Raw genomic sequence first — 54605 nt, 5'->3', positions numbered from 1 at the left:
TCCTGCCCCCGCAACCAGATACGCAAAAAGCCGTTGACAGCGAAAGCTCTCAACGGCTTTTTGCATGACGCGCGATAAGCAATGAAATAATGCCGCGCAGCAAACCGTATGACTGAGCGACCGCAACGCAGCGGTCGCCATGTCGGTGTCAGATCAATACTGAAATGATGGTGCCGACCGTAATCCCGGCAGCAAGCCAGCGTCCCATGCTGTAGCCATCAGGCGGTTTGCTGGCGGTTTCTTTTTCGGGACGTTCCAGACCGAGCGCGCCGTAAGTAAATGATTTCACTGCTGAAGGCTCTTCTTTTTTTGTGTCGTGGGTATGGCTGCCAGTGGTGATGGTGGCGGCCTGGTCTTGCTTGCTGGCATTCAGCGCAGCTGCGCTGAGTTTGACGGTGTCAGTGTTGACTTCCTTTGGCGCGTTGATTGGTGCGCTGATGGGCGCCGTGGTCGATGGCGATGCTGCGGTCGTTTTGCTGCTGCCATTACCGCGTTCGGCAAACTGGAGATCGGTCGGCAGGTTGGTGCTGTTTATTTCCATGTCGCTCTCGCTGGTAGCAATGAAATAGGTTCACAACGCATGCATAACTGATACATCGGTGCGAAGGGGGTGAATCTTTAGGTTTTTCGCGTGATTGCCTGAAATATTTTTCGTGATGGATTGCTTGCTGCGAGCGGCTTTCAAGATGCTGACAGGACTTCGTCATGTGGTCCGGCGACACAGCCGTCGGCAATCGCATCCCAGCCGCGATGGATCACGATGCGGTTATCTTTGAGACACATTTCCACGCGTTCGGTATTGGCAACGCGTTGCTTCACAAATTGTTCGATAGACGCCGGCATGCTGACCTCGAATATATTCTTGTCGACATTTTCCGGCGGGTGATCACTGGCGTGTATCAGCGGCACAAAGTAACCGGCCCAGATGACGTAGCGATGTTTGACATCGATTGCGCTCGGTTCGTATTGGTTGGCCTTGAGCCATTGCTGCGCCTTGCTGCGGAAATCGCTGTCGGTCTGGATACCGCCCCAGGCATAGGCCAGCAATTCCATCAGCCACTGATTGCAATTCTGGAATGCGGTGGAAAAGGCGTAGGCATTGGCGCTGTAGCTGGGACCGAGCAGTTGCAATGCAGTCTGCTTGTTCAGTGCAGTCTGTTCCAGCTGCTGTTCTTGTGGCGCCGGCAGAAATAGCATGGATACGTAAGACGGCAGCTTGTCATCGTGAGTCATCAGAAAACCGGCCAAGCCCTGATCGAAGATGCTCGGTTTTTCTTCTTCGCAACCATAGTAAAGCTGGCGCACCGACCATTCCGTATTCTCACTTTTTTTGAGCGTGATGCCGGCATGCGAATAACGGATATGAAAGCGTTCGAGATCGGTTCCTGAGCGTGAAATGATGGCGGCTTCGCGGCCGGATTTTTTCAATACGTCTTTGACTGCCGTACTGAAATTGAGGATCTGATTTTTTTGTTCCGCGCTGAGCGTGGCCTGGCGGTCGCAAAACACGGAGGAGTTGGCATAAGCCTGGCCGCCAATCAGTGCGCCAGCCAGCAGGGTAGCCGTCAGGATTTTTTTCATGCTTGCATTCACGATGCGATGGATTGCGGCGACGTGTCTGTGCGTCGTCGCAGGTCGGGAGTCACAATGGCAGTCGACGTCAATTTGTCCGGCTCCGGCCCGGCGATGTGGTCGGGCCGGCCAGAGTGCATCCGGTTTCAGGAAACCGGATTGGGGTTCAGATCTTTGATCCAGTTATCGGCGAGCACCACGGCAAATGGCTGCCTGGTAAGTTCCTGAAAGAAGGCCACGCCATATTCCTGGGGCACGGCCTTGACGATTTGGCCGACACCCAGGTTGCTGCGGTTGTAGTCGTCGACCGGCAGATACAGATACAAATCTTTGTCGCGATCTTCGCCGGGCGCGCGCAGCGCCAGTTTCATGCGGGCGTGAGGGCCGTCGGCAGCCGCGATGTCGGTAATCTTGTAATCGCCTTGGGCGGTCTTGACGGCGTTGCTGGAACCTTTGCTGCTTTTGCCGAGGCTGTCGGAGATGGCAGTCAGCGAACTGCTGATGCTATCCGATACGGAAATCGAAAACGATGCGCCATAGCTCGATGCCACCGGCAGCAGGGACGCCATGATCAAAAGAATCGCAGATTTTTTCTTCAGATTTTTCATTATTTAATTTAACCGACATGGAGTGACTCAATGGCTCGATTATCTACGCAAAATCCGTTTGAAAAAGTAAAGTTGTGAAAATGCGGGAGTGAAAATGCAATTATTTTTCCACGGCAATTTTTTGGCGGTGATCGCCGGCGGTTCGTCGTGACGATTCTGTCATGTTACTGGCAGGCAGGCGTGACGGCCAACAATGCGGGCCATTGCGCGGCCCAGTCACCGGTGTGGGTCAGGCCGGGCACGACGCGGGTCCGGGTGCAATTGCCGGCGGCAGCCACCGCGAAGTCACGGGCAATGGCCGCTGGCACGACCTTGTCATCGCTGCCGCTGAAATGCAGTTGCGGGATGTTCGCCACTTGTTGCGCGTAGTTGATCGGATTAAGCGAGGCGGGCATGTGTGACACCCGGTGCAGACGATTGACGGCAGCATGGTCCAGGTTGCCCGCCACCGTGCGCAGCGAGGCAATGTCGTTGCGCCGTGCGGCAATCAGCACGGCCACCGCACCGCCGCCGGAATAGCCGGCCAGATGGATCGCTTGTCCCGGAGCCTGGCGTGCAAAGTGGCTGACGGCCAGATTCATCGACGCCACGACTTCTTCAGAAAAGCGCTTGCCGGTCCAGTAATCAACCTGGCAGCGCGGATTGGCCGCCATCGGCGTGAACTGGCAAGGGCGCGCCAGATAGATCACGTTGCTGCCGGGATCGGCTGCGGCCAGCGTCAGGCCGGTCATCTGGCGCGGGGTCGGATCATCCGAAGGTTCGCTGCGCGAGCGCCATGCCAGGCCGTCGCCTTCGATATAAATGGTCAGCGGCTGATCGGGGTGCGGCAGCCGATAAAACGCGGTCAACACAAAATCACCGGCGGCGATTTGTGTGCGCTGCAAATGCGCCGGCCCGGCCAATGTTTCCGGCCGTATCGCGGGCGTGGTACAGCCAGCGAGCAAAGTGCTCAGCAGCAGGGTGCCGGCAACTGCACGCAACAGCCAGGCGCGCAGCGATACATGTCTGCGGCGCAGGAGGGGGCCGTGTCTGTTGTGGCTTGAGAAACCTTCGTTGCAGCGCATGCAGAATTTTCTTGGAGTGAATGCCAAACGGCATGATTTTTCTGCACAGATTTTACTGCAAGGCGGTTCCTGCATCGGGATTAAATTCGGTGCCGCCGGTGCGATACAAAGGAAGTGGTGATGGCGGGGTATTGCTTCAGATGGGGCGGTGCCGCACAGCATGCGTTTGCAAGCAATGGGCGTGATCGCTTTTTGCTGATGCGCTAGCAACGTGCGGGGATTGATTTATTACGGACAAATATTTGTATTAATTCTAAATGTTCGTCGTTAACGCATTCATGCATTGCACCTGTAAACGCGCTGCGATAGATTGATGTCTTTGGCGCGGACGTCGGCTGGCGTTGCCTGGCAATGCAGATATCAGGCAAGCGCGGCTCGCCTGATTGCTGTCATCGGCATGATCGCGGCGGGCCATGCCGATGCACCCGGACCATCAACTCAGGCTTTGTTGCTGTCGACGTGACCGGTGACAGATTGATCTGCCATGGTTGGCACGGCAGGCTTGCCCGCGCTGGCGCTGGCCATGATCTTGGCAAACGCATCGGAAGTGGCTTTCTTGTCCTGCGCCTGAATTTGTTGTGCTGATTGCAGCGCTGTGGCCGCAGTGCCGGATGAAATCGTACTGATCGTCATGATGCCCCCTGTGGAAAACGGATCGTGTCCAGAAATGGACGAGTCAAGTATAGGGGAAGACGTTCCCGCTCCGGGCCCGCGCGGCGCAAAACTTACACAGCTTTACCATCGGTGGCGGATGGCAAAGCGGAATGCAACAAGTGTTTTATGTTGATGTCAATGACATCCCGGTTACGCGTTAATCATGAAAGGAGCACGATGAAATCAGGTACTCAACTTCCCGGTGGTTATCTTTCGCAGTTGCTGCAAGCCTGCATGCTGGTATTGTTTCTGGCCGGCTGCCAAAGCCCGGGCGTGGCGCCGGCAGCGCATCACGAAGCGGACGTGGATCGCTTGCTGGTATTGATCGAGCAGCGGCTGGATGTGGCGCCAATGGTCGCCCGCGCCAAGTGGAACTCGGGCGCACCGATTGATGATCCTGCGCGCGAACGGCAAATTCTGGATGGCCTGATGCAAACGCTGGATGCCGGCGGCAAGTTCGACGATGCCGGCAAGGCGTTCATGCGCCGCTTCTTTCAGTCGCAGTTCGATGCCGGCAAAATTCTGCAGCATGCGTTGCATGCGCAATGGCGTCAGCAAGGACTGCCGCCGTTTGCGCAGGTGCCGGATCTGAAGACCGATATCCGGCCGTTGCTGGACCGCCTGACACCGCAGATGATTGCTGCCGTGGTGCCGGTATATCAGGCTGTGCGTGCCGATGACGCACTGCGCGATCAGATCGCCCGGCGCGCGCGGCAACTGATACGTGGCGACGCCGCCGGTGCCGTGCGCAACGAGGCGATCAGCGTGTTGCTGGCGCGTCCCTGAGCCGGGCGGCAATCAGGGATTGCGATGGTTCATTGCCGGACTTGCGCCGCGCACACTGGCGCCTGATCGTTGTCATCATTGTGCAATAACATGCAGGTGCGATACTGATTGGCATAACTGGCGAAGGCAGCCTTGGCTGCTGCCGGTGTCATGTTCAACAGTTGTGCAATGAATTTGCGGCTGCCAATTTCAAAATGCTGATAGTCAATGGGCTGTTTCCAGTCGCCGCCCCAGATCAGAAATCCATGTCGAAAGAAAATGTTCCGCACCGCTTCGGCCATGCCGGAGCGTTGCGGCGCACGCCGGCTTGCGGTGCTGCCCGCCGGCAGTATTTCTTGCTTGCCGTGTTGGCTGCTGATGTAAGGGTTTTGCAGCGGGTTGATATCAATCGCGACGCCATAGGCATGCTTGGACCAGGCGTTGCCGCCGGTAATGGGGCGACCGTTGAATGCCGAGGTGTTATTGGCCGTCATCGATGCAATATCGTCGCCGCCGAATGCTTCCATCGGCCGCGCTTGTCGCAACGGAAATCCCTGTGCAGCGAGCGCATCGAAAATGTCCTGTACCTGCGGCGCGACGGCATCGAGTACCACGATCAGACCATCGTCGCGCAGCTTGCCGTTGAAATCATGATAACGAAAGGTGACTTGCGCCAGGCGCTGGCAGGGCACCGGATTGGCAGCGCTGAGAACGTCGCGTTGCTGCATCGCCGTGCATTGTTGTTGTGATAATGGCGTGACTGCTGCACCGGCATTGGCGTGCAGCATGAGCGAGGCGCACAAGGCCAGGCACAGGGAGCCGGGTCTGACGCCGGAGCGTTTGAAAGTATGCATGAAGGCTGACATGAATAAGGGATATTTTCCTACAGGGTATCAATGGCGATGGTGGGAACATGCAAGTCCGGGATCATCTAATTCAGGGTACACCTATTGATGATCAACAATTCTTTCAGGAGGCTCTATGATTATTCGTCATACCGTGATTGCTGCTGCAATGTTGACCGCTGCACTGGCGGGTTGCAACAAGCGCGATGAAGCGCCTGCAACACCGCCGCCGGCAGAGTCGGCAACTACGCCGCCAGTGACGCCGGCACCGCCCAGCCCGCCATCGCTGACACCGCCGCCGGCACCGTCTGACGCCACCACGACACCGCCTGCCACACCCGGTGCGAGTACACCGGCACCGGCCGATGGCGGTGGCAGCGCAGACAAGAAGCCGTAACCGGTTGCGTGCTGAAAGACCGCGTTCGTCAGGGCGTTTTGCATCGGCTTCAGGCGCGAACTTTCAGCACCACATTGAACTCATACAGGTGGTTGAACTGTTCCTTCAACCTTCCTTGAAAAAGGATTTTTGCCCGCAGTTTTTTTGCGGGCTTTTTTTGCGCCGTCGTTTTGTTGTCGCCTATTTGATCACCGCGATGATGGCGCCGAATGCCGGGCCGAGGTCTTCATCGAAGCTGGGTGACATGCGCGAGATGTTACCGTCAAGGTAAAGTGCATCGACACAATCAAGGCGGTCGCGCAGGAATACCGCGAAATCATAAAACGTAATCGGATTGCGGGCAATCGCCAGAATCACCTGATTCTCATTGAGGGTGCAGACGGCATTGCGGGTCGCGACGTTGATCGAGTCGGGATCGAAGCGCATATTGATCACGCGGTTCTGCAACATGATGGGGCCGGATTGCGTGGCGTAGCGCGCCTGTTGTTGCCAGCGCGGCAAATCGGCGGCAAGCGTTTCGGTATCAACGATTTTTGCCTGGCCATCGAGAATCATGAAGACGCCGTTGGGCTGCATATAAAAATTGCCGTAGGCATTCTGCCGCTGATTCAGTCGGCGCAACTGACGACCTTGTTCGACATACATGCCGAGCGGTTGCAACTGTTTGTCGTAAATGCCGGCGTTGGTCGCGCAGACAATATGCTGGTTGCGGTCACGCAGCCAGGTGTGCAGTTGCGAAAACTTACCGAACACTTTTCCCTGATCGTCTTTCCAGTAGGTGCGCAACGTATCCTTTTGCAAATCGATCTGGCAAGTATTGATCTGCACTTCGCGCATCCGGTATTGCCGCAGTTCAGCAGCATCAGCCGGCGACGGTGTGACGCTCCAGAGCAGCAGGCCGGCGCTGATGGCGCCCGCCTGCGGCAACAGTGACAGCCAGCGGGAGGGGGAAACAGAAGGAAATAAACGCATGGGCAGCAAAATACAGTACAGAAAAAAGGGGTGACTCAGGTCTTGGTGGCGGCGCCGGACTGGATCAGTTTGCGCAATACACGGTAGGGGTCTGCTTCACAGACACTGCACCAGTCAAGAAATTCCATGATGTCGAGATAACGTTCGCCATTTTCCACTTTGGAAATATACGACTGCGTCTTTCCCAATTTGTGCGCGAGTTCGGTCTGCGTCAATTCGGCTTCTTGGCGCACAGTCTGCAATTGCAGTCGCAACGTTTCGTATCGGGGATTGTAAAGCATGGACTCATGTTATATTCCGCTTTGGAATATTCCATTTCGGAATATTTTGAGATCTGTTCAATTGCCGTGCCGCCTGCGCGGAACAGTTGCCGGATTCACTGTCGCCGGAACGTTGGTGAGACTGAAGCCGGTAATCAAAGGAGGGTGTCATGCAATGGTTTTATAACTTGAAAATTGCACATAAGTTGTTGCTGGCATTTGTCGTGGTGCTGATGTTGACGGCCAGTCTAGGCATGTTTTCGATGACGCAGCTGAGCCGTGTCAATCAGGCCGCTGCTGATATCTCCGGCAATTGGTTGCCGAGCATGCGCGCAGCACTGAAAATGAAAGCCACTCTGGCGCGGATGCGGGTGGCCGAGTTGCAGGGCATGCTGAGCGACGACGCGGACAATTTTGCCCTGTTCGCTCAAACAAGGGAAGCGCAACTGGCGCAATTCCGACAGCATGGCCGCACCTACGCCACGCTGATTTCACGGCCGGAAGAACACACCATGCAGGCACGCTTGCATGCCGATTTCGATGCTTATCTGGCGGCTTACCAGCGGGCGCGGGAACTGACCGGCGACAACCTGGCCGGGCAGGCACGCCATCTGATGCGTACCGATTCCCGGCAGTTGTATCAGCGCATGAATGCGCAACTGGATCAGATGAGTCAGCTCAACGAAGGCGGCAGCATCAGCGCCGCCAGTGCGGCGGCTGCCACCCATGCCAGCGCCCGCTGGTGGATCGTGAGCTTGCTGGCAGGCAGCATCGCACTTGCTCTGTTGCTGGCATTCGGCGTGGCGCGCGTGGTGGCGCAACCGTTGCGAGCTGCCGTGTTGTTTGCGCGGCGTATCGCCGGCGGTGATCTGACGGCGCAACTCAAGGTCAATTCCACTGACGAAACCGGGCAACTGATGCAGGCCTTGTGCGCGATGAATGAGAGTCTGTTGACCATTGTTGCCGAAGTGCGGGGCGCAACCGAGGCAATGCGGGACGGCTCGGATGCCATTGCCCGCGGCAACCGGGCTTTGTCGGAACGCACCGGGCAACAGGCGGTGGCACTGGAGCAGACAACGGCGGCGGTCGGGCAATTGAGCGCTGCCGTCCGGCAAAACGCGGAGCACATGGTGCAGGCCAGTCAACTGACGCAATCGGCAGCGCGGGTGGCGGTGCAGGGCGGCAGCGTGGCGGCGCAGATGGTCGCCACCATGGGTGAGATTCAGCAGGCATCGAAGCAGATTGTCGACATTGTCGGCGTTATCAATGGCTTTGCCTGTCAAACCAATATCCTGGCATTGAATGCGGCAATCGAAGCGGCGCATGCCGGCGAACAGGGGCGTGGTTTTGCGGTGGTGGCTGCCGAGATGGGGGTGTTGGCGCAACAAAGTACGGAAGCAGCGCGTGACATCAAGAGTCTTATTCTGCATTCGGCCGCCACCGTGAACAGCGGCACTCAACTGGCGGCGCAGGCCGGTGCAACCATGGATCAGGTCGTGCTCAGCGCTGAGCGGGTAACGGCCATCGTCGGCGACATTGCAACTGCCAGCCGGATACAGCGCATCGGGATGCGGCAAGTCAGTCAGGCATTGATGCAGATCGATGATGCCGGGCAGCGCAATGCGGCACAGGTGGTGCAGGCTGCGGCTGCCGCCGGCGCGTTGCGGCAGCAGGCCGGCCAACTGTGGCAGATGGTGGCGCTGTTCCGGCTGAGCGAGGCGACCTCGCCACCGCCACCCGCAGCGCGACCGGGAGAGCCGAATTTGCTCAGGCTTGCGCGTGGATGAAACATGCGGGCAGGCGTGTTGATGGCGGGCAAAAAAATGGCTAAACCGGCAATATGCAAAAAAAGTCGCCGTATATGACGAAAATGTTACACTCCTGCACCATGACGCGATAGATCGGAAAGATCATGCGTTCTTTTGAAGCGGACCGCGCAGCACATGCATGTGTTCTTGTCGAATAAGTTGAACAGATTAATAGATTAACCGGAGGAAATTTGATGAAATCCTTGAATCGTCTGACCAAAATTGCACTGGCTGTTGCCGCTGCCACTTCGTTTGCCGGCGTTGCACAAGCTGAAACTGTCAAGATCGCGATTGCCGGTCCCATGACCGGTGCGGTTGCCCAGTATGGCGACATGGTCAAGGCCGGTGCCTTGACTGCGATTGAGCAGATCAATGCTGCGGGCGGTGCCGGTGGCAACAAGTTTGAAGTGGTATTGATGGACGATGCCTGTGAGCCGAAGCAAGCGGTTGCGGTCGCCAACAAGATCGTCAGCCAGGGCATCAAGTATGTGATCGGTCACGTGTGTTCCGGTTCGACCATTCCGGCCTCGGATATTTACGAAAATGAAGGCGTGGTCATGATTACGCCGTCGGCCACGGCACCGCAACTGACAGAAGCCAAACCGCACAAATACATTTTCCGCACCATCGGCCGCGATGACCAGCAAGGTCCTGCTGCCGCCAAGTATGTCGTGGAAAAACTGAAGCCGAAAAAAGCGGCAGTTCTGCATGACAAGCAATCGTATGGTCAGGGCGTTGCCACTTCGGTCAAGAAGGGGCTGGAAGCGGCCAAGATTCCGGTCGTCGTATTTGAAGGCATCAATGCCGGTGACAGCGATTACTCGGCAGTGATCACCAAGCTCAAATCGCAAGGCGTGGATTTCGTCTACTTCGGCGGTTATCATCCGGAAATGGGTCTGCTGATGCGTCAGGCGCGCGAACAAGGCGTCAAGGCCGTGTTCATGGGGCCTGAAGGCGTGGGTAACAAGGACATTACCGCGATTGCCGGTCCGGCATCCGAAGGCATGCTGGTGACGTTGCCGGCCGACTTCGCTGCCGATCCTGCCAATGCGGCGCTGGTCAAGGCATTCGCGGCACAGAAACGTGATCCTAACGGTCCGTTCCAGATGCCGGCTTACTCCGCCGTGAAGGTGATTGCCGACGCGATTGCCGGCGCCAAGTCGACGGATCCGACCAAGGTGGCGGCATACATTCATGCCAATTCCTTCAAGACCCCGATTGGTACCGTGGAGTACGACAAGAAGGGTGATCTGAAGTCCTTCAAGTTTGTCGTATTCACGTGGCACAAAGACGCAACCAAAACTGAAGCCAAGTAATTTCATCCGGCTGCAGTAGTTGTCCGACCTGACGTCAACTATGCAAAATGCCCCATTGAAGTATGAAAATGGGGCATTTGCACATCTAAAATTCCTATGAATGAATTGCTCCCTCAACTGACCCAGCAGCTCGTCAACGGGCTAAGTCTGGGCGCGATCTATGCGCTGATCGCCATCGGCTACACAATGGTCTACGGCATCATCGGCATGATCAATTTCGCGCATGGCGAAATTTACATGATCGGTTCCTACATCGGTCTGGTGACACTGACGGCCATCGGCATCCAGGCCGGCTATCCGTTGCCGTTGATCCTGGGGGCGGCGCTGATCGTTTCCGTGGTGGTCACCGGTTTGTATGGCTGGACCGTCGAACGCGTGGCGTATCGTCCGTTGCGTGGCGGCCCGCGGCTGGTGCCGCTGATCTCGGCCATCGGCATGTCGATCTTTCTGCAAAACTATGTGCAGATTGGTCAGGGCTCGCGCGATATGTCGGTGCCGGTTCTGATTTCGGGCGCGATTGAATTTCAGATGGGCAGCAGCGATTTCACCGTCACGATTCCCTATTCGCGCCTGATCATTGTCGGCGTTACGCTGATGCTGATGGTGGCGCTGACCCTGTTCATCGGTCGCTCGCGCATGGGCCGCGCCTGTCGTGCCTGCGCTGAAGACATGGGCATGGCCAATCTGCTCGGCATCGATACCAACCGCGTCATTTCCTTTACCTTTGTGCTGGGCGCCATGCTGGCCGCCGTCGGCGGCGTGCTGATTGCGCTGACGATCGGCAAGCTGAATCCCTTCATCGGTTTCATCGCCGGTATCAAAGCCTTTACGGCGGCGGTGCTGGGCGGTATCGGCAGCATCCCCGGCGCCATGCTCGGCGGTCTGCTGCTGGGATTGGCGGAAACCTTCGCCGCCGGTTATCTGCCGGCCGAGTACAAGGATGTGGTGTCATTCGCACTGCTGGTATTGATTCTCCTGTTCCGTCCGACCGGTTTGCTGGGCAAGCCCGACGTGGAAAAGGTCTGACGCCGCGCCAGGTCGCATGCGTCGCTGTAAAGAGTGAAGGAAATCTGATGCCAATTACCCTCAAGAACGCCGTGGCGGCGGCCATACTTACCGCCATTCTGACGACGCCGCTGCTCGGTCTGAAATTGCAGCTCGAAGGTTATCGCGTGGTGTTGCAGGCGCACTGGACGCCGGTGCTGATCGCGGTGCTGGCGGTGTTTCTGTTTCAATTGTTCAAGCCGGCACTGTCGCGCACTACCGCCAATATCCGGTTGCCGGCGCTGCCCAAATTGCAGCCGACCCAGCAACGTTATGCCTTGATGGTCTTGCTGGCAGTGGCGCTGGTCTGGCCGTTTTTCGGTTCGCGCGGCAATGTCGACGTGGTCACCTTGGCGCTGATTTATGTGGTGCTCGGTCTCGGTCTCAATATTGTGGTCGGCTTCGCCGGTTTGCTCGATCTGGGCTACGTTGGTTTTTACGCGGTTGGCGGCTATACCTACGCCTTGCTGAACCAGTATTTCGGTTTGAGCTTCTGGGAGTGTCTGCCGCTGGCCGCCGGCATGTCGGCACTGTTCGGTTTCCTGCTCGGGTTTCCGGTGCTGCGCTTGCGCGGCGATTATCTGGCAATCGTGACACTCGGCTTCGGTGAAATCATTCGTCTGTTGCTCAATAACCTGACGTCGCTGACCGGCGGCCCGGATGGTGTGTCCGGCATTCCGAAACCGACCGTGTTTGGTATCGAAATGGCGCGTACCGCCAGCGTCGAGGGCGGCACGACTTTCCACGACATGCTGGGCCTGACCTATCAGGGCGGGCATATGGTGATTTTCCTGTATTTCCTTGGCTTGCTGCTGGTGCTGTTTACTTACTTCGTCACCAGTCGTTTGATCCGCATGCCGATGGGGCGCGCATGGGAAGCCTTGCGCGACGATGAAATCGCTTGCCGCTCGCTGGGTATCAATCCAACCAAGATCAAGCTCTCGGCATTTACGCTGGGTGCTGCTTTTGCCGGTCTGGCCGGCAGTTTCTTTGCTGCCCGTCAGGGGCTGGTGAATCCGGAATCGTTTACCTTCATCGAATCGGCGCTGATTCTGGCCATCGTGGTATTGGGCGGCATGGGTTCGCAACTGGGTGTGATTCTGGCCGCGATTCTGCTGACCATCCTGCCGGAAGTCGCGCGCAGTTTTGCTGAATACCGCATGCTGATCTTCGGTCTGGTGATGGTGCTGATGATGATCTGGCGGCCACAAGGTTTGCTGCCGGCAACCCGTCCTCACGTGGAGTTGCCGCAATGACGACCAATTCAACTTTGCTCGAAGTATCCGGCCTGTCGATGCGCTTCGGCGGTTTGCTAGCGGTGGATGGCGTTTCGTTGTCGCTGCAGGACAAGGAAGTGTTTGCCATCATCGGTCCCAACGGTGCCGGCAAGACCACGGTATTCAATTGCATCAGCGGTTTTTATCAGCCGACTGCCGGCGATATCAGTCTGCAGGGCGCGTCGATTGCCCGTCGTCCGAGTCACTACGTGGCGCAACAAGGTCTGGTGCGCACGTTTCAGAATATCCGTCTGTTCAAGTCGCTGACCGTGGTCGAGAACCTGCTGGTGGCGCAACACAACCAGATCAATAACAACCTGTTGTCGGGTTTGCTGAAGTTGCCCGGTTTCCGCCGTTCCGAAAAGCAGGCGCTGGAACGGGCGGCATACTGGCTTGATCAGCTCGGCCTGACGGCGTTGGCCAACCGCGAAGCGGGGACCTTGTCCTACGGTTTGCAACGGCGGGTAGAGATTGCGCGCTGCATGATTACCAAGCCGCGCCTGTTGCTGCTGGACGAACCGGCGGCCGGCCTCAATCCGCAAGAGAAGCAGGAATTGCAACAACTGATCAATCGCCTGCGCCGCGATCATGGCGTCGCGGTATTGCTGATCGAACACGATATGAGCCTGATCATGGGGATTTCTGATCGCATCCTGGTGATGGAACACGGCAAGCCGATTGTGACCGGCACCCCCAACGTGGTGCGCAATGACGAACGCGTAATCAAAGCCTACCTGGGAGAAGAATGATGTTGCAGTTTGAACAGGTACATACGCATTACGGCGCCATCGAGGCGCTGCATGGTGTATCGCTGAATGTACAGCAGGGCGAAATTGTCACGCTGATCGGTGCCAACGGCGCCGGCAAGACTACCTTGCTGATGACCTTGTGCGGCAAGCCGCGGGCGTCGAGCGGCAAGATCACCTTTGAAGGGCAGGATATTACGCAGCGCGCCACGCATGAAATCATGCGCTCCGGCATGGCGATTTCGCCCGAGGGACGACGCGTGTTTCCGAGCCTGACGGTGCTGGAAAATCTGAAGATGGGCGCGTTCTTTGCCACCAATGATGCCCTCGGCGCCGGTGTCGAACATGTGTTCACGTTATTCCCGCGTCTCAAGGAGCGCGCACATCAGCGCGCCGGCACCATGTCCGGCGGCGAACAGCAAATGCTGGCAATCGGGCGCGCCCTGATGAGCCAGCCTCGCCTGTTGCTGCTCGATGAGCCTACTCTGGGACTGGCGCCGCTGGTGATTGCACAGATTTTCGACATCATCCGTTCGATCCGCGAGCAGGGCGTCACCGTGTTTCTGGTGGAGCAAAACGCCAACAAGGCACTGGGTGTCGCTGATCGCGGTTATGTACTGGAAAACGGCCATGTGGTGTTGCACGACACCGGCGCCAATCTGCTGGCCAACGATGCCGTGCGCAAGGCATATCTCGGACATGCCTGAGGCCTGGCGCTGACCGTCCATCCGGTCAGCGCACCGGTTGGCCCCGGCTGTTGTAGCCGTTGGGTTCCGAGCCGGCGTTGTTGGCCCGGGCTGAGGTCGATGGAATATAGGCGGTGAACGAGGATGAGGCCACTGGTTTTTTGCCGGGGGTTTTTTGGGTCTCCTCAAGCTGTCGCGTTTGCTCTTCCTGCCGCAGTTGATCCGGCGTCTTTTTTGCATCGGCGGCGCGTTTGTTTCTGCTTTCGGCGTAGCCGAGCTGTTGCTTCAACAGCTTGATTTCTGCCATTGTTTCTCTTCTTTTGCGAATCACGTTAAGGGAGGGATTGGTGACGGCGTCCAGGCGCTTGACGAAATTCTCAAGGGTATTGAGTTTGGCCTTGAGCGCTTTCGGCGAACTTTGCGCCTTGAGCTTTTGCATCAGTGCTTCTTTGCTCGCCTTGGACTGATGGGCCATATTGCGTACTGGTGGTGGCAGCCGGGTCGGGATCCGCATGATATGCCTCCTCGGATAAGGTTTTTCCAGTATCCGGGCAGCAAAATGGCGAATCCATAGCGAGGGTGGGAAATGATGCAATGATCAAATTTTGTGAGTCCAAAAGTCGATTTTTTTCGATGACTGTGTCGCGCAAACAAGGTTTTGCACAGCCATTGGCGCAGTCCGCGTCAGACGTTATGCGGCCGTTTTCATGCAGCAGTTTTCAAGCGTGAGAGGTCGTGCGAAGCGGATTAGGCCTGAGCCTGCCTGTGCGTGAGGGTGACCGCAATCGATGGCGGGCATCGATGCCGGATTGAACGAATCTTGAGTGAAAGACGCCACTGACGCAGCGCCTGTTGACGTCTTCAGTCAGTGTGCAAAACCGGCGGCGGAAGCGGCGACTGCCAGCACGACGCCGAGATGATTGGGACGTCGGTTGCGCAGTTGTGCGTACGCGCGTTCGAGATGAAAGATTTCCTGATAGTGGGCCTGAATTTGCTGGCGCTGCTCTGCATCATTTGGCGTGGCAGGGCACGTGGCATGGTCTTGTACTTGTTTTTGCAGCGTCATGATCTGTGCACTCAATTGCGCAATGCGGGCGCTGATGTCGGCGCTGGAATCAATAGCGGAGGCGGCGGATGTGTTGGCGCTGGCAGACATCGATTGCTTTCAGGGAGGTAAGTGAGACCTTTATCGGTGGAAATAAAATTTCCTTGAGGAATTTTTAAAAAAAGAAGAATTGTGCAAGATGTCAGGACGCTAACAGAATGAAAAATAGGAGTGTTGGCGCTGATTGAAAAGTGGATAATATGCACAAATTATTCACTTACAGGGAGGCTAAGGAGAAATATGAGCACAATCACGGTTGATCGCTACGATCTGGCGTTGCTGACTGAATTGCAGCGCGATGGTCACATCACCAATAGCGCACTCGGCCAGAAGGTCCATTTGTCGACGTCGCAGATCAGTCGCCGGGTGCAGCGGCTGGAAGAGGCGCATGTCATCGAGCGCTATACCGCCGTACTCGATCCGGCGGTAGTCGGACTCGGTGTTACTGCGTTTACCAACGTCACCCTTGATCGTCAGGGCGAAACCCGCGGTGATCAGTTTGAACATGCAGTGGAAGCCATGCCGGAAGTACTGGAATGTTTTTCCGTGACCGGCGAAGCGGATTATCTGTTGCGCATCGTGGCGCCTGATCTGGCAGCATTTTCCGAATTCATGATGACGCGTTTGCTCAGATTGCCAGGCGTGACCAACGTCAAATCCAATATCACGCTCAAGAAGATCAAGCACTCGCACGTGCTGCCGCTGGAGCACGTTACGCAACCGGCGCAAAGCCGTCAGCGGATCAAGTTTTCTGCCTGAATCTGCGGTTGCATTTCTGCCGGGTTTGTTCTGAATTCAGCAGGCGCATGAGAATGTCGAACTGACGTTTTTGTGGCGCTCTTTTACGTACGCCGACCGGGCCTACGGCCCCGAATTGCGGGTCAAAAGACAAATCCCGGGGGAAGGTCTAAAATCATGAGCTTTCCTTCACCAGACAAAAACGATCATGGAGACAGCACTCGACAATACGCCGAATTTGCCACCGACTGCCGGGCAGCAAGGCCCGGACAAAAGCGAGGTGGAAAAAACCGGCTTTCGTGTATTGGGCGCAATCAGCTTTTCGCACTTTTTGAATGACATGATTCAATCCTTGTTGCTGGCGATTTATCCGCTGCTCAAGGGAAATTTCAATCTCAGTTTTGCCCAGATCGGTTTGATCACCTTGACCTTTCAGGTCACGGCGTCGCTGTTGCAGCCGCTGGTTGGTCTGTATACCGATAAACATCCAAAACCATATTCACTGGCCATCGGCATGGGGTCCACTTTGTGCGGCCTGCTGCTGTTATCGGTGGCGCCCAATTTCACCGTGCTGCTGATTGCTGCGGCACTGGTCGGTACCGGTTCGTCGGTATTCCATCCGGAAGCATCGCGCGTGGCCCGCATGGCATCGGGCGGGCGGCATGGTCTGGCGCAGTCGCTGTTTCAGGTCGGCGGTAACGCCGGCAGTGCGATGGGACCGTTGCTGGCGGCATGGATCATCATCCCCGGCGGCCAGGGCAGCATTGCCTGGTTCACGATTGCCGCGTTGCTGGCCATCGTGGTGTTGCGCCAGATCGGTCACTGGTATCAGCGTCAGCAATTGCTGGGCAAAACCAAACCGAAGAAGAAATCGGCATCCTATGTGCCGCTGCCACGCAAGACGGTCATCAAGGCAGTGTCCGTATTGCTGATCCTGATTTTCTCCAAGTATTTTTACATGGCGAGTCTGAGCAGCTACTTCACGTTTTACCTGATCAGCAAATTCAATCTGTCGGTGCAGGATGCGCAAATTCACTTGTTCATTTTCCTGTTCGCGGTGGCCGTGGGTACCGTCGCCGGTGGTCCGATTGGTGACCGTTTCGGCCGCAAGCTGGTGATCTGGGTATCGATTCTCGGCGTGGCGCCATTCACGCTGATGCTGCCGCATGCGAACCTGTTCTGGACCAGTGTGCTGACCGTGATCATCGGTGTGATTCTGGCGTCGGCATTCTCGGCCATTCTGGTGTTCGCACAAGAACTGATGCCGGGCAAGGTGGGTACCGTCTCGGGTCTGTTCTTCGGCTTTGCCTTCGGCATGGGCGGTATTGGCGCTGCCTTGCTGGGCAAGCTGGCCGATATGACCGATATCTACTTCGTGTATCAGGTATGCGCGTTCTTGCCGCTGATTGGCTTGCTGGCGGCATTCTTGCCGAAGCTGGAGAAGGCGGAGCCCAAGACGGCCTGATGGCGTCCTGATCTGGTATCAATTTACCGCAGGGAAGTACCAAGACGGGGGGGGGTATCAGGGTTCTGATGCACCCCCGTCTTGTTTTATGCGCGGCGCTAGTGAAGCGCTTCTGCGATGCAATGTCACAAGAACGTAGCGGCGAAATCGAGGCCATTCGTGCGGCGTTGATTGAAGGGGAAGCAAGCGGTGAACCAAAACCGTTTGATGCCGAAGCTTTCAAGCAGAGGATGCGGAGGGCGCGTGGCTGAATATCGTCTTGCTCCCGCTGCCGAGCACGACCTTGAGTTGATCTGGGCAGCGCCTGCGTGTGATCAGATTCGACCCGGCCATCGCCGCCGGTGTATCGAGCGCCACATGATTTACTTTCGCATAACGGACTACGGCATTGCCGTCATGCGTATCCTGCCCGACCGCATGGATGCGCTGAGGCACCTGTGAGCATGCTGGCAGATTGACCTTTACCGGTTGGCATGATGGCCGGCAAAGGCCGATGGGTACTCAGGCAGTTTGTGCCGCGACCGCCGGCGACATGTGACGTTGCCCGCTGTAACGGGCCACCGACAGATCATCAGAAGCAATGGCGCCACGCTTGCCGGAGATCAGGTCGGACAGCAATTGTCCCGAACCGCAGGACATGGTCCAGCCCAGCGTGCCGTGACCGGTATTGAGATACAGGTTGCGCAGCGCAGTGGCACCGACGATCGGCGTGCCGTCCGGCGTCATGGGCCGCAGGCCGGTCCAGAATGTCGCTTGCGCTGTATCGCCGGCACCCGGGAACAGATCATTGACTACCATTTCCAGCGTGGCACGGCGTTTCGGATTGAGGGCGGTATTGAAACCCACGACTTCGGCCATGCCGCCGACCCGGATGCGTTGATTGAAACGCGTCACGGCGATCTTGTAGGTTTCATCGAGAATGGTGGACACCGGCGCCGCTTCCGCATCGACAATCGGGACCGTGATCGAATAGCCTTTGAGCGGGTACACCGGAATGTCCACCAGATTGCGCAGGAAGCCGGTGGAGTAAGAGCCCAGCGCGACCACGTAGCGGTCGGCCTTGACCAGTTCCTTGCCGCACAATACGCCATCGATCTCATCGCCGGCTACGGCCAGGCCATCGATGGAAACGCCATAGCGGAATTTCACGCCGAGGTCTTCTGCCATTTTCGCCAGCCGCGTGGTGAACAACTGGCAGTCGCCGGTTTCATCGTTGGGCAAGCGCAGTCCGCCGGTCAGCTTGTGGTGGACTTTCGCCAGCGCCGGTTCGGCATTGGCCAGTTGCGCGCTGTTCAGCAACTCATAGGCAACGCCGGTCTGCCGCAATACGGCGATATCTTTCTCGGCGCCATCCAGTTGCTCCTGGGTGCGGAACAGTTGCAACGTGCCTTGCTGGCGACCTTCATAGTCGATGCCGGTATCGGCGCGCAATTGGCGGAAGCAGTCGCGGCTGTATTCTGCCAGCCGTACCATGCGTTCCTTGTTGACCGCATAGCACTCGGCACTGCAGTTGCGCAGCATTTGCCACATCCAGCGCAACTGGTGCAGGGTGAAGTCGGGCCGGATCGCCAATGGCGCGTGTTCTTCAAACATCCATTTCAAGGCTTTGAGCGGAATCCCTGGTGCCCCCCAAGGCGACGCATAGCCCGGCGAGATCTGGCCGGCATTGCCGAAACTGGTTTCCAGTGCGGGTCCCGGCTGGCGATCCAGCACGGTAACCTGATGGCCAGCCTTGGCCAGATAGTAGGCGCTGGTAACGCCAATCACGCCGCTGCCCAGAATGACTACGCGCATGTGAAATCCCCTTGAGTGTTGATATAGAATATAAAACTATGATATTGAGAATCGGCCAGTGTTTGTTACTGTATTTAAGTGCCAATTTGGGAAAAAATAATGAGAACACAGCAGCAAACCATTCGTACGCTGGATAAACTTGATCGCCGCATCCTGACGCTGTTGCAAAAAGACGGGCGCATGTCGATGAAAGATCTGGGCGAGCAGGTGGGATTGTCGATCACGCCCTGTATTGAGCGCGTCAAACGCATGGAGCGTGATGGCGTCATCAGCGGTTATTACGCGCGCGTCAATCCGGGTTCACTCGGGGCGACCTTGCTGGTATTCGTGGAAATCACGCTGAATCACAAATCCGGTAACATGTTTGAGCAGTTTCGGCGCGAAGTGCTGCGGATTCCGGAAGTGCAGGAATGTCATCTGGTGTCGGGCGACTTCGATTATCTGATCAAGGCGCGGATCCGCGGCATGGCGGAATACCGCAAGTTGCTCGGCGACATCTTGCTGCAATTGCCGGGAGCGGCGCAATCCAAGAGCTATGTGGTGATGGAGGAAATCAAGGAAACCCTGGCGCTATCCCTCGAAGAATGACAAATCGGGGCGGGATTTATTGCGGGTAATTATTGTCTGTGCTGCATTGCGGGTGCAATGTCTGTGCACGCCGTTATCGCAGGCAGTGATCTAAACTTTGGCACTGTCAAGAATTGTGTCATGGGAGATCGCAGATGGGCAAGCCGAAGATTGAAGACTACAAAGCCGCTGCCGGCGGCTGGGGGGCACTGAAATACGTCGCGCTCAATCTGGTCAAGGAACACGTGGCCGATGGCAAGGGCTTGCGTACGCTGCTGTCGCAAAACCAGCCGGATGGTTTCGATTGTCCCGGTTGCGCCTGGCCGGACCGCGAACATACCTCCACCTTCGAGTTTTGCGAAAACGGTGTCAAGGCAGTGGCCGCCGAGGCGACCGCCAAGCGCGTCACGGCCGACTTCTTTGAAACCCATACCGTTGCGGCCTTGCTGGAGCAATCCGACTTCGCGCTCGAAGACCATGGTCGACTGACACAGCCGATGGTGTATGACGCGGCCACCGACAAATACAAAAATATCAGCTGGCAGGGCGCTTTCGAATTGATGGCCTCGCATCTGAATGCGTTGCCTGATCCGGATCAGGCCGCGTTCTACGTATCCGGCCGCGCCAGTAATGAAGCCGCATTCCTGTTTCAATTGTTCGTGCGCCAGTACGGCACCAACAATTTCCCTGACTGTTCCAACATGTGCCACGAGCCGACCAGCGTCGGGTTGCCGGAAACGGTCGGGGTCGGCAAGGGTACCGTGTTGCTCGACGATTTCGATGAGTGCGATACCTTGTTGCTGTTCGGGCAGAATCCGGCCACCAATCATCCGCGCATGATGGGTGAGTTGCGCGAGTGTGCCAAACGCGGCGCCACCATTGTCTCGATCAATCCGCTCAAGGAGCGTGGCCTGCAGCGCTTTGCCGATCCGCAAAGCCCGCGCGACATGTTGACCATGTCCAGCACCAAGATCAGCTCGATGTTCATTCATCCCAAGCTGGGCGGTGATTTTGCGCTGATCAAGGGCGTCGTCAAGCGCGTGATCGAGCTTGATGATGCCGCTGTGGCGCAGGGGGCAGAGCGCGTGATCGATGTTGCCTTTCTGGCTGAACATACCAATGGCTTTGAGGCCTTCGCCGAGGATGCCCGCCGCGAAAGCTGGGATGACCTCGTGGAAGAGTCCGGTGTGGCGCGCGAAGATATTGAAAAACTGAGCCAGGTGTATGTGCGCGGCAAGGCCGTGATCGCCACCTGGGGTATGGGCCTGACGCAACACAAGTACGCGGTGGCGACGATCCAGATGTTGTCCAACATGATGATGTTGCGCGGCAATATCGGTCGCCCCGGCGCTGGTCTGTGTCCGGTGCGCGGTCACTCCAATGTGCAGGGCGACCGCACTGTCGGTATCGATGAAAAACCGACGCCGGCTTTCCTCGATCGCCTGGAACAGGTATTCGGCTTCAAGGCGCCGCGCGAGCACGGCCATGATGTGGTGGGTTCGGTGCAAGCCATGTTGCGCGGCGAGGTCAAGGTGTTCATCGGTCTCGGCGGCAATTTTGCGATGGCGACGCCGGACACGCCGCGCACCTTCGACGCACTGCGCTCTTGCAATCTGACCGTGCACATCACCACCAAGCTCAACCGCAGCCATTTGATTCATGGCAAGGATGCGCTGATTCTGCCGACGCTGGGGCGTACCGAAATCGACGTGCAGGCCAGCGGTCCGCAAGGCGTGACGGTGGAAGATTCGATGAGCATGGTGCACGTGTCGTATGGCATCAACAAGCCGGCGTCGCCCGAGTGCATGTCGGAAACCGCGATCGTCGCGCATCTGGCGCAAGCCACGATGCAGGACCGCGCCAACGGACCGCAACTGCCATGGCTGTGGTACGCCGAAGACTATGCGCGTATTCGCGATGCCATCGAGCAAGTGTACGATGCCTTCAAGGACTATAACGTCCGTATTGCCAATCCCGGCGGGTTTCATCTGGGAGTGGCGTCGCGTGAGCGGGTCTGGAAGACCGGCAGCGGCCTGGCAGAATTCATCGTGCACCCGATTCCCAAAGACACCCCGATTCATCAGGCCAGGCGCAAATACGGCGAGCGTCTGATGACCCTGATGACGACTCGTTCGCACGATCAGTACAACACCACCATCTATGGCATGGATGATCGCTATCGCGGTGTCTTCGGTCAGCGCCGCGTGGTGTTTGCCAATCGCCTCGATCTCGATATGCTGGGGCTGAAAGCGGGCGAATGGGTGGATATCATCAGCGTCTGGGAAGATGATGTGGAGCGTCGGGCCGATGGTTTCTTGCTGGTCGAATATGATATTCCGCGCGGTTGTCTGGGCAGTTATTATCCGGAAACCAATCCGCTGGTACCGCTTGAGAGCTTTGCCGAAAAGGCCCGTACCCCGACCTCGAAATCGATCCCCGTGTTGTTGGCGCGTGCGGCCAAAGTGCCGATGATTGACATCGAAAAGGCCGCCTGAACATGACCCCGGAAGAGGATGCCGCGCAGTTGCCGCCCGAGGTGTTGCGGATCCTGTTTGAACTGGAGCAGGACTGTTCCCGCAGCGGCGCGCCATTGTCGCTGGCACGCCTGTCCAAGCGCACGGAATTACGCATGAGCACTTTGCGCCGTTATCTGACGCTGCTGGAAGAGGCCGGCGTGGTCAGCGTGACCTTGAATGAAGATGGCACGGGTAACGTCTTGCTGTTGCCGCAAGACCCTGACATCACATCAGCCCGGCAGTGATGCCGGCGATGGTTTTCAAAGCCTGTTCGATCTCTGCCGTCCAGGCATAGCTGTAGTTGAGCCGGATGAAGTGGCTGTAACGATTGCTGGCAGCGAAAATGCGGCCGGGTGCAATCGTGATGCCGACATCCAGGCAGCGCCGGTACAGTTCCATGGCATCGACTGTCGCCGGTAGTTCCAGCCACAGGATATAGCCGCCCTCAGGCTCCGACACGCGGGTGCCGGCCGGGAAGAAGCGCAGCACGAAATGCCGCATCAAATCGCGTTGTTGCGCCAGATGCCGGCGCACCCGACGCAGATGACGTTCGTAGCCGCCCTTGGTCAGATACTCGGCAATGGCGCGCTGCGGCACGGTCGGCGTCGACAGCGTATTCAAGAATTTCAGCTTTTCCACCTGCGCCCGGTACCGTCCCGGCATGGCCCAGCCAACCCGGTAGGCCGAGGTCAGGCTTTTGGAAAAAGATGAACAATGCAACACCAGACCCTTGGTGTCATAACTCTTCAATGAAGTCGGATGGGCGCTGCCGTAATGCAGTTCGCTGTAAACCGCATCTTCAATCAGCGGCAAATCGTATTGCCCGGCCAATTCCACCAATCGTTGCTTGTGACTGTCCGGCATCTGGAACCCGAGCGGATTCTGAAAGTTGGGCATCACCATGCAAGCGGCAACCGGCTGCGTTTTCAGGCGTTCTGCCAGGGCGTCGATGTCAATCCCGGTATGCGGATCGGTGGGTATTTCCAGAGCGCGCATGCCGAGCCGTTCGATGGCATGCAGCATGGCGTAGAAGGTCGGCGTTTCTACCGCAATGGTATCGCCCGGTTTGGCCACGGCCTGCAGGCAGAGATTGATGGCTTCAGTGGCGCCGATGGTGATCACGATTTCTTCGGGTCCCACATTCATCCCGGTTTCCAGATAGCGGCGCGCAATCTGGCGCAGTAAATCCGGGTGCCCGGGTGGCAGATCGTCAAACACGCTGGTCTGGACGACATCGCGCATGATCTTGCCGGCATACTGGCTGATGCGCGCAGTCGGAAACAAGGCCGGGTTGGGGTAGGGCGAGGCCAGCGGAATCTTGCCGTCTTGCTGAATGGTTTTCAGCGTCGCCAATACCAGCCGGCTGACATCGACTTCGCTCGACTGGCGCGATTCGGCCGCCGACGGCGGCGACTTGCGCAGATCGCCGGGTTTGCTGGTCTGACGTACGAAATAGCCGGATTGCGGCTGACTTTCGATGATGCCGCGACTTTCCAGCAATTCATATGCGCGCACCACGGTGGTGACGCTGACTTTATGCTGTTGGCTGGCGATGCGTACCGACGTCACGCGTTCTCCCGGTTGCAGCACGCCGGCCCGGATCGAGGTCGCCAACTGGTCTGCAAAGCGTTGATACAGCGGAATTTTTTTATGAAGCGCCATGCCGGTTCTGTGTCTTCGGTTAAAGTTGTGTACTCTTGGCTGCCTGGGTTATCTGCCAATTTTGCCTGCATTCTACAGAAAGGCCACTTATATGATCACCGTGCATCATTTGAACAACTCGCGCTCGCAACGCGTGTTGTGGTTGCTGGAAGAGCTGGGGCTGGAATACGACATCAAATTCTATCAGCGCGATCCCAAGACCATGCTGGCGCCGGCGGCGTTGCGGGCGGTGCATCCGCTGGGCAAATCGCCGGTCGTGACCGATGGCGACCTGACCATCGCTGAATCGGGTGCCATCATTGAATATCTGGTGGAGCGCTACGGCAATGGCCGTCTGATTCCCGCCGCCGGTACTTCCCAGCGCCTGCGCTATCGTTACTGGCTGCATTACGCGGAGGGTTCGGCGATGCCGCTGCTGGTGATGAAGCTGATCTTCGGTCGTCTGCCATCGTCAGTGCCGGCCTTGATCCGGCCGGTTGCCAACATGATCAGCGGCGGCGTGCAGAGCAAGTTTCTTGATCCCCAATTGCAGCGGCATTTGCAGTATCTCGAAGCTGAACTGGACGCTTATCCCTGGTTCGCCGGCAATGAATTCACTGCGGCTGACATCCAAATGAGCTTCCCGGTGGAGGGGGCGCGCTCCCGTGCCGGTCTCGACAGCCGTTATCCGCGCTTGCTCAAGTACCTGGAAAGCATCCACGCGCGACCGGCCTATCAGCGGGCACTGGAGCGGGGCGGTCCGTACGACCTGCTGCGCTGAATACGGTGCCGGCAAACGGTTGTTCCGTCATTCCGGCATCCTGACCACACTGCCTGAGGAAAGCTTAGGCTGATTGCTGCCGTCTATAATATAATTGAGAATCAATCTCATTTTCTTTATGATGTTGTTCGGGTAAATCCTGAGTGAACAACAATCCGGCGAGTTTTATAGTGATCAACAGCAATAACAACCACGCACCGCATCTCATGGCGGCTGGGGCGACATGAACGGCGCGGTCAAATCAGATCGGCAGCGCCGCTCGTTCTGGCTCAAGCATTTGCATCAATGGCACTGGATCAGTTCGGCCGCCTGCCTGATCGCCATGCTGCTGTTCGCCGCCACCGGCATCACCCTGAATCACTCCGCGCAGATCGAAGCGCATCCCAAAGTGGAGAACCGGCAATTGCAATTGCCGCGCGATCTGCTGTCCAGCGTCACCACCGCTTCGCATCGCGACAAGGAGCCGTTGCCGGCGCCGCTGGCCGGATGGCTGGAACAGCAACTGGCGATCAGCATCGGGCAACAGGTCGGCGAATGGTCCGCAGACGAGCTGTATCTGTCGCTGCCGCGTCCCGGCGGCGACGCCTGGCTGCGGGTTGATCTGGGCAACGGCAAAGTCGAATACGAAAAGACTGATCGCGGCTGGGTTTCCTATTTCAATGATCTGCACAAGGGGCGCAATACCGGCGTTGCCTGGAGCTGGTTCATCGATATCTTTGCGGTGGCCTGTCTGGTGTTTTGCATCACCGGCCTGTTTTTGCTGCAACTGCATGCGGGCAATCGCCCCAGCACCTGGCCGCTGGTGGCGTTCGGACTGGTGGTGCCGTTGCTGTTGGCGATCCTGTTCATTCACTGAATCATTTTATTCGTCAATTTTTTATCAATCATCGAGGGAGGTTTGATTCCTATGCGTGTATTTCTTCCTTTCGCGCTGACCGGTCTGGTGTCGTTGCCGGTGCTTGCTGCGGATATGAACGTGAAGGTCGAGATTCCTCGCCTCAACGTCGCTGAATATCATCGTCCGTATGTGGCGGTCTGGGTCGAACGCCCGGATCAGACGGTGGCAGCCAATCTGGCGGTCTGGTACGACCTCAAGAAAAAAGACAAGGAAGGCGAAAAGTGGCTCAAGGACATGCGCCAGTGGTGGCGTCGTGCCGGGCGTGAGTTGCAGATGCCGGTCGATGGCGTCAGCGGTGCCACCCGGCCAGCCGGTGAGCAGCAATTGAGTTTCAGCGGCGACAAAGGACCGCTGGCGAAATTGCCGGCCGGCGATTACATCCTGATGGTGGAAGCGGCGCGTGAAGTCGGTGGCCGCGAGTTGGTCAAGGTGCCGTTCCAGTGGCCGCCCAAATCTGCCCAGACTGCCCGCGGCAAAGGCGACAGCGAACTCGGTGCGATCACGCTCGACTTCAAGCCCTGAGTCCCCATAGCCAATCCTGATAGCTGTTTAATTTCTGACCGGAGAACAAGAATGAAACTGTCGTTCAAATGGGCCGCGCTGGCGCTGGCCATCTGTGTACCGTTGTCTGCCAACGCCCACCGCACCTGGATGCTGCCATCGGCCACTGTGTTGTCGGGCAATGACCCCTGGGTGACGGTGGATGCCGCCGTTTCCAATGATCTGTTCTACTTTGAACACTTCCCGTTGCGTCTGGATGGCTTGCAAGTAACTGCCCCGGACGGCAGCGTTGCCAAGCCGGAAAATGCCGCGAGCGGCAAATACCGCAGCACCTTCGACGTCCATTTGTCACAACCGGGAACCTACAAGCTGGCGATCCTGAATCAGGGTTTGTTTGCCAGCTACAAGGAAGATGGCAAGACCAAACGCTGGCGCGGTACGGCTGAAGCGCTGGCCAAGGAAGTGCCGGCCAATGCCCAGGATCTGGTCGTGTCGCAATCGCAAGGCCGGATTGAAACTTTCGTCACGGCCGGCAAGCCAACCAGGAAAGTGCTGGCAGTCACCGGGGTCGGGCTGGAGCTGGATCCGCTGACGCACCCTAACGATCTGGTCGCCGGCGACGCCGCCAATTTCCGTCTGCTGCTGGACGGCAAACCGGCTGCCGGCGTCAAAGTTGCGGTAGTGCCGGGCGGCATCCGTTATCGCGACAAGCTCAATGAGTTGAGCTTCACCACTGATCAGGATGGCAAATTCAGCATTACCTGGCCAACGCCTGGCATGTACTGGCTGGAAGCGGCCGTCAAGGATGCCAAAACTTCCGTCAAGCAGGCCAGCGAACGGCGTGCCAATTACGTCGCCACGTTTGAAGTCTTGCCGCAGTAAACAACGTTGTTGCAGCGTCCCTTCGGCGGCGCCGCGTGCATGGCATGCAGGCCCATTCCGGGCGCTGCGGCCATTTCTTTTTTCCGTCTCATGAATCGCGTTTTCATTCCAGTCGAGTTTGCCGAGCCGCCTGTGCTTGACGTTGCAGCGGTGCCGCAGAGTTTGTCCGGCCTGACCATGGGCACTACCTGGTCGGCCAAACTGATCCTGCCCGCTGGCACGGTGCCGGAGACGCTCGGCGCCGGCATTCAGCGTCAGCTCGATCTGGTGGTGCGTCAGATGAGCACCTGGAGCGACGATTCGGATCTGAGTCGTTTCAATCAGGCGCAAGCCAATACCTGGCACGAGATACCGGTGGAGTTTTTCCGGGTACTCGATTGCGCGCTGACTGTCGCCCAGGCCACCGGTGGTGCTTACGATCCCAGTGTCGGACCGCTGGTCAACCTGTGGGGCTTCGGCCCCGACGCCCGAGGTCAGCAAACACCGGCAGCGCAGGAGCTTGCAGTTGCCCAAAGCCGCTGCGGCTGGCAACGCATTCGTCTGGATCGGGTGCGCTGCCGGGTCTGGCAGGCAGGCGGCATATACCTTGATTTTTCTTCCATCGCCAAAGGCTTTGCGGTGGATCTGGCGGTAGATTATTTGCGTGCCGCCGGCATTCCCAGTTATCTGGTCGAAGTCGGTGGCGAATTGCGTGGTTACGGCGTCAAGCCCGACCAGCAACCGTGGTGGGTCGGTATCGAGCAGCCGTTATCGGTACAGGGCGGGGCGGCGACGACGGCCGATGCCGTGCACAGCGTGGTGGCGCTGCATGGCCTGGCGCTGGCAACCTCCGGTGACTACCGGCGTTATTTCGAACATGCCGGCAAATATTATTCGCACACCATTGACCCCCGCAGTGCAGCGCCGATTGCGCATCCGCTGGCGGCGGTCACGGTATTGCATCCGGAATGCATGGTGGCCGATGTCTGGGCCACGGCATTGATGGTATTGGGACCGGAAGAAGGTATGCGATGTGCGCAGGAGCGCGGGCTGGCAGCGCTGTTTCTGGCGCGCGATGGCAGTGGTTTCAGCGAAAGCATGACACCGGCCTTGCGGGCCATGCTGACATGACAAGCGGTTTGAAACCTGCTCAGCGCAAGTTGACCAGCGTGGCCGGCAGTCTGGCCGCCGCAGTATGCGCGACCTGGTGGCTGGCGCGCAGTGGCCGCTTTGACGGCAATGGCGGCCGAATGCTGGCAGCGGCATTGGTGGCGCTGTTGTATCTGGTGTTTTGCAGCGTGATTTTCTTGCGCTATCGACGGCGTCAGTTGGTGGCGCAACAAAGCTTGATCAGCAGCGATGTTGCGCCGGCCGACACGGTCCTGATTGCCTTCGCCAGTCAGACCGGCTTCGCCGAACAACTGGCCTGGCAGTCGGCGCAGGCCTTGCAGGCGGGAGGCGTCGCGGTACGTGTCAGTGCGCTGGCGCAACTGCAGCTGGCGCAATTGCGTACGGCGCACCGGGTTCTGTTTGTGGTCAGTACTACCGGCGAAGGGGATGCGCCGGACAGCGCAGCCGGTTTCGCACGCAAAGTCATGGGCAATGCAGATACCGCGCGCGGCAGCACCGATCTCAGTGGCATCGCCTATGGCATGCTGGCGCTGGGTGACAGCAGCTACGCGCATTATTGCGCTTTTGGCCGCGCCATCGAAAGCTGGTTGCGGCATCAGGGCGCCAACGCCTTGTTCGACAGCGTCGAGGTCGATAATGGCGATGAAGGCGCTTTGCGCCATTGGCAACATCATCTTGGGGGCCTGAGCGGACATACCGGCATGGCAGATTGGAGTGCACCGCGTTACGGTGCCTGGAAACTGATCGAACGGCGCTTGCTGAATCCGGGCAGCCTCGGCGGGCCAGCCTTCCATCTGGCATTTGACGTGCCGCCTGGCAGCCAATGGCGCGCCGGTGATATTGCCGAAGTCGGCCCATGTCAGCCGCCGCACAAGGTGGCTGCCATCATTGCCGCGTTAGGTCTGGATGGCGCTGCGCTGGTGCCGCGCGCAGCCGGTCATGAGGACGGCACCGGCGAGGAACGGTTGGCGGATCGTCTGGCGCGCAGCATGTTGCCTGCCAGTGACGATGACCTGTCGGCGTGGCGCGGTTTATCGCCGCTGGCATTGGCGACCACGTTGCAGCCCTTGCCGCACCGCGAATATTCGATTGCCTCGATACCAGAAGATGGCCGGCTCGAATTGCTGGTACGCCGCATGCTGCATCCTGACGGCAGTCCCGGACTCGGATCGGGCTGGCTGACCGAATATGCCGGGTTGAATACCGCAATTGCCTTGCGGGTACGCGAAAACCGCAGTTTTCATGCGCCGGCCGATGAGCGGCCGCTGATCCTGATCGGTAACGGCACCGGGCTGGCAGGATTGCGTGCGCATCTCAAGGCGCGCGCCGTGGCGGGGCATCGGCGCAACTGGTTGCTGTTTGGCGAGCGTTCGGCAGCGCACGACTTCTTCCATCGGCAGGAAATTGAAAGCTGGCAGGTGCAGGGTGTTTTGCAGCGCCTGGATCTGGCGTTTTCCCGTGATCAGGAACAGCGCCTGTATGTTCAGGACGAGCTGCAAGCTGCGGCTGACGAGATTCGTGCATGGGTGGCTGCGGATGCCGCTGTCTACGTGTGCGGCAGTCTGGCTGGCATGGCAACCGGGGTGACGCAGGCGCTGACCGCGATTCTGGGCGCGGAAACCCTGGAAATCATGGCTGAACAGGGCCGTTATCGCCGCGATGTGTATTGAATTGATCTGATTTGCGCATTCTCTGAAGTCAGGTTGCCATAATCCTCTGTTGCAGGAGAGAATGGGGGGACACAGCGACTTCGAGAGTAAGAAAATGAGTTTCTTCGCCAGTTTTTTATTAATTCTCCTGCTTGTGGTCATCAGCGCCTTTCTGTCGTGTGCCGAAATTTCACTGGCCGCGTCGCGCAAAATACGCCTGGAAATGCTGTCCAAAGACGGCAACGGGCAAGCGGCAATGGTGCTGGCATTACAGGCGCAGCCGGGAAATTTCTTTACCGTGGTGCAGATCGGTTTGAATGCGGTGGCCATTCTCGGCGGCGTGATTGGCGAACCGGCACTGACCCCGCACATGCAGAATCTGATCGGCCGCTTTTATCAGGGGCCGTGGCTGGAAAATGCCAGCTTCGCCTGTTCATTTCTGCTGGTGACGGGATTTTTCATTCTGTTCGCCGATCTCATGCCCAAGCGGCTGGCAATGCTGGCGCCGGAACGGGCTGCCATGGCGCTGGTGCGGCCGATGCTGTTTTTCGAAACCTTGTTCAAGCCCATCGTCTGGTTTTTCAATGGCTTGTCGAAACTGATCTTTACCGTGCTGGGTTTGCCGCAAGTACGGCTCGACGTGATTACGCCCAATGAAATCCACGCCATGGTCGATGCCGGCGCCCAGGCTGGCGTGTTGCTGCATCAGGAACATCATCTGATCGAAAACGTGTTCGAGCTGGAAAGCCGTTATGTGCCGTCGGCCATGACGCAGCGTGAAAGCATCGTGTACTTTCTGGTGACCGATACCGAAGAAGTCTTGCGGCAGAAAATCATCGATCATCCGCATTCACGCTTTTTGGTGTGCGAAGAAAATATCGATGCGGTGCTCGGCTATATCGACAGCAAGGATGTGCTCAAACGCTTGCTCAAGGGCGAACATTTTTCGTTGCGCGACAAGGGCCTGATTCATGCGCCGCTGTCGATTCCGGACAGCCTGAATCTGTGGGAAGTGCTGGAACGGATGAAAGCGGTAGATGAAGATCTGGCGGTGGTGGTCAATGAATATGCGCTGGTGGTCGGCATCATCAGCATTACCGATGTGACCAGCGTGTTGATGGGCAATTTGCTGAACTTGCCGGCAGAAGAACAGCAGATCGTCAAGCGCGATGAAAATTCGTGGCTCATGGATGGCCTGACGCCGCTGGCTGAAGTGATGAATGCCTTGAGTATCGACGATTATCCGAACCCGATGGGTTACGAAACGCTGGCCGGTTTCATCATGTACATGTTGCGCAAGATTCCGAAGAAGGCCGATTTCGTTTTGTTTGCCGGTTACAAATTCGAAGTGGTCGACATCGACGGCAATCGCATCAATCAATTACTGGTAACACGTTTCAAACAGGGCAAACCTGAAGCGGGCGACGCGGAAAGCGCGCAGGGAGAAAACGCAAAAATCTGAGCGGAGGCTGCATGACGATGCTGTCTGTCGTGCGTAGTCGCATGTTGCATTTCTGGTTGGCGCCGGGCTTGTCGCTGGCGTTGCATCTGTTCCCGATGTCACCGTCACAGGCAGCCGCCGCGCCCCCGCTGATGCTGGCCAATGAATATCGGGCCGATATCATGCTGGCCGAGTATTGGGTCAGCGAAAAATATGATGGCGTGCGCGGCTATTGGGACGGCCGGCGCTTGCTGACGCGTGGCGGTCAGCCGATTCAGACGCCGCCATGGTTTACCGCCGGTTGGCCGGCGGTGCCGATGGATGGCGAGTTGTGGGCCGGCCGCAACCGTTTTGCGGAAGCCGTTTCAACGGTGCGCAAGCAACGGCCCGATGACGCCGCATGGCGCTCCATGCGTTTCATGGTGTTCGATTTGCCGGCGCACGGTGGCATGTTTGATGCGCGCCTGCCGGCATTGCAAAGTCTGGTGGCGCACATCGGGCAGGATTGGGTGCAGGCAGTGGAGCAACGGCGCGTGGCCGATGCGGCGGGTTTGCAGCGCTGGCTCAGGGAGATCGTCAGGCAGGGCGGTGAGGGCTTGATGTTGCACCGTGGTGCTTCACTGTATCGGGCGCAGCGCAATGATGACTTGCTGAAATTCAAACTGTATCAGGATGCCGAAGCTACCGTCATCGCCCATGTGCCGGGTAAAGGGAAGTATCAGGGCATGCTCGGCGCCTTGCTGGTGGAAACCCCGGCTGGCATCCGGTTCAAGCTCGGCAGCGGCCTCAAGGATGCGCAGCGCCGTGATCCGCCAGCCATCGGCAGTCAGGTCACGTACCGCTATCGCGGACTGCACGCCAGTGGCATTCCACGTTTTGCGACCTTCATGCGGGTACGGGAAGAGGACCGCCCGGCGCCTCAAGAGGCCAGCGAGGCGCCGTGATTGCGTTCCGAGATTTGCGTGTTCAGGGTCCAGAAATCGTACAGTATGCCAAGCAGGAACAAGCCGCCGGTGAACAGATAAATGATACCGGTGACCCATTTGCCCATATACATGCGGTGCACGCCGAAAAAGCCGAGAAAACCGAGCAGCAGCCAGGCCACTGTGTAGTCGATATTGCCGCTGACAAAACGCTGATCGGCGGCCCGGTCCATGCCCGGAATCAAAAACAGATCAATGATCCAGCCGATGCCGAGCAAGCCGAGCGTGAAAAACCAGATGGTGCCGGTGACAGGTTTGCCGTAGTAAAAACGGTGGGCGCCGGTAAAGCCGAAAATCCATAAGAGGTAGCCGATGGTCTTGCTATGGGTATCTGATGTGGTCATGGGCAATTTCCATAAATGAAGACAATGGCACGGCAGTGTGTCTGCCGTGTTGCAGAAGATACTAGCAGATGTCCCGCCACGCCGGCATGCACAGTATCTTCTGCGATGACAGGAAGCGATGTTTATCGAATGATGTCGATCTCTGTCTGCCCCATTTGATGGGACCGGGGATCGTGGCGGCAGCAATCACTGAACTGGTGTAAACTGCCCGGACTCCGCGAGGCTTCCCGTCAGAACGGTTTTTTCCTTTCGTTGCATTGTGTCTCCCGCATTCATTGTTCCCCTTATTGTTGGCTGTGCCCTGTTCATGGAAAACATGGATGTCACAGTCATTGCCACTTCGCTGCCGGCGCTGGCGCGCGATCTCGGACAAGACCCGATTACCCTGAAACTGGCATTGACTTCGTATGTGGTCAGCCTTGGCGTGTTCATTCCGATTTCCGGCTGGATCGCGGACAAGGTCGGCGCCCGTACGATATTCCGTGCCGCCATGATCACCTTCATGACCGGCTCGATTCTGTGCGCCTTGTCAGGCTCGCTGTTCACCTTTGTCGCGGCGCGCTTCTTGCAAGGCATCGGCGGCGCGATGATGGTGCCGGTAGGGCGCATCATCATTGTGCGCTCGGTATCCAAGGCCGATCTGGTCAAGGCCATCAGTTATCTGACCTTGCCATCCTTGATGGGGCCCGTCATCGGACCACCGCTCGGTGGTTTCATCACTACCTATTTTCATTGGCGCTGGATCTTCCTGATCAATATCCCGATCTGTATTCTCGGTCTGTATCTGGCCGGTCGTTACATCGAGAATTTTCGCGAAGAGAACCCGGCTCCGCTCGACGTCAAGGGCTTTATTCTGACGGCGTTTGGCGGCGGCACCGCGATGCTGGGATTTTCGCTGCTCGGCAGTCACTTGTTGCCGAAAGAGTGGCCGGTGGTGATGTGCGTGGCCGGGTCGATTGCCTTGTTTTACTATTTCCGGCACGCCATGCGCGTACCGTTCCCGTTGCTCGACTTGCGCTTGTTGCGGATTCCGACCTTGCGCGCCAGCGTGCTCGGCGGGTCATTGTTCCGGGTCGGCCTCGGGGCCGTGCCGTTTCTGCTGCCGCTGGCGTTGCAGGAAGGCTTGGGGCTCAATCCGTTTGAAGCCGGCACGATTACTTGCGCCTCCGCGTTTGGTGCGATGTTCATGAAGGCGCTGGCGTCATCGGTGTTGCGTCGCTATGGCTTCCGCACGGTGCTGATGTTCAACGCCGTGCTGGCCGGCATCGCCATCGCTTCTTACGGCCTGTTTACTTCGCATACGCCGTACCTGGTGATGCTGGCGGTAGTGTTGCTGGGCGGGTTTTTCCCGTCGCTGCAATTTACTTGTCTCAACTCGATTGCCTATGCCGACATCAGCAATCGCGATGCCGGACGCGCCACCAGTCTGGCCAGCGTGGTGCAGCAATTGTCGCTCGGCATGGGCGTCACCATTGCCGGTCTGGTGTTGCAGATTTCAAATGCAGTGCAAGGTCATGCGACGATTGTCGAATCCGATTTCTGGCCTGCGTTTCTGGTGGTCGGACTGTTCTCGATTGCCTCGGTGCCGGTGACCCGCCGCCTGCCGCACGACGCCGGTCTTGAGTTGACCCGCGGCAAATCCGTCGGCGACGACTGAGGCCGACGACTCGCGCGGCATTCACCATCATCGTTGTCATGACGGCCGGAATTTACGGTTATGATGGTAGCCGGCTGTGATCTGAACGGCATTTCAAAAGGAGACTCCATGTTGCGCATCAAACCAGGTTCTAAAACCATCATTGCTGCCGGACTGACTTTATGCAGCACGCTGGTGTTTGCTTTTTCCTTGTCTGATATCAGCAATCAGGACGCTACCAGCGGCCTCAGGGCAGCACTCGAAAAGGGTGCGGATGTGGCAGTTTCCAAACTCGGCGTGACCAATGGTTTTTTGAACAATGACAAGGTCAAGATCAAATTGCCGGGTGTGCTGGAGCAAGCCATGCCGATCCTGAAAATGACCGGGCAGGGCCAAAAGCTCGATGAACTTGTGGTCGACATGAACCACGCTGCGGAGTCTGCCGTGCCATTGGCAAAACCCTTGCTGCTCAATGCTGTCAAGTCGATGTCGGTGACCGACGCCAAAAACATTTTGAGCGGTGGCGATACCTCGGTGACCGATTTTTTCCGGCAAAAAACGTCCGCGCCGCTGGGACAGAAATTCCTGCCCATCGTGAAGAACATCACCGACCGCAATGGCTTGTCGGCCAAATATAACGCCACCATGGGCCAGGTTTCCAAGACCGGGCTGGTCTCCGGCGATCAGGCTACGGTCGAAGGATATGTCACGCAACGCGCGCTGGATGGCTTGTTTTTGATGATCGGCGAAGAAGAAAAAGCAATCCGCGCTGATCCGCTCGGCGCCGGCAGCGCGATTATCGGCAAGGTATTTGGTGCCCTGAAGTAATCGTCGAAAAATAAAATTGCACCCCTAAATTTTCTTTGCGGAAATAATTTGAGATGCCTGAAAACGCCCCCCGAATCGCTGGTTCGCGGGGCGTTTTCTACGTTGCAGGGGTATTTCGCAAACGCGGATGTCCATCGTTTTTTGACGAAATCTTGATGACTAAGATCGCGGAGTTATTGATTTTGAAATTGTCATAGCTAGACTTCATTAAGCCTTTCGCATATACTGCCTCTCGTCCCAGTGACAAATTTTGTTCAACAACCAATAGCAGTTCCTGATCCCATGCGGGTCGTCTCATTCTCCGGCTTGCTGTCGCAGCGCGTCCGGGGAGCATAAATCGTCGACGGTTGCTTTCAACTTTCGATTTCATCGTTGCCGCTGTTGGCGGTAGCCGGTTCGTATCCAAACGATCTGTCCTCAAGGGACGAGCGGACCATAAAAATTCAATCTACTGTGCCGTCGCGGCATTGTTTCGCGGTGTGTGCTCAAGGGGGTAATCATGACGCGTTCATTTCGCAAGGTCATTATCGGCGGAGCCATTTCCGTATTGCTCGTGGCCGGCCTGATTCAATGGATAGGTGCAGATGTCATCTATCAATATCGGGGTGATTTGCTGTACTACACCGGCAAGCATTTGCAGTTGGTGGCAGCGTCCATGTCGCTGGCCTTGCTGGTCGGCATTCCGGCCGGCATTTTGCTGAGCCGGCCATCGGTGTCGCGCTGGGCCGAATACTTCATCCAGATTTTCAATATCGGCAATACCGTGCCATCGATTGCGGTACTGGCACTGGCGCTGGCATTTTTCGGCATCGGCAACTGGCCGACCATCATTGCGCTCTGGCTGGCTTCCATGCTGCCGATTGTGCGCAATACCTTTGAAGGTTTGAAAGGCGTCTCGGCGCCGATGAAGGAAGCCGCCAAGGGTATCGGCATGAAGCCGTATCAGATTCTGTTCCGGGTCGAATTGCCGAACGCCTTGCCGATCATTGTCGGCGGCGTGCGCACTGCACTGGTCATCAATGTCGGTACCGCGCCGCTGTCGATGCTGATCGGTGGTGAAAGTCTCGGTGGTCTGATTTTCCCCGGCATCTATCTCAACAATCACGGACAGCTATTGCTTGGCGCCGCCAGTACGGCGCTGCTGGCCCTGGCGCTGGACGCCATCGTTACCCAGCTCAGCAAGTTCTATCTGTCGCGTCGCGGTCTGGCATGAGTGCTGACCTAAAGGAAAACAAGATGAAAAAAAGAATGATGAGTTGCATGCTCCTGCTGAGCATGCTGATCGGTACCCAGGCTTATGCTGCGCGACTGGTGGTCGGTGGCAAGAACTTTACCGAGCAATTGATTTTGTCGTCGATGACGGTGCAATACCTGAAGGCCAAAGGTTATCAGGCAGATCTCAAGAATGGCCTGGGGTCGACGCTGATGCGGTCGGCGCAGGAAAGCGGCCAACTGGATGTGGTGTGGGAATACACCGGCACCTCGCTGATCGTCTACAACCATGTCGAGGAAAAGCTGGATGCCGGGGCTGCCTATGAGCGGGTCAAGGAGCTTGACGAGAAAATCAACCTGATCTGGCTGCAACCCTCGGCACTGAACAATACCTATGCCTTTGCCATGCCGCAGGCGCTTGCCGATGCGGATAACATCACTACGCTGGAAGATCTGGCCAACAAGATCACGCAGGACCAGCAACAGAATCCCGATAAGCAGCATTTGCTGGGTCTTGATTATGAATTCGCGTCGCGTCCGGACGGTCTCGGGCCGATGCAGGTTCTGTACGGATTTCAGTTGAGCCGCAGCGAAGTCAAGCAAATGGATCCGGGTCTGGTCTACACCGCCTTGCGCAACGAACAGTTGTATGCCGGCCTGACCTATTCGTCAGATGGGCGCATCAAGGGTTTCAATCTGAAACTGCTGGAAGACAGTAAAGGTTACTTCGCTGCCTATGCCGCCACGCCGGTGGTACGCAAATCGGTGCTGGAACAGAACCCGCAACTGGAAGAACAATTGAATCAGTTGTCGGCGGCCATCGATACCGAAAAAATGACGGAAATGAACAAGCGCGTCGATATCGATCAGGAATCCATTGACAAGGTTGCCGCAGAATTCTTGCAGCAACAAGGTCTGATTTGAGGAGCCAGTCATGAATTTTTTCCAATATCTGCAAAGCGACTGGCACAACATTCTGCATCTGACCCTGCAGCATCTGAAACTGGTCGGGATTGCCGTCAGCCTGGCGATCGTGGCCGGGGTGCCGCTCGGCATCGCCATCATTCGCCATCGCTGGCTGGCTGGTCCGTTGCTGGGACTGGCAACGGTAGTGCTGACCTTGCCGTCGATTGCCTTGTTCGGTCTGATGATCCCGCTGTTCTCGCGCTTCGGCGAAGGTATCGGCCCCTTGCCGGCAATCACCGCCGTATTTCTGTATTCGCTGTTGCCGATCATGCGCAATACCTTCCTGGCGCTCGACAATATTGACGCTGGCATCAAGGAAGCCGGGATCGGCATCGGCATGACGTTCTGGCAGCGTCTGCGCATGGTGGATCTGCCGCTCGCGGTGCCGGTGATTCTCGGCGGCGTGCGCACGGCGGTGGTGATGAATATCGGCGTCATGGCGATTGCTGCCGTGATTGGCGCTGGCGGGCTGGGCGTACTGATCCTGCATGCGATCAGCCAAAGCAATATGCAAAAACTGGTTGTGGGAGCGGTGCTGATCAGCGTGCTGGCGATTGTCGCCGATACGCTGCTGCATTGGCTGCAACGACTACTGACCCCGAAAGGACTGCAAAAATGATAGAACTCGATCAACTCAGCAAGACCTATATCCAAAAAGACGGTACCAAGATCAAGGCAGTAGATGCCGTCAGCCTGAAAGTGGCGGAGGGTGAAATCTGTGTGTTTCTCGGTCCTTCCGGTTGCGGCAAGACCACCACACTGAAAATGATCAATCGTCTGATCAAGCCGACTTCCGGTCGCGTGCTGCTCAATGGTGAAGATACATCGGGCATTGACGAAGTCACCTTGCGTCGTCACATCGGTTATGTGATTCAGCAAACCGGTTTGTTTCCCAATATGACAATTGAAGAAAACATCACCATCGTGCCGCGTCTGCTGGGCTGGGACAAGAAACGCTGCCGCGAACGCGCGATTGAACTGATGGCGATGGTGGCGCTGGACCCGAAACGTTTTCTGACGCGCTATCCACGGGAATTGTCGGGCGGCCAGCAACAGCGTATCGGCGTGATCCGTGCGCTGGCGGCAGATGCGCCGGTGTTGCTGATGGATGAACCGTTCGGCGCGGTGGATCCGATCAACCGTGAATCGATTCAAAATGAATTTTTCCAGATGCAACGGCAACTGAACAAAACCGTCATCATGGTCAGCCATGACATCGACGAAGCCATCAAGCTCGGCGATCAGGTGGCGATTTTCCGCGCTGGCAAGCTGGTGCAGTTCGATCATCCCGATACTTTGCTGGCACGTCCGAAGGATGAATTCGTCGGTGCGTTCGTCGGTCAGGATCACACCCTGAAACGGTTGTTGCTGGTGCGTGCCGGCGATGCCGCGACAACGCCGGCGACGGCACGCCCGGATGTGCAGCTGGAGCAAGCAATTGCCTTGATGGATGATCAGGATAGCCGCTATCTGACGATTACCGACAATGACAATCGCGCCCTCGGCTATATCAGCCGGCGTGATATCCGCGGCCTCAGCGGCGTTGGCGGTGACAAGGTCAAACCATTCACGGTCAATGCCGCGCCCGATGAAAACCTGCGCGTCGTGCTGTCGAAGATGTACAAGCACAGCACCAGCTGGATGCCAGTGATCGATGCTGACGGTAGTTATATCGGCGAGGTCACACAGGATTCGATTGCCAACTACCTGAGTTCGGGACGTTCACGCGGACAGAAGCAGTTGCAGGCGGCGTAAGGCACGCAGCGCCATTCCCTCATGCGGCATCCCGGTTCCGGGGGGGCCCGGTCAATTCATTCAATCCAGTATGCGTTGCAGGAACATGGCCTTGCCGGCGGCAGGGTCGAGTTCATAACCGGCGAAGCCGCAGGCCGCGTAAAGCTTGCGCGCAACGGCATTACCTTCTAATACTTCCAGTGTGATTTTGCAGCAGTCGCTGGCGCGCGCATGCTGTTCGACCGCAGCGATCAATTGCCGGGCAATGCCGCGTCCGCGATGGGAGGCGACGACCGCGAGATCGTGAATATTGAGCAGGGGCCGGCACGCAAAGGTGGAAAAACCTTCGATGCAATTGGCCAGTGCCACGCCTTGTTCGCCATCGAAAGCAAGGAAGACGTGAATCGTCGGTCGCTGGCGCAACGCGTCGATCAGATGACTGCGGGTAAATGCGGATAAGGGGTGATTGCCGCCCATCGGGTCGGCGGCATAGGCATCGAGCACCTCAAGCACGGCAACGCCGTGTCGAGGATTGCTCAAGTCAGCTTTGACAATACGCATCAAGGCCAACGCTGCCGATTAACGACCGCGACCGCCGGAGCGATGTGTCAGTGCCGAAGGGCGGGCAGCCGGGCCGCGTCCCTGTGCCGGTTTGGCCGGACCTTGGGATGGCTTGGCGCCTTGCGGTGCACGCGACTGGCTCTGGCCTTGACCACCGCCGGTTTTCGGCTGGGCATTGCCCGGTTGACGGCTGCGACCACCACCATTGCCGCCACCACCACCGCCACTGCGTTGACGGTTACCGCCGCCGCCACCGCCGCTGCGCAATTGAATCGGCTGCGGTTTGGCTTTCGGATCAGGCTCAAAGCCGGGAATGATTTCAACCGGAATCTCGCGCTTGATGAAGCGCTCGATGTCATGCAACAGTTCGCGCTCATCGACGCAGACCAGCGACACTGCTTCACCGGTAGCGCCGGCGCGACCGGTACGGCCGATCCGGTGGACATAATCTTCCGGCACATTCGGCAAATCGTAGTTGACGACGTGCGGCAACTGATCGATATCGATACCGCGCGCGGCGATATCGGTGGCGATCAGAGCTTGCAGTTTGCCATCCTTGAATTCAGCCAGGGCACGGGTACGCGCGGCCTGGCTCTTGTTGCCGTGGATCGCCATGGCAGTGATGCCGTCACGTTCCAGTTGTTCCACCAGCTTGTTGGCGCCGTGCTTGGTACGGGTAAACACCAGCACCTGCGACCAGTTATGGGTCTTGATCAGATGGGCCAGCATCGGATGTTTCTTGTCGCGGTCAACCGGGTGAATCTTTTGACCGATCACTTCCACGGTGGAATTGCGACGGGCCACTTCAATCATGGCCGGTGCATTCAGCAAGCCATCGGCGAGGGCCTTGATGTCGTCGGAGAAGGTCGCCGAGAACAACAGGTTCTGACGTTTCTTCGGCAGTGCCGCGAGTACCTTGCGGATATCGCGGATAAAGCCCATGTCCAGCATGCGATCGGCTTCGTCCAGAATCAGGACTTGCACGTTTTTCAGATCGACGGTGTTTTGCTGCATGTGATCCAGCAAACGTCCCGGTGTCGCCACCAGAATATCAACGCCTTGCTTGAGCAAACGGATTTGCGGGTTGATGCCGACGCCGCCGAAGATGCAGGCTGAAGTCAGTTTCAGGTACTTGCCATAGATGCGCACGCTTTCTTCAACCTGTGCCGCCAGTTCGCGGGTCGGGGTCAGGATCAGGGCGCGGATTGGTACATGGCCGTTGATCTTGACGCGCTCGACGCTGGACAGACGTTGCAGCAGCGGCAGCGTGAAGCCGGCAGTTTTACCGGTGCCGGTCTGGGCGCCGGCCAGCAAATCGCCACCCGCCAGAACCGCAGGCACAGCTTGCAATTGAATCGGAGTCGGAGTGGTATAGCCTTGTTCGGTAACGGCACGAACGATTTCCTCGGATAAGCCGAGTGATGAGAATGACATGAGAGATTTGAATAGTATCGGCCTGTCGCCGTATCGGGCGCCAGTCGCAGGCAAACGGGGTTGAAACGTCGGAAGACAGCGGACTTTGACTGGAGAATGTGCCGCACCGGCGCAGTATAGCAGTCCCGGCCCGCGACTGCAGATAAAAGTTGCTTGCCGCCTCAGGCGGCGGTATGGGTGTCGAGAAACTCGCGCAGCGCCGGCAATACCAGTGCGCTTTGCATCAGCCCGCCGAAATGGGTGACGCCCGGCAACGACACGAAGCGTCCCTGTGGCAACAGTTGCGCACACTGCTGTACCGCCGCATGACGGGCATCGGCATCACCGCAAAACATCAGGCATGGCAGCGTCATGTGCGGCAGCAAATCTTCATTGGACGGGCGGCTCTGATGCGCTGCCGCTGCCAGTGCTTGCAGATCATTGGCGCGCACCAGCATTTTGACTGGCTCGCTCAGTGCTTCGTCGAGTATCTGTTCAAAGGCGCGGATGAAAGCCTCGGCATCGCTGCCGTCGACCCCGGCAAATGTCGCCCAGCTGGCATCGGCGTATGGATGAGCGGCACCCAGTATCAGCGATTTGAGGCGCTGCGGTGCATGTCGCATCAGACCGTAACCGACCCAGCCGCCCATGGAGTAGCCGAAGAAATGTGTTTGTTCGATCTGCAGGGCATCAAGCACTGCCAGCACGTCCTCGCTGCGCTGACGTTGGGTATAGGCATCGGTGTCGTGCGGTTTGTCGCTTTGTCCGTGACCCAGTGCATCGAGCGCGATCACGGTATGGGTTTGTTCCAATACCGGCGTGAAGCCATAGAAACGCCAGGCTTGTGAGCTGCTGGTAAAACCGTGATGCAACAACAGTGGCGGGCCGTTGCCGCTGACTTCGTAGTAGATGCGCCGACCGGCGCTGGTGACATGGGGCATGGCGGGCTGCGGAAGAGGGAGGTCAGGAAGTGGTTTTGCCGGCAGCGCATTTGCGCAGCAGGTCTTGCGAACGACTGCGAATTTCCGCGTCGGATAAATCTTCGATATGGGTTGCAATCGACCAGACGTGGCCGTAGGGGTCGCGCAGCATGCCGGAGCGGTCGCCATAGAACTGGTCCTGTACCGCGCGCAACTGAGTGGCGCCGGCGGCCAGTGCCTGTGCGAACACGACGTCCACCTGATCGACAAACACCAGCAGGCTGACGCCGGCGCCGCCGAGCGTCAGCGGGCTGTTGAAGCCCATGTCGGGAAATTCATCGGCCAGCATGACGCGGGAGTTGCCGATCTGGATTTCGGCGTGCCACAGCTTGCCTTGCGGGCCGTCGAGCCGCATCACTTCAGTGGCGCCGAACGCCTTGGCATAAAACGCAATGGCGGCCGCAGCACCGGTGACGATCAGATAAGGGGTTACGCTGTGGTAGCCCGCAGGGGTAGAGTGCTCTGCCATGATCGTCTCCTGTGCAGCGGGTGGCGTCAGTGCCGCCCGCTGTGACTACGTCGCTGTGACTGTGTCTAGCGGGCAAATTCAGACAACAGATTGACCTGTTGCGAGAAGATTTTCGGATTGCCGGCCAGCACATCGCCTTTGTACAGATAATCGGACTCGCCGCGGAAGGTGCCGACAATACCGCCGGCCTCTGTGATCAGCAGCGAACCTGCTGCGATATCCCACGGCTTGAGGCCCTTTTCAAAGAAGCCGTCCAGACGTCCGGCTGCCACATACGCCAGATCCAGTGCCGCAGCACCGGGACGACGCAGGCCGGCGCAGTTTTCGGTCATGACGCGGAACATCTTGAGGTATTCATCGAGACCATCGGTATCGCGGAACGGGAAGCCGGTGCCGATCAGGCAGTCGGCAATGCGGTCACGTTTGGTGACGCGAATGCGCTTTTCGTTGAGATAGGCACCGGCGCCCTTGGAGGCAGTAAACAAGTCATTGCGGGTCGGATCGTAGACCACGGCCTGGGTGATCTGGCCGCGCTGTTGCAGGGCGATCGATACGCAATATTGCGGGAAGCCGTGGATGAAGTTGGTGGTGCCGTCGAGCGGATCGATGATCCAGACGTTTTCATTCTCGTCGTGCAGGTTGTCGGAAGCGCCCGATTCTTCGGCCAGGATGGCGTGATCGGGATAGGCAGTCTTCAACACTTCGATGATGGCGGCTTCAGCGGCCTGATCGACTTCGGTGACGAAATCATTGTGTTGTTTCTTGGTGACTGTGAGCAGAGAGACGTCGAACGAGGCTCTGTTGATGATCGTGGCGGCACGGCGGGCTGCCTTGATCGCCGTATTGAGCATTGGAGGGATAATCATACCGCTGGGTTCCGTTAAAATGGCGTTTCTGCCGCCCGACGCAGTACGAGACTTGACGCCGGGTGGACGAATAGCACGAGAATGAAATTAATGAGCGATGCGCCGTATCAGGTCTGCGAGCGTGCAAGGTTGCCGAGACAACATTTGCCGCCTTTAATGCCGTTCCCGGAGCGCGAATACCGCTATTTTAAATGAACAAGCTAAAAATCGATAATTCTGTTTTCAATCGCCTGCGTTTCGTGTTGGTGGAAACCAGCAGTGCCGGCAATATCGGCTCGGTAGCACGCGCCATCAAAACCATGGGCTTTGGCGAGCTGGTGCTGGTCAATCCGCGCTTTCCGGATGCCTTGCAGGCGCCGGAGGCGGTGGCCTTCGCCAGCGGTGCTCAGGACGTGCTCAGCGCGGCCCGCATCGTCGCCAGCATGGAGGAAGCCTTGCAGGGGTGCAACTTTGCCGCTGCCGTCAGTGCCCGTTTGCGGGAATTTTCGCCGCCGCTGATTGCGCCGCGGGCCTTGGCAACGCAACTGGTGCAAGATACAGACCTGCATGCGGCGCTGATTTTCGGCAACGAACGCTTCGGTTTGCCCAATGAACTGGTGCAAAAATGCAATGTGTTGATCAATATCCCCGCCAATCCGGATTATTCCTCGCTCAATCTGGCGCAGGCAGTACAGGTGCTGGCCTATGAATGTCGGGTCGCGGCCTTGGGCGACGCGCCGCCGGTCAGCGACATCGGTTTCCACGGGCAGGCCGCCGGACTGGCGGATATCGAAGGCATGTACGAGCACCTTGAGCAGGCGCTGATTGCGATTGAATTCCTCAAGCCGGACAGCCCGAAGAAGCTGATGCCCCGACTCAAGCGTCTGTTCGCCCGCACCCAGCTTGAAACCGAAGAAGTGAATATCTTGCGCGGCATTGCCCGCCAAATCCTGACCCCGAAACAGAAAAGCAAATAATGAGTAAATTAAGTTTGGATCGTATCTTGCAATCCCAGGGCTTCGGCTCGCGCAAGTATTGCCGCAGTCTGATTGAGGATGGCGAGGTCGCCATTGGCGGCAGCGTCGTGACCGATTACCGCCTGACGCCGGAACTGGACGGGCTGAGCTTCACCCTGTTCGACGACGAATGGACTTATCGTGCGCAGGTCTATATCGCACTCAATAAGCCAGCCAATTTTGAATGCTCGCGCAAGCCCAGCCATCATCCCGGGGTGCTGACGATTTTGCCGGAGCAATTCAGCTGGCGCGACGTGCAGCCGGTAGGGCGGCTCGATCACGACACCACCGGCTTGTTGCTGATGTCGGACGATGGTGCCTTCATTCATGCGCAGTCGTCACCCAAGCGCCATGTGCCCAAAGTGTATGCGGCGACGACGCATGATGCCGTGACCGAAGAATTGATTGCGCAGTTGCTGGGCGGCGTGCAATTGCACGACGAGCCGGCACCGCTGGCAGCGGTCACCTGTCGGCAACTCGATACGCATCTTCTGGAAATCGTGCTGGAGCAGGGCAAATACCATCAGGTCAAGCGCATGCTGGCCGCTGCCGGCAATCATTGCAGCGCCTTGCGACGGACCGCTATCGGTGGTTTGCAACTGGAGGCGCTGGAACTGGAAGAGGGGGAATGGTGTTACCTGGAACAGGCGCAGCTCGATTTGCTGGTGCCGGCCTGACCGCTGTCGTGACCGCAATCCTGATTGCCGCAGGGGCAATCAGGAACACAGTGCAGATGAAATTGCTTAGTGCTTGATGCTGCTGAGTACGGCAGGACCGGCAGGCAGATCGCTGATGAACATATGGGCGCAATCGATCGGGTCGAATTCGTAATGCTGACCGCAGAAGTCGCAATCGACCTCCAGCTTGCCGAGATCGGCCAAGGCTTCTTCGACTTCTTCACGCCCCAGCATTTTCAGCATGTTGCCGACTTTTTCGCGCGAGCATGAGCAATGAAACTGCGGATGATCGGGATCGAACACACGAATGGTTTCTTCCCAGAACAAACGCCGCAGCAAGGTCTCGATGTCGGTGCTGAGCAACTCTTCGGTGCGCAGTGTGTTGCCGAGCATGGACATGCGATTCCAGGTGTCGAGTTCGTCTTCCGGCGTATTGATGCCGCCGGTCGTCGGCAGTTTTTGCAGCAGCAAACCGCGTGATACCTGACCATCGGCAGCCAGCCACAGTTTGGTGTCGAGCTGCTCCGAGCGCTGCATGTAGTTTTCGATCACGGTCGCGACGTCGTCGCCGTCCAGCGGCACAATGCCCTGATAGGCTTGCTGGCCGGGCATCTTGTCTTGCGGATCGAGCGTGATGGCGAAATGCCCCTGACCGTTGAGGTTGACCAGTTGGGTCAGCGTCGCATCGTCAGGCACGACTTCTCCTTCGATCACCTTGGCCGTGGCGCGCAGGCGCAACTCGGAGTCGCATTCCACGACCAGCAGCTTGACCGGACCATCGCCATGTACTTGCATGACGATCACACCGTTGAATTTCAGTGTGGCGGACAATAACGCCGCCGCCGACAGCATTTCTCCCAACAGCCGTTTGACGGCGACGGGATAGTCGCGGCGCGCCAGCACCTGTTGCCAGGTGGCACTGAGTTCAACCAGCTCACCGCGCACCGGTGCGTTGTCGACCATGAATTTTTGCAGCGTATCTTTCATTCTTTCTTTCCGGGGCTTGCAAACAGAGCCTGAATGGGCAAATTCAGGCAATCCGCTTGAGACTGCTTTTAAATAATTGCGCCCGCTCCACGTAACCGGCAGTACCGGCATGCATGCGGGCAATATCTTCTTCCGACAACGTACGCACTGCTTTGGCCGGCGAGCCGATGATCAGCGAGTTATCGGGAAATTCCTTGCCTTCGGTGACCAGCGCGCCGGCACCGACCAGTGAATTCTTGCCGATTTTGGCGCCATTGAGCACCACGGCCTGAATGCCGATCAAGGCACCTTCGCCGATTGTGCAGCCATGCAGCATGGCTTGATGGCCGACGGTAACGTTTTTGCCAATCAGCATCGGATAGCCGACGTCGGTATGCAATACCGCGCCTTCCTGAACGTTGCTGTTTTCGCCGATGGTGATCAGCTCATTGTCACCGCGGATGGCGACGTTGAACCAGACACTGGCATGCGCTTCAAGTTTGACCTTGCCGACCACGACGGCCGAGTCGGCGACATACGCAGAATCAGCGATTTCAGGAATATCTTGTTCTAATTGGTAAATTGCCATAATAAAATTGTCTCCTTGGTTAGCGAAACACAGATATCCATATCGGGACGAAATGTGTTTCATCAACCTCATATTTTACCGCTGCTCGCATGAATCCATCTTTCCTGACTGATTTTGATCAAGATCAGCTCCCATTTCATCCCGAATTACGGCGCGCCGCCCTGGCTGCGCTGCTGCAAACCGAGTGCACGGCCAAGCAAGATGCCGTGGCGACCTTGTGGCAACAATGGCAAGCCGGGAAGCTGTGGCTGGATCGTTCCGCGCCACTGACAGCGCCGCCCGCCGTGCCGGGGCGTCCGTTACGGCCGGAGCTGGTGTCGCCGCTGGATGTCAAATCACGCTCGATGCGTACCGCAGAAGGGCGCGCAGCGCTGATTCATGCGCTGGCGCATATCGAGTTCAATGCCATCAACCTGGCGCTCGACGCGATCTGGCGCTTTCCATCGCTGCCAGATGCCTTCTATGCCGACTGGTTGCAGGTGGCGCACGAGGAGGCTTTTCATTTTTCGTTGCTGGCGGGGCATTTGCAGGCATTGGGTTTTGCCTACGGCGATTTTCCGGCGCACAATAGTTTGTGGGACATGGCAGAAAAAACGCAAGGTGACGTACTGGCACGTATTGCGCTGGTGCCGCGCACGATGGAGGCGCGCGGGCTGGACGCCGTGCCGGCAGTGCGCGCCAAACTGGCGCAGGCCGGTGATCAGGCCGCGGCGGAAATTCTGGACCTCATCTTGCGTGATGAAGTCGGGCATGTCGCCATCGGCAACCGCTGGTATGCATGGTTATGTGAACAGCGCGGGGTCGATACGATTGCCACCTTTGCTGAGCTGGTGCAACGGCACAAGGCGCCGGTCATGCGCGGGCCGTTCAATTTCGATGCGCGCCGCGCCGCAGGTTTTACCGAGGAAGAGCTGCAATTGATTTCTGCCGGGTAATATTTAACGTACAGTGTCTTATTTTGTTATCGAAAAAACACGATTTTTGATGTCGCAGTTCGTTCTTGAGATAGCACTGTGCTATCTTTTGCGTGGCTAATTATTCAGCAATTGTTTGGTGTCGTACCTGCTGCTTTGTTTTTTATCTCGAAAGGAAAATAAATGACCTCCCGTAAAACTATTGCCGCAATTCTCGCTGTCAGTGCCCTGGCTTTTGTGGTTAGCGCTTGCCAGAAAAAAGAAGAAGCCGCAGGTCCTGCCGAGTCGGCTGGCAAACAGATTGACAACGCTGTTCAGAATGCTGGCGCGCAAGCTGATTCGACCGCCGACAAGGCCAAGGAAAAGCTGGATGAAGCCGGCAAGAAGATTGATCAGGCTGTCGACAGCGCCAAGGAAGGCGCCAAGGATCTGACGCAAAAGGCCGGTGAGAAAATTGAAAGTGCCGGACAATCGATTCAGGATGCTGCCAAGAAGTAATCCGCTGGTCCGCTGATCCGGACTGCAGCAGTCAATGAAGGCCGGCTCTTGTTAACGAGGGCCGGCCTTTTTATTGTCCGGCGCTCTTGATTTCTTCAATCACTTGCTGCTGGATGTCATGATCGAGTGCCATGGCGACATGGCCGATGCCGCTGACGGCAATGTTGGTGGCACCGGGCAGATGGGCCGAAGTTTGCGGCGATACGATGTTGTCATGATGCGACCAGATCGAGACAATCAGCGCCCGCGTGGCGTCGCTTTCGGTGGCCGCCAGTCGTTTCAGCCATTCGCTGCTGGTACCTTCCTCGGCGCGGCCGAGCCAGTTCATTTCACCGCAATTGATGCCGATGCCGAAGTTGGCAATCATGGTGCCGTGATGCGGCGTGCCGAGACTGACGACCTTGGCGATCCGGGCGCCGCCGTAGTCGCGCAGGTAAGCGCGTGCGGCCAGTCCGCCCATGCTGTGGGCAACGATCACGATCTGTTGCTGACCGCTTTCGCTGATCAGGCGTTCTACCGCCTGATGCACCAGTTCGCTGTAAGCATCAATGCTGCCCAGTACCGGTTCCATGTCGACGGCGTAGTGCGTGATGTGGGCTTGCTGCAGCGCCTTGCTCAACCAGTGCCAGTAGCCGCTGTTGCAGCCAAAACCATGGATCAGCAACACCGGCAGCGTGGTGGTGTCGGTAAAAATGCGTCGTTCGAAACGTTGGAAGGGCATACCCCAGGAGGAGCACACCATGGTGGCGCAAAACTCGCCGATGAACAGGCGGACGATTTGCGACCAGCTCAGTTCCGGCGTTGCCGACGATTTGCCGCGATAGGGCCACGTCAGAAAAAAGCTGTTGGCGGTGATCGCCGCGCGAAACAGCGCTACCAACAGCAGGCTGGCAAGTATTGCCAGCCACAAGGGGGCCGCCAGTACTTTCGCCAGAAACACGCAAAACAGGACGGCGACGCCAAGTTGTGTCAGGAGCAGGGTTCGTGCAATGCGAGCAATCATGCCGTGGCAACATCTTTCAAAGGTGGGCCTAGAGTGGCGGCGCATTCAACATGCCGGGATTCAGATCGGCAATGCGGGTGCCGGCCAGCCTGTCGTGCAGAAATTGTCGTTGCGGGTCGAGATACACCAAGGCCGCCCAGACAATCAGGTTTATTGCCGGCACGCCTATCAGCATCCAGCCTTTGGCACCCAGGGCCCACGCCACGGCGAGGCCGGGGAGGAACCACAGCCAGCACAGCAGGAAGCGCAGAATCGCGCGCCCGACACCGACCCGGCCGCCATCTTTACTGACCAGCTTGATGCGCCAGGTTTTCATTGCCAGTGTCTGGCCGCCATGACGCCAGAACCAGATGAAATACAGCGCCAGAATGGCAAACAGCCAACCTTCCAGCGCATGCCGCAAATACAGTGCATGGCGTTGCTGCAGCAGCGTGGAAAAAATCCAGGCAGAGATGAACAAGACGCCGAACAACAGCATGGATTCGTACAGCATGCTGCACAAACGACGTTTAAGAGAGGGAGCAGTCATGAGTTTCGATGCGGGTTTCAATGCGGATTCCAACACGATGGCTTGTCAAAGACGACATTAGACGGTTAATCCGGCGTAAATGCAAACATGCCATGCAGGCGCTGATACGCATGCATGGCATGTTGAACCGGTAATCGCGGCTTATTTGCTTTCTGGAGCAGGTGCTGCCACTGGCGTTGCGATGGCAGGAGTCGGGGCCGTTTGCACGCTCGCAGGTATCGGTGCTGCCAGCGATTGTTCCAGTGTTTCGGCCGGCAACTGGATTGGCGGCGGTGCCTTGTTCTGGGTTGCCGGCAATGCTGCTACATGCTTCGGCAGTTTGGCTTGCGACAGCTTCTTTTTTTGCTCGTCGGAAAGCTGTTGATATTCTTTCCACTGTGCTGACTTCTGGTCGGCATTCAGTTTGTTGGCGCGGGTGTAGTTTTCACGGACAGCGCGGCGTTGTACCGGCGTCAGTTTGACCCATTCACGCATGCGGTCTTGCACGCGCAGCTGTTCGGCCGGTGTCATGCGGGCATATCTGTTGCCAATGGCGAGCCATTTTTCCTTGCGCGCGTCTTCCATTTTGTCCCATTCGCCTGACAGCGGGGCAAGCGCCTGTTGCAGTGCCGGGCTGAGATCAGCCCAGTTGCGCCGGGCCTCTGGTTTTTTGGAGGTTTTCGTTGGCGTGCCGGTTGCCGCTTTGGCAGGGGCGGCGCCGGTGGCCGGGCCTTGTGCCACGGCCAGGCCGCTCAGCAGGCTTGCTGCGAGCAACGCAACACCCAGCAAGGCGGTCTTGCGTTTGGTAAAGATCGCAGAAGTCACCGGAAGCTTCATTCCTTATTCGCCTCGCTGTGCCAGATACGCATTGAAGCCATGATCCAGATAAGCCGACAATGGCAGCTCATCCGACAACACGCCGGCGTCAATTTCCGCCAGTTCGCTGATGCGTTGTTTGTGCTCGTGCTCGTAGATGCCGGCAAACAGCATGATGCCGGCAATCAACGGTACGGCTACACCCAGACGACCGAGCCACGACAGCGAAGCCGGCTGACGTGCGCCGCCATTGCCGGCGGCACCGGCGAAGGCAAATTGGGTGGCGACTGCGCGTGCCGGTGCTTTTTTGCGCGCCAGTGCAACACGGCGCGCGGCAGCCAGCCGCTCAGTGGTGGTTTCCGGCAGATTTTCCAGATTTGCATCGAGTGCGTGCCGCACACGATAAGCGAATTGCATTTCTTTATTGTTCATAAACTGATTCCTTTGGCTCTTAACGCCTGAGCCAGGGCGTGTGTTGCACGAGAGCAGTGGGTTTTGACGCTACCTTCGGAACACCCCATTGCTGATGCGGTTTCGGCGACATCCATGTCTTGCCAATAACGCATGAGGAAGGCTTCTCGTTGACGAGTCGGGAGTTTTTGTACTTCGGCGTCAATCAGGGCCAGCGTTTGATCGCGTTCTACCTTGTCGGCGCTGGACTCGGCGGCTTCCGAGCCTTCTTCGGCTTCGTAGCTTTCCAGCAAATCGAAGTCATCCTGACCTTCATTGTCGCGGCCCATGCTGGAAAACAGGCTGACCCAGGTGTTGCGGACTTTTTCCCGGCGGAAAAAATCATGAATGGTGTTTTGCAGGATGCGCTGAAACAGCAAGGGCAGTTCGTCGGCAGGCTTGTCGCCATATTTCTCGGCCAGCTTGATCATTGCATCCTGAACAATGTCGAGCGCTACTTCATCTTTGCGCACCGCATATACGGCCTGTTTGAAGGCCCTGCGTTCAACATTTTCAAGAAAATCGGAGAGTTCTTTATCAGTGGCCATGCCATGCGGCCTTTGTGGGTCTGCAGCCGGAGTTGATCAGTCAATTACATTTCCGATATGCCATCATGGATATCCGATTTGTAGCAGAGCGCATGCTAGCAAAAAAGCCACTGTCTGTGGTGGGGTTTGTCATCAAAGCGCTGCAAAGGCTTGATTTAAAGCACGCCTGAGTGAAATTCACTTGACCAAAATGATGCAACGCATTACCGTGTCATGCCGCTTCACGATCTTGAAGTGGCTCTATGGCTGTTGACGGTGCTATCCATAATATGGCGGCCGTCAGGGGCGCGCTTTAATTTAAAGCTGTTTGTTCTAACCCGCGCCAAAAGCGCGAGAAATTCGTAGCGTTGCTACTTGTACCAAGGCTGAACGAGTCGCGTTAAGCGGCATTTTGAACCTCACTACGGTTGAGGCGCAGAAATGGCGTGATCGCACAAAAAAGGAATGCCTGAGCAAGTTCTGATGCGCCAGATTTCGTCAGGGGAGAACATCCGATCAATCTCCAATGGACCTTGAAAGGAAGTAGTAATGAGTTCAGAACATATCACCGGTGCGGAGATACTCGTCCGTTGTCTGGCTGAAGAAGGTGTGGAACACGTGTTCGGTTACCCGGGTGGTGCCGTACTGTATATCTACGACGCAATCTTCAAGCAGGAAAAATTCCAACATATTCTGGTACGCCACGAACAGGCCGCGATTCATGCTGCGGATGCCTATTCGCGCAGCTCTGAAAAAGTCGGCGTGGCGCTGGTCACATCCGGCCCCGGCGTTACCAATGCGATTACCGGTCTGGCGACGGCCTACATGGATTCGATTCCGATGATCGTGATTTCGGGGCAGGTGCCATCGACCGCCATCGGTCAGGATGCCTTCCAGGAATGCGATACCGTCGGCATTACCCGTCCGTGCGTCAAGCACAACTTCCTGGTCAAGGATGTCAAGGATCTGGCGGCGACCATGAAGAAGGCATTCTATATCGCCACGACAGGTCGTCCGGGTCCGGTGCTGGTCGATATCCCTAAAGATATCTCGATGCACACCTGTGCCTACGAGTATCCGAAGACCGTCGAAATGCGTTCGTACAAGCCGGTCGACAAGGGCCACTCGGGACAGATTCGCAAGGCGCTGCAATTGTTGCTGACGGCTGAGCGGCCAATGATTTATACCGGCGGCGGCGTGATTCTGGCGAATGCATCGCCGGAACTCAACAAGCTGGTGGATCGTCTCGGTTTCCCTTGCACCAATACCCTGATGGGTCTTGGCGCCTACAAGTCATCGAGCGACAAGTTCGTCGGCATGCCGGGCATGCACGGTACCTACGAAGCCAACATGGCGATGCAGCACTCCGATGTGATGATTGCCATCGGCGCCCGTTTCGATGACCGTGTCATCGGAAATCCCAAGCATTTTGCCTCGAACGCCCGCAAGATCATTCATATCGACATCGATCCATCCTCGATTTCCAAACGGGTCAAGGTGGACATTCCGATCGTCGGCAACGTCAAGGATGTGCTGCAGGAATTGCTGGCACAACTGGATGCGGCTGAAACCAGGCCCAACGCTGCGGCGCTGGCCAACTGGTGGAAGCAGATCAACAAGTGGCGCGAACGCGACTGCCTGAAATTTGCCCTGTCGGATGATGTCATCAAGCCGCAAGCCGTGGTGCAGAAGGTGTGGGAAGTGACCAAGGGCGATGCCTTTATCACCTCCGACGTCGGTCAGCATCAGATGTGGGCTGCGCAATACTATGGTTTCGACAAGCCGCGCCGCTGGATCAATTCCGGTGGTCTGGGCACCATGGGTGTCGGTTTGCCGTACGCGATGGGCGTGCAAAAAGCCAATCCTGACGCCACCGTGGCCTGTATCACCGGCGAAGCGTCGATCCAGATGTGCATCCAGGAACTGGCGACCTGCAAACAGTATCACCTGACGCCGAAGATCATCTTGCTGAACAACCGCTTCCTGGGCATGGTCCGGCAGTGGCAGCAGATTGATTACGGTTCGCGCTATTCCGAGTCGTACATGGATTCGCTGCCGGATTTCACCAAGCTGGTCGAGTCGTTCGGCCACGTTGGCATGAAGATCGAAAAGCCGGGCGATGTCGATGGCGCGCTCAAGGAAGCATTCGGGATGAAAGATCGACTGGTCTTCATGAACTTCATTACGGATCAAACCGAAAATGTCTGGCCGATGGTCAAGGCAGGAAAAGGCTTGACTGAAATGCTCTTAGGTTCGGAGGATCTGTAATCATGCGTCATATTGTTTCTGTACTGCTGGAAAATGAAGCCGGCGCGCTGTCGCGCGTTGTGGGACTGTTCTCCGCGCGCGGCTATAACATCGAAACCCTTACCGTAGCTCCTACTGAAGACGCCACACTGTCACGCATGACCATCGTGACCAATGGCTCTGACGATGTGATTGAACAAATCACCAAACACTTGAACCGCCTGATCGAGGTGGTGAAGGTCGTCGATCTGACCGAGGGCGCGCATATCGAGCGCGAACTGATGCTGATCAAGGTGCGGGCGGTCGGCAAGGAACGTGAAGAAATGAAGCGCACCGCAGATATTTTCCGCGGCCGTATCATTGATGTCACAGAGAAGACTTACACCATCGAACTGACCGGCAACAAAGGCAAGCTGGATGCGTTTATCGACTCGATCGATCGCACGGCAATCCTGGAGACGGTGCGTACCGGTGGTTCAGGTATCGGACGCGGCGAACGCATCCTCAAAATTTGAGTATCAGCATTTACACCATATATTTTCAAAATTACTGAATAGGAAAAATCATGAAAGTTTTCTACGACAAAGACGCAGACCTGTCCCTGATCAAGAACAAGAACGTGACCATCATCGGTTACGGTTCGCAAGGCCACGCCCACGCCCAGAATCTGAAGGATTCCGGCTGCAAGGTAACAGTTGGTCTGCGCAAGGATGGCGCATCGTGGGACAAGGCCAAGAACGCCGGTCTGAACGTGGCTGAAGTCAACGACGCAGTCAAGAACGCCGATGTCATCATGATCTTGCTGCCAGATGAAAACATCGGTCAGGTCTATGCTGAAAACGTGGCGCCACACGCCAAGCAAGGCGCGACAGTCGCGTTTGCTCACGGCTTCAACATTCACTACGGTCAAGTCGTGCCACGCGCCGATCTGGACGTGATCATGATTGCCCCGAAGGCACCGGGCCACACCGTGCGCTCGACATACACCCAGGGTGGCGGCGTGCCGCATCTGATCGCTGTGTATCAAGACAAGTCCGGTACTGCCCGTGACGTCGCGCTGTCGTATGCCACTGCCAACGGCGGCGGCCGTGCCGGCATCATCGAAACCAACTTCCGCGAAGAAACAGAAACCGACTTGTTCGGCGAACAAGCCGTGCTGTGCGGCGGTACCGTTGAACTGATCAAGGCTGGTTTCGAAACGCTGGTGGAAGCTGGTTATGCGCCGGAAATGGCGTACTTCGAATGCTTGCACGAACTGAAACTGATCGTCGATCTGATCTATGAAGGCGGCATCGCCAACATGAACTACTCGATCTCGAAC

61 protein-coding genes and 1 tRNA gene (1 of these 62 running past the window's edge) are annotated in these 54605 nt (G+C 57.4%); 37 read left to right on the top strand and 25 right to left on the bottom strand.

Features of this window, described 5'->3' with window-relative positions:
• Positions 1–17, top strand: a tRNA-Met gene (locus tag AKL27_RS09980); it begins 60 nt to the left of the window's first position.
• Between the two features lie 131 nt (positions 18–148).
• On the opposite strand, the gene AKL27_RS09975 is transcribed toward AKL27_RS09980, so the two are convergent.
• From AKL27_RS09975 to AKL27_RS09955, 5 genes are all read right to left on the bottom strand, one after another.
• Entirely contained in the window at positions 149–541 is a 393-nt protein-coding gene (locus AKL27_RS09975; RefSeq protein WP_050462667.1) for a hypothetical protein, read from the bottom strand.
• A gap of 140 nt (positions 542–681) precedes the next feature.
• Positions 682–1581 carry a DUF2145 domain-containing protein gene (locus AKL27_RS09970; protein ID WP_157056876.1) on the bottom strand — a complete coding sequence of 300 codons (900 nt, stop codon included), beginning with the start codon at positions 1579–1581 and terminating at the stop codon, positions 682–684.
• Between the two features lie 137 nt (positions 1582–1718).
• Positions 1719–2141, bottom strand: coding sequence for a hypothetical protein (locus tag AKL27_RS09965; RefSeq protein ID WP_157056875.1), 423 nt, complete (start codon positions 2139–2141; stop codon positions 1719–1721).
• 203 nt (positions 2142–2344) lie between these two features.
• Positions 2345–3244 carry an alpha/beta hydrolase gene (locus AKL27_RS09960; protein ID WP_050462665.1) on the bottom strand — a complete coding sequence of 300 codons (900 nt, stop codon included), beginning with the start codon at positions 3242–3244 and terminating at the stop codon, positions 2345–2347.
• A 438-nt stretch (positions 3245–3682) separates the two neighbouring features.
• Positions 3683–3877 (bottom strand): hypothetical protein, encoded by a 195-nt coding sequence (locus tag AKL27_RS09955; RefSeq protein ID WP_050462664.1) that lies wholly within the window; start codon positions 3875–3877, stop codon positions 3683–3685.
• 198 nt (positions 3878–4075) lie between these two features.
• Between AKL27_RS09955 and aroQ the strand changes: the two genes are divergently transcribed.
• Complete coding sequence (gene aroQ, locus AKL27_RS09950; RefSeq protein WP_050462663.1) at positions 4076–4684, top strand: gamma subclass chorismate mutase AroQ; 609 nt, start codon at positions 4076–4078, stop codon at positions 4682–4684.
• 29 nt (positions 4685–4713) lie between these two features.
• Here aroQ and AKL27_RS09945 read toward each other — a convergent pair whose 3' ends face one another.
• Positions 4714–5517 (bottom strand): M15 family metallopeptidase, encoded by an 804-nt coding sequence (locus tag AKL27_RS09945; protein WP_232310955.1) that lies wholly within the window; start codon positions 5515–5517, stop codon positions 4714–4716.
• Positions 5518–5644: 127 nt separating this feature from the next.
• On the opposite strand from AKL27_RS09945, the gene AKL27_RS27105 reads away from it, so the two are divergent.
• Positions 5645–5905 carry a hypothetical protein gene (locus AKL27_RS27105; protein ID WP_083438970.1) on the top strand — a complete coding sequence of 87 codons (261 nt, stop codon included), beginning with the start codon at positions 5645–5647 and terminating at the stop codon, positions 5903–5905.
• 180 nt (positions 5906–6085) lie between these two features.
• On the opposite strand, the gene AKL27_RS09935 is transcribed toward AKL27_RS27105, so the two are convergent.
• Together AKL27_RS09935 and AKL27_RS09930 are read right to left on the bottom strand one after the other, a co-directional pair.
• Complete coding sequence (locus AKL27_RS09935) at positions 6086–6877, bottom strand: phosphodiester glycosidase family protein (RefSeq protein ID WP_050462661.1); 792 nt, start codon at positions 6875–6877, stop codon at positions 6086–6088.
• A 35-nt stretch (positions 6878–6912) separates the two neighbouring features.
• Complete coding sequence (locus AKL27_RS09930; protein WP_050462660.1) at positions 6913–7158, bottom strand: helix-turn-helix domain-containing protein; 246 nt, start codon at positions 7156–7158, stop codon at positions 6913–6915.
• Between the two features lie 167 nt (positions 7159–7325).
• Here AKL27_RS09930 and AKL27_RS09925 point away from each other — a divergent pair, with 167 nt between their 5' ends.
• From AKL27_RS09925 to AKL27_RS09900, 6 genes are all read left to right on the top strand, one after another.
• Positions 7326–8924 (top strand): methyl-accepting chemotaxis protein, encoded by a 1599-nt coding sequence (locus AKL27_RS09925; protein WP_198155932.1) that lies wholly within the window; start codon positions 7326–7328, stop codon positions 8922–8924.
• 215 nt (positions 8925–9139) lie between these two features.
• Positions 9140–10261, top strand: a complete 1122-nt coding sequence (locus tag AKL27_RS09920) for a branched-chain amino acid ABC transporter substrate-binding protein (protein ID WP_050462658.1) — start codon at positions 9140–9142, stop codon at positions 10259–10261.
• 96 nt (positions 10262–10357) lie between these two features.
• Entirely contained in the window at positions 10358–11287 is a 930-nt protein-coding gene (livH, locus tag AKL27_RS09915) for a high-affinity branched-chain amino acid ABC transporter permease LivH (protein WP_050462657.1), read from the top strand.
• 47 nt (positions 11288–11334) lie between these two features.
• Entirely contained in the window at positions 11335–12561 is a 1227-nt protein-coding gene (locus AKL27_RS09910; RefSeq protein ID WP_050462656.1) for a high-affinity branched-chain amino acid ABC transporter permease LivM, read from the top strand.
• Positions 12558–13331: a high-affinity branched-chain amino acid ABC transporter ATP-binding protein LivG gene (gene livG / locus AKL27_RS09905; protein WP_050462655.1), complete on the top strand. Its 774-nt coding sequence runs from the start codon at positions 12558–12560 to the stop codon at positions 13329–13331. Before AKL27_RS09910 ends, livG begins: the two co-directional genes overlap by 4 nt.
• Entirely contained in the window at positions 13331–14035 is a 705-nt protein-coding gene (locus tag AKL27_RS09900) for an ABC transporter ATP-binding protein (RefSeq protein WP_050462654.1), read from the top strand. Before livG ends, AKL27_RS09900 begins: the two co-directional genes overlap by 1 nt.
• Before the next feature lie 25 nt (positions 14036–14060).
• Here the strand turns inward: AKL27_RS09900 and AKL27_RS09895 are convergent, their stop codons facing one another.
• The gene (locus AKL27_RS09895; RefSeq protein WP_050462653.1) at positions 14061–14528 is read right to left on the bottom strand and encodes a hypothetical protein; all 468 of its coding nucleotides are present in this window, start codon (positions 14526–14528) and stop codon (positions 14061–14063) included.
• A gap of 351 nt (positions 14529–14879) precedes the next feature.
• Entirely contained in the window at positions 14880–15170 is a 291-nt protein-coding gene (locus tag AKL27_RS09890; protein WP_050462652.1) for a FlxA-like family protein, read from the bottom strand.
• 189 nt (positions 15171–15359) lie between these two features.
• Between AKL27_RS09890 and AKL27_RS09885 the strand changes: the two genes are divergently transcribed.
• The 4 genes from AKL27_RS09885 (at position 15360) to AKL27_RS09875 (ending at position 17763) form a co-directional block, all read left to right on the top strand.
• Entirely contained in the window at positions 15360–15878 is a 519-nt protein-coding gene (locus tag AKL27_RS09885; RefSeq protein ID WP_050462651.1) for an Lrp/AsnC family transcriptional regulator, read from the top strand.
• Positions 15879–16065: 187 nt separating this feature from the next.
• Positions 16066–17322, top strand: coding sequence for an MFS transporter (locus tag AKL27_RS09880; RefSeq protein ID WP_050462650.1), 1257 nt, complete (start codon positions 16066–16068; stop codon positions 17320–17322).
• Positions 17323–17390: 68 nt separating this feature from the next.
• Positions 17391–17573, top strand: coding sequence for a ribbon-helix-helix domain-containing protein (locus AKL27_RS28785; protein WP_083438969.1), 183 nt, complete (start codon positions 17391–17393; stop codon positions 17571–17573).
• On the top strand, positions 17566–17763 hold the full coding sequence (locus AKL27_RS09875) for a hypothetical protein (protein WP_083438968.1): 198 nt from the start codon (positions 17566–17568) through the stop codon (positions 17761–17763). The genes AKL27_RS28785 and AKL27_RS09875 overlap by 8 nt, the downstream gene beginning before the upstream one ends.
• 60 nt (positions 17764–17823) lie before the next feature.
• Here AKL27_RS09875 and AKL27_RS09870 read toward each other — a convergent pair whose 3' ends face one another.
• Positions 17824–19116: a D-amino acid dehydrogenase gene (locus AKL27_RS09870; RefSeq protein WP_050462649.1), complete on the bottom strand. Its 1293-nt coding sequence runs from the start codon at positions 19114–19116 to the stop codon at positions 17824–17826.
• Between the two features lie 99 nt (positions 19117–19215).
• On the opposite strand from AKL27_RS09870, the gene AKL27_RS09865 reads away from it, so the two are divergent.
• The 3 genes from AKL27_RS09865 to AKL27_RS09855 all read left to right on the top strand — a co-directional run bounded on the left by AKL27_RS09865 (position 19216) and on the right by AKL27_RS09855 (position 22444).
• Positions 19216–19704, top strand: coding sequence for an Lrp/AsnC ligand binding domain-containing protein (locus AKL27_RS09865; RefSeq protein WP_050462648.1), 489 nt, complete (start codon positions 19216–19218; stop codon positions 19702–19704).
• A gap of 134 nt (positions 19705–19838) precedes the next feature.
• Complete coding sequence (locus tag AKL27_RS09860; protein ID WP_050462647.1) at positions 19839–22178, top strand: FdhF/YdeP family oxidoreductase; 2340 nt, start codon at positions 19839–19841, stop codon at positions 22176–22178.
• 2 nt (positions 22179–22180) lie between these two features.
• Entirely contained in the window at positions 22181–22444 is a 264-nt protein-coding gene (locus tag AKL27_RS09855; RefSeq protein ID WP_050462646.1) for a helix-turn-helix domain-containing protein, read from the top strand.
• On the opposite strand, the gene AKL27_RS09850 is transcribed toward AKL27_RS09855, so the two are convergent.
• On the bottom strand, positions 22425–23861 hold the full coding sequence (locus tag AKL27_RS09850; RefSeq protein ID WP_050462645.1) for an aminotransferase-like domain-containing protein: 1437 nt from the start codon (positions 23859–23861) through the stop codon (positions 22425–22427). The two genes, AKL27_RS09855 and AKL27_RS09850, sit on opposite strands and share 20 nt — an antisense overlap.
• A gap of 91 nt (positions 23862–23952) precedes the next feature.
• Here AKL27_RS09850 and AKL27_RS09845 point away from each other — a divergent pair, with 91 nt between their 5' ends.
• The 8 genes from AKL27_RS09845 (at position 23953) to AKL27_RS09810 (ending at position 32046) form a co-directional block, all read left to right on the top strand.
• Positions 23953–24621 (top strand): glutathione S-transferase, encoded by a 669-nt coding sequence (locus AKL27_RS09845; protein ID WP_050462644.1) that lies wholly within the window; start codon positions 23953–23955, stop codon positions 24619–24621.
• Positions 24622–24844: 223 nt separating this feature from the next.
• Entirely contained in the window at positions 24845–25477 is a 633-nt protein-coding gene (locus tag AKL27_RS09840; protein ID WP_050462643.1) for a PepSY-associated TM helix domain-containing protein, read from the top strand.
• Between the two features lie 51 nt (positions 25478–25528).
• A complete protein-coding gene (locus tag AKL27_RS09835; RefSeq protein WP_050462642.1) occupies positions 25529–26041 on the top strand; it encodes a DUF2271 domain-containing protein in 513 nt (170 codons plus the stop codon).
• Positions 26042–26092: 51 nt separating this feature from the next.
• The gene (locus AKL27_RS09830) at positions 26093–26902 is read left to right on the top strand and encodes a DUF4198 domain-containing protein (RefSeq protein ID WP_050462641.1); all 810 of its coding nucleotides are present in this window, start codon (positions 26093–26095) and stop codon (positions 26900–26902) included.
• A gap of 132 nt (positions 26903–27034) precedes the next feature.
• Complete coding sequence (locus AKL27_RS09825) at positions 27035–28012, top strand: FAD:protein FMN transferase (RefSeq protein WP_232310954.1); 978 nt, start codon at positions 27035–27037, stop codon at positions 28010–28012.
• Positions 28009–29682: a flavodoxin domain-containing protein gene (locus AKL27_RS09820; protein WP_083438967.1), complete on the top strand. Its 1674-nt coding sequence runs from the start codon at positions 28009–28011 to the stop codon at positions 29680–29682. Before AKL27_RS09825 ends, AKL27_RS09820 begins: the two co-directional genes overlap by 4 nt.
• A 94-nt stretch (positions 29683–29776) precedes the next feature.
• Positions 29777–31123: a hemolysin family protein gene (locus AKL27_RS09815; RefSeq protein ID WP_050462640.1), complete on the top strand. Its 1347-nt coding sequence runs from the start codon at positions 29777–29779 to the stop codon at positions 31121–31123.
• Positions 31124–31134: 11 nt separating this feature from the next.
• The gene (locus tag AKL27_RS09810; protein ID WP_083438966.1) at positions 31135–32046 is read left to right on the top strand and encodes a DNA ligase; all 912 of its coding nucleotides are present in this window, start codon (positions 31135–31137) and stop codon (positions 32044–32046) included.
• On the opposite strand, the gene AKL27_RS09805 is transcribed toward AKL27_RS09810, so the two are convergent.
• Entirely contained in the window at positions 32022–32429 is a 408-nt protein-coding gene (locus AKL27_RS09805; protein ID WP_050462639.1) for an NINE protein, read from the bottom strand. The genes AKL27_RS09810 and AKL27_RS09805 overlap by 25 nt on opposite strands.
• Positions 32430–32736: 307 nt before the next feature.
• On the opposite strand from AKL27_RS09805, the gene AKL27_RS09800 reads away from it, so the two are divergent.
• From AKL27_RS09800 to AKL27_RS09775, 6 genes are all read left to right on the top strand, one after another.
• On the top strand, positions 32737–34086 hold the full coding sequence (locus AKL27_RS09800; protein ID WP_050462638.1) for an MFS transporter: 1350 nt from the start codon (positions 32737–32739) through the stop codon (positions 34084–34086).
• 108 nt (positions 34087–34194) lie between these two features.
• Positions 34195–34893: a DUF4197 domain-containing protein gene (locus AKL27_RS09795; RefSeq protein WP_050462637.1), complete on the top strand. Its 699-nt coding sequence runs from the start codon at positions 34195–34197 to the stop codon at positions 34891–34893.
• Between the two features lie 499 nt (positions 34894–35392).
• A complete protein-coding gene (locus AKL27_RS09790) occupies positions 35393–36106 on the top strand; it encodes an ABC transporter permease (protein ID WP_050462636.1) in 714 nt (237 codons plus the stop codon).
• Between the two features lie 35 nt (positions 36107–36141).
• Complete coding sequence (locus AKL27_RS09785; RefSeq protein WP_232310957.1) at positions 36142–37029, top strand: glycine betaine ABC transporter substrate-binding protein; 888 nt, start codon at positions 36142–36144, stop codon at positions 37027–37029.
• Between the two features lie 10 nt (positions 37030–37039).
• Positions 37040–37690: an ABC transporter permease gene (locus AKL27_RS09780; RefSeq protein ID WP_050462634.1), complete on the top strand. Its 651-nt coding sequence runs from the start codon at positions 37040–37042 to the stop codon at positions 37688–37690.
• Positions 37687–38826 carry an osmoprotectant ABC transporter ATP-binding protein OsmV gene (locus AKL27_RS09775; RefSeq protein WP_050462633.1) on the top strand — a complete coding sequence of 380 codons (1140 nt, stop codon included), beginning with the start codon at positions 37687–37689 and terminating at the stop codon, positions 38824–38826. The genes AKL27_RS09780 and AKL27_RS09775 overlap by 4 nt, the downstream gene beginning before the upstream one ends.
• Positions 38827–38886: 60 nt before the next feature.
• Here the strand turns inward: AKL27_RS09775 and AKL27_RS09770 are convergent, their stop codons facing one another.
• From AKL27_RS09770 to AKL27_RS09750, 5 genes are all read right to left on the bottom strand, one after another.
• Positions 38887–39366: a GNAT family N-acetyltransferase gene (locus AKL27_RS09770; protein WP_050462759.1), complete on the bottom strand. Its 480-nt coding sequence runs from the start codon at positions 39364–39366 to the stop codon at positions 38887–38889.
• Positions 39367–39384: 18 nt separating this feature from the next.
• Positions 39385–40800: a DEAD/DEAH box helicase gene (locus tag AKL27_RS09765; RefSeq protein ID WP_050462632.1), complete on the bottom strand. Its 1416-nt coding sequence runs from the start codon at positions 40798–40800 to the stop codon at positions 39385–39387.
• Positions 40801–40961: 161 nt separating this feature from the next.
• On the bottom strand, positions 40962–41720 hold the full coding sequence (locus tag AKL27_RS09760) for an alpha/beta fold hydrolase (RefSeq protein WP_050462631.1): 759 nt from the start codon (positions 41718–41720) through the stop codon (positions 40962–40964).
• A 22-nt stretch (positions 41721–41742) separates the two neighbouring features.
• Complete coding sequence (locus AKL27_RS09755; protein ID WP_050462630.1) at positions 41743–42228, bottom strand: VOC family protein; 486 nt, start codon at positions 42226–42228, stop codon at positions 41743–41745.
• A 65-nt stretch (positions 42229–42293) separates the two neighbouring features.
• On the bottom strand, positions 42294–43094 hold the full coding sequence (locus tag AKL27_RS09750; protein ID WP_050462629.1) for an inositol monophosphatase family protein: 801 nt from the start codon (positions 43092–43094) through the stop codon (positions 42294–42296).
• A gap of 191 nt (positions 43095–43285) precedes the next feature.
• Between AKL27_RS09750 and AKL27_RS09745 the strand changes: the two genes are divergently transcribed.
• Complete coding sequence (locus tag AKL27_RS09745) at positions 43286–44050, top strand: RNA methyltransferase (protein ID WP_050462628.1); 765 nt, start codon at positions 43286–43288, stop codon at positions 44048–44050.
• A complete protein-coding gene (locus AKL27_RS09740; protein WP_050462627.1) occupies positions 44050–44766 on the top strand; it encodes a pseudouridine synthase in 717 nt (238 codons plus the stop codon). The genes AKL27_RS09745 and AKL27_RS09740 overlap by 1 nt, the downstream gene beginning before the upstream one ends.
• A 66-nt stretch (positions 44767–44832) precedes the next feature.
• Here AKL27_RS09740 and hslO read toward each other — a convergent pair whose 3' ends face one another.
• Both hslO and AKL27_RS09730 read right to left on the bottom strand, forming a co-directional pair.
• Positions 44833–45753 carry an Hsp33 family molecular chaperone HslO gene (hslO, locus tag AKL27_RS09735; RefSeq protein WP_050462626.1) on the bottom strand — a complete coding sequence of 307 codons (921 nt, stop codon included), beginning with the start codon at positions 45751–45753 and terminating at the stop codon, positions 44833–44835.
• A gap of 43 nt (positions 45754–45796) precedes the next feature.
• Positions 45797–46321, bottom strand: coding sequence for a gamma carbonic anhydrase family protein (locus tag AKL27_RS09730; protein WP_050462625.1), 525 nt, complete (start codon positions 46319–46321; stop codon positions 45797–45799).
• An 89-nt stretch (positions 46322–46410) separates the two neighbouring features.
• Between AKL27_RS09730 and AKL27_RS09725 the strand changes: the two genes are divergently transcribed.
• Both AKL27_RS09725 and AKL27_RS09720 read left to right on the top strand, forming a co-directional pair.
• Positions 46411–47256, top strand: a complete 846-nt coding sequence (locus AKL27_RS09725; protein WP_050462624.1) for a ferritin-like domain-containing protein — start codon at positions 46411–46413, stop codon at positions 47254–47256.
• Positions 47257–47418: 162 nt separating this feature from the next.
• Positions 47419–47733 (top strand): hypothetical protein, encoded by a 315-nt coding sequence (locus AKL27_RS09720; protein ID WP_050462623.1) that lies wholly within the window; start codon positions 47419–47421, stop codon positions 47731–47733.
• Between the two features lie 70 nt (positions 47734–47803).
• Here the strand turns inward: AKL27_RS09720 and AKL27_RS09715 are convergent, their stop codons facing one another.
• From AKL27_RS09715 to AKL27_RS09695, 5 genes are all read right to left on the bottom strand, one after another.
• A complete protein-coding gene (locus AKL27_RS09715) occupies positions 47804–48736 on the bottom strand; it encodes an esterase/lipase family protein (protein WP_050462622.1) in 933 nt (310 codons plus the stop codon).
• Between the two features lie 28 nt (positions 48737–48764).
• Positions 48765–49265: an RDD family protein gene (locus AKL27_RS09710; RefSeq protein ID WP_050462621.1), complete on the bottom strand. Its 501-nt coding sequence runs from the start codon at positions 49263–49265 to the stop codon at positions 48765–48767.
• A gap of 141 nt (positions 49266–49406) precedes the next feature.
• On the bottom strand, positions 49407–50081 hold the full coding sequence (locus AKL27_RS09705) for a DUF3106 domain-containing protein (RefSeq protein ID WP_083438965.1): 675 nt from the start codon (positions 50079–50081) through the stop codon (positions 49407–49409).
• Positions 50082–50084: 3 nt separating this feature from the next.
• The gene (locus AKL27_RS09700; RefSeq protein WP_050462620.1) at positions 50085–50492 is read right to left on the bottom strand and encodes a DUF3619 family protein; all 408 of its coding nucleotides are present in this window, start codon (positions 50490–50492) and stop codon (positions 50085–50087) included.
• Positions 50489–51058 carry an RNA polymerase sigma factor gene (locus tag AKL27_RS09695; RefSeq protein ID WP_050462619.1) on the bottom strand — a complete coding sequence of 190 codons (570 nt, stop codon included), beginning with the start codon at positions 51056–51058 and terminating at the stop codon, positions 50489–50491. Before AKL27_RS09695 ends, AKL27_RS09700 begins: the two co-directional genes overlap by 4 nt.
• A gap of 528 nt (positions 51059–51586) precedes the next feature.
• On the opposite strand from AKL27_RS09695, the gene AKL27_RS09690 reads away from it, so the two are divergent.
• From AKL27_RS09690 to ilvC, 3 genes are all read left to right on the top strand, one after another.
• Positions 51587–53305, top strand: a complete 1719-nt coding sequence (locus AKL27_RS09690; RefSeq protein WP_050462618.1) for an acetolactate synthase 3 catalytic subunit — start codon at positions 51587–51589, stop codon at positions 53303–53305.
• A gap of 2 nt (positions 53306–53307) precedes the next feature.
• A complete protein-coding gene (ilvN, locus tag AKL27_RS09685) occupies positions 53308–53799 on the top strand; it encodes an acetolactate synthase small subunit (RefSeq protein WP_050462617.1) in 492 nt (163 codons plus the stop codon).
• Between the two features lie 50 nt (positions 53800–53849).
• Positions 53850–54605, top strand: a 756-nt coding sequence (gene ilvC / locus AKL27_RS09680; RefSeq protein ID WP_050462616.1) for a ketol-acid reductoisomerase, incomplete at its 3' end; no start/stop codon positions are given.

It is taken from the genome of Herbaspirillum autotrophicum (assembly GCF_001189915.1).
Taxonomy (GTDB): Bacteria; Pseudomonadota; Gammaproteobacteria; order Burkholderiales; family Burkholderiaceae_D; genus Herbaspirillum; species Herbaspirillum autotrophicum.
The sequence above is the reverse complement of the archived record's forward strand: the minus strand, read 5'-3'. Positions and strand labels throughout refer to the sequence as shown.

What these genes read in the sequence shown, in the direction of transcription:
- AKL27_RS09975 (WP_050462667.1), bottom strand. Translation starts at nt 541, where the DNA reads ATGGAAATAAACAGCACCAACCTGCCGACCGATCTCCAGTTTGCCGAA.
- AKL27_RS09970 (WP_157056876.1), bottom strand. Translation starts at nt 1,581, where the DNA reads ATGAAAAAAATCCTGACGGCTACCCTGCTGGCTGGCGCACTGATTGGC.
- AKL27_RS09965 (WP_157056875.1), bottom strand. Translation starts at nt 2,141, where the DNA reads ATGGCGTCCCTGCTGCCGGTGGCATCGAGCTATGGCGCATCGTTTTCG.
- AKL27_RS09960 (WP_050462665.1), bottom strand. Translation starts at nt 3,244, where the DNA reads ATGCGCTGCAACGAAGGTTTCTCAAGCCACAACAGACACGGCCCCCTC.
- AKL27_RS09955 (WP_050462664.1), bottom strand. Translation starts at nt 3,877, where the DNA reads ATGACGATCAGTACGATTTCATCCGGCACTGCGGCCACAGCGCTGCAA.
- aroQ (WP_050462663.1), top strand. Translation starts at nt 4,076, where the DNA reads ATGAAATCAGGTACTCAACTTCCCGGTGGTTATCTTTCGCAGTTGCTG.
- AKL27_RS09945 (WP_232310955.1), bottom strand. Translation starts at nt 5,517, where the DNA reads ATGCATACTTTCAAACGCTCCGGCGTCAGACCCGGCTCCCTGTGCCTG.
- AKL27_RS27105 (WP_083438970.1), top strand. Translation starts at nt 5,645, where the DNA reads ATGATTATTCGTCATACCGTGATTGCTGCTGCAATGTTGACCGCTGCA.
- AKL27_RS09935 (WP_050462661.1), bottom strand. Translation starts at nt 6,877, where the DNA reads ATGCGTTTATTTCCTTCTGTTTCCCCCTCCCGCTGGCTGTCACTGTTG.
- AKL27_RS09930 (WP_050462660.1), bottom strand. Translation starts at nt 7,158, where the DNA reads ATGCTTTACAATCCCCGATACGAAACGTTGCGACTGCAATTGCAGACT.
- AKL27_RS09920 (WP_050462658.1), top strand. Translation starts at nt 9,140, where the DNA reads ATGAAATCCTTGAATCGTCTGACCAAAATTGCACTGGCTGTTGCCGCT.
- livH (WP_050462657.1), top strand. Translation starts at nt 10,358, where the DNA reads ATGAATGAATTGCTCCCTCAACTGACCCAGCAGCTCGTCAACGGGCTA.
- AKL27_RS09910 (WP_050462656.1), top strand. Translation starts at nt 11,335, where the DNA reads ATGCCAATTACCCTCAAGAACGCCGTGGCGGCGGCCATACTTACCGCC.
- livG (WP_050462655.1), top strand. Translation starts at nt 12,558, where the DNA reads ATGACGACCAATTCAACTTTGCTCGAAGTATCCGGCCTGTCGATGCGC.
- AKL27_RS09900 (WP_050462654.1), top strand. Translation starts at nt 13,331, where the DNA reads ATGTTGCAGTTTGAACAGGTACATACGCATTACGGCGCCATCGAGGCG.
- AKL27_RS09895 (WP_050462653.1), bottom strand. Translation starts at nt 14,528, where the DNA reads ATGCGGATCCCGACCCGGCTGCCACCACCAGTACGCAATATGGCCCAT.
- AKL27_RS09890 (WP_050462652.1), bottom strand. Translation starts at nt 15,170, where the DNA reads ATGTCTGCCAGCGCCAACACATCCGCCGCCTCCGCTATTGATTCCAGC.
- AKL27_RS09885 (WP_050462651.1), top strand. Translation starts at nt 15,360, where the DNA reads ATGAGCACAATCACGGTTGATCGCTACGATCTGGCGTTGCTGACTGAA.
- AKL27_RS09880 (WP_050462650.1), top strand. Translation starts at nt 16,066, where the DNA reads ATGGAGACAGCACTCGACAATACGCCGAATTTGCCACCGACTGCCGGG.
- AKL27_RS28785 (WP_083438969.1), top strand. Translation starts at nt 17,391, where the DNA reads ATGCACCCCCGTCTTGTTTTATGCGCGGCGCTAGTGAAGCGCTTCTGC.
- AKL27_RS09870 (WP_050462649.1), bottom strand. Translation starts at nt 19,116, where the DNA reads ATGCGCGTAGTCATTCTGGGCAGCGGCGTGATTGGCGTTACCAGCGCC.
- AKL27_RS09865 (WP_050462648.1), top strand. Translation starts at nt 19,216, where the DNA reads ATGAGAACACAGCAGCAAACCATTCGTACGCTGGATAAACTTGATCGC.
- AKL27_RS09860 (WP_050462647.1), top strand. Translation starts at nt 19,839, where the DNA reads ATGGGCAAGCCGAAGATTGAAGACTACAAAGCCGCTGCCGGCGGCTGG.
- AKL27_RS09855 (WP_050462646.1), top strand. Translation starts at nt 22,181, where the DNA reads ATGACCCCGGAAGAGGATGCCGCGCAGTTGCCGCCCGAGGTGTTGCGG.
- AKL27_RS09850 (WP_050462645.1), bottom strand. Translation starts at nt 23,861, where the DNA reads ATGGCGCTTCATAAAAAAATTCCGCTGTATCAACGCTTTGCAGACCAG.
- AKL27_RS09845 (WP_050462644.1), top strand. Translation starts at nt 23,953, where the DNA reads ATGATCACCGTGCATCATTTGAACAACTCGCGCTCGCAACGCGTGTTG.
- AKL27_RS09840 (WP_050462643.1), top strand. Translation starts at nt 24,845, where the DNA reads ATGAACGGCGCGGTCAAATCAGATCGGCAGCGCCGCTCGTTCTGGCTC.
- AKL27_RS09835 (WP_050462642.1), top strand. Translation starts at nt 25,529, where the DNA reads ATGCGTGTATTTCTTCCTTTCGCGCTGACCGGTCTGGTGTCGTTGCCG.
- AKL27_RS09830 (WP_050462641.1), top strand. Translation starts at nt 26,093, where the DNA reads ATGAAACTGTCGTTCAAATGGGCCGCGCTGGCGCTGGCCATCTGTGTA.
- AKL27_RS09820 (WP_083438967.1), top strand. Translation starts at nt 28,009, where the DNA reads ATGACAAGCGGTTTGAAACCTGCTCAGCGCAAGTTGACCAGCGTGGCC.
- AKL27_RS09815 (WP_050462640.1), top strand. Translation starts at nt 29,777, where the DNA reads ATGAGTTTCTTCGCCAGTTTTTTATTAATTCTCCTGCTTGTGGTCATC.
- AKL27_RS09810 (WP_083438966.1), top strand. Translation starts at nt 31,135, where the DNA reads ATGACGATGCTGTCTGTCGTGCGTAGTCGCATGTTGCATTTCTGGTTG.
- AKL27_RS09805 (WP_050462639.1), bottom strand. Translation starts at nt 32,429, where the DNA reads ATGACCACATCAGATACCCATAGCAAGACCATCGGCTACCTCTTATGG.
- AKL27_RS09800 (WP_050462638.1), top strand. Translation starts at nt 32,737, where the DNA reads ATGGAAAACATGGATGTCACAGTCATTGCCACTTCGCTGCCGGCGCTG.
- AKL27_RS09795 (WP_050462637.1), top strand. Translation starts at nt 34,195, where the DNA reads ATGTTGCGCATCAAACCAGGTTCTAAAACCATCATTGCTGCCGGACTG.
- AKL27_RS09790 (WP_050462636.1), top strand. Translation starts at nt 35,393, where the DNA reads ATGACGCGTTCATTTCGCAAGGTCATTATCGGCGGAGCCATTTCCGTA.
- AKL27_RS09785 (WP_232310957.1), top strand. Translation starts at nt 36,142, where the DNA reads ATGATGAGTTGCATGCTCCTGCTGAGCATGCTGATCGGTACCCAGGCT.
- AKL27_RS09780 (WP_050462634.1), top strand. Translation starts at nt 37,040, where the DNA reads ATGAATTTTTTCCAATATCTGCAAAGCGACTGGCACAACATTCTGCAT.
- AKL27_RS09775 (WP_050462633.1), top strand. Translation starts at nt 37,687, where the DNA reads ATGATAGAACTCGATCAACTCAGCAAGACCTATATCCAAAAAGACGGT.
- AKL27_RS09770 (WP_050462759.1), bottom strand. Translation starts at nt 39,366, where the DNA reads ATGCGTATTGTCAAAGCTGACTTGAGCAATCCTCGACACGGCGTTGCC.
- AKL27_RS09765 (WP_050462632.1), bottom strand. Translation starts at nt 40,800, where the DNA reads ATGTCATTCTCATCACTCGGCTTATCCGAGGAAATCGTTCGTGCCGTT.
- AKL27_RS09760 (WP_050462631.1), bottom strand. Translation starts at nt 41,720, where the DNA reads ATGCCCCATGTCACCAGCGCCGGTCGGCGCATCTACTACGAAGTCAGC.
- AKL27_RS09755 (WP_050462630.1), bottom strand. Translation starts at nt 42,228, where the DNA reads ATGGCAGAGCACTCTACCCCTGCGGGCTACCACAGCGTAACCCCTTAT.
- AKL27_RS09750 (WP_050462629.1), bottom strand. Translation starts at nt 43,094, where the DNA reads ATGATTATCCCTCCAATGCTCAATACGGCGATCAAGGCAGCCCGCCGT.
- AKL27_RS09745 (WP_050462628.1), top strand. Translation starts at nt 43,286, where the DNA reads ATGAACAAGCTAAAAATCGATAATTCTGTTTTCAATCGCCTGCGTTTC.
- AKL27_RS09740 (WP_050462627.1), top strand. Translation starts at nt 44,050, where the DNA reads ATGAGTAAATTAAGTTTGGATCGTATCTTGCAATCCCAGGGCTTCGGC.
- hslO (WP_050462626.1), bottom strand. Translation starts at nt 45,753, where the DNA reads ATGAAAGATACGCTGCAAAAATTCATGGTCGACAACGCACCGGTGCGC.
- AKL27_RS09730 (WP_050462625.1), bottom strand. Translation starts at nt 46,321, where the DNA reads ATGGCAATTTACCAATTAGAACAAGATATTCCTGAAATCGCTGATTCT.
- AKL27_RS09725 (WP_050462624.1), top strand. Translation starts at nt 46,411, where the DNA reads ATGAATCCATCTTTCCTGACTGATTTTGATCAAGATCAGCTCCCATTT.
- AKL27_RS09720 (WP_050462623.1), top strand. Translation starts at nt 47,419, where the DNA reads ATGACCTCCCGTAAAACTATTGCCGCAATTCTCGCTGTCAGTGCCCTG.
- AKL27_RS09715 (WP_050462622.1), bottom strand. Translation starts at nt 48,736, where the DNA reads ATGATTGCTCGCATTGCACGAACCCTGCTCCTGACACAACTTGGCGTC.
- AKL27_RS09710 (WP_050462621.1), bottom strand. Translation starts at nt 49,265, where the DNA reads ATGACTGCTCCCTCTCTTAAACGTCGTTTGTGCAGCATGCTGTACGAA.
- AKL27_RS09705 (WP_083438965.1), bottom strand. Translation starts at nt 50,081, where the DNA reads ATGAAGCTTCCGGTGACTTCTGCGATCTTTACCAAACGCAAGACCGCC.
- AKL27_RS09700 (WP_050462620.1), bottom strand. Translation starts at nt 50,492, where the DNA reads ATGAACAATAAAGAAATGCAATTCGCTTATCGTGTGCGGCACGCACTC.
- AKL27_RS09695 (WP_050462619.1), bottom strand. Translation starts at nt 51,058, where the DNA reads ATGGCCACTGATAAAGAACTCTCCGATTTTCTTGAAAATGTTGAACGC.
- AKL27_RS09690 (WP_050462618.1), top strand. Translation starts at nt 51,587, where the DNA reads ATGAGTTCAGAACATATCACCGGTGCGGAGATACTCGTCCGTTGTCTG.
- ilvN (WP_050462617.1), top strand. Translation starts at nt 53,308, where the DNA reads ATGCGTCATATTGTTTCTGTACTGCTGGAAAATGAAGCCGGCGCGCTG.